Here is a 55,873-nt window from a genome sequence, read left to right as displayed (position 1 = left end):
GGCAGGATAGGAAATATCATCAAGTATGCGCATGTGACTTGACGCGGCCGAACCATAGGTTGGTTCAACGCGGCCAGCAATATCTAAGTCGGTCATCGTGACGGTCAACTTATGGTCTTCAGGCAATTTCGCACCTAGCGCCTTCCAATGTTCGGTTAAGCCATCCATGATTTGTTTTTCAAAACGGCTCTGAATATCGTTCACTGCCTCGATGTCGCGGTAGCTATCCACGTCCTTCCATTCAACTTTAACTTCTGCAGCCAGAGCATTTGCGGAAAACAGCGCCGCTGCGACTGCTACAGTTAACATAGTGATGTTTTTCATAATCCACCTCCTTTGGTAGCTTTGTCTATAAGATGGCTCCGAAGGTAAAAGTGTGACATAAAAAAACGGCCGCCCTTGCGGACAGCCGTTTCTTGTCTCGACAGTGTCGAACATGGGCTTACATCATGCCGCCCATACCACCCATGCCACCCATATCAGGGGCTGGTGCTTCTTCCTTTGGAAGTTCAGCAACCATCGCTTCGGTGGTGATCATCAGTGCAGCTACTGACGCAGCGAACTGCAATGCTGAACGGGTTACTTTGGTTGGATCCAAGATACCCATGTCGAGCATGTCGCCATAAGTGTCGTTGCCCGCGTTGTAACCGTAGTTGCCTTCGCCGTTCTTCACGTTGTTCGCAACAACTGAGCCTTCGGCGCCAGCGTTGGTTGCGATTTGACGCAGTGGCGATTCCATCGCGCGCAACGCAAGTTTGATACCGACATTTTGCTCTTCGTTATCACCACGTAGGTCGCCAAGTTTGCTCGCGGCGCGCACGAGGGCCACACCGCCACCAGGGACTACGCCTTCTTCAACGGCTGCGCGAGTTGCGTGCAGCGCGTCTTCGACGCGAGCTTTCTTCTCTTTCATTTCAACTTCAGTTGCTGCGCCGACTTTGATCACTGCCACACCGCCAGCTAATTTAGCCAAACGCTCTTGCAGTTTCTCTTTGTCGTAGTCAGAAGAAGTTTCTTCGATCTGCTGACGAATTTGCGTCACGCGGCCTTCGATTGCCGCTTGGTCACCGTTGCCGTCGACCACAGTAGTGTTGTCTTTGTTGATCACTACGCGCTTCGCAGTACCAAGGTCTTCCAACTGAGCTTTTTCCAGCTCCATACCGATTTCTTCAGAAATCACGGTACCACCAGTCAACACAGCGATGTCTTGCAACATAGCTTTGCGACGGTCACCGAAGCCAGGCGCTTTAACAGCGGCAACTTTAACGATGCCACGCATGTTGTTCACAACCAAGGTCGCTAAGGCTTCGCCTTCAACGTCTTCAGCGATGATCAATAGTGGCTTGCCAGACTTCGCTACGCCTTCAAGAGTTGGTAGCAACTCACGGATGTTTGAAATCTTCTTGTCAACCAACAAGATGTACGGGCTATCGAGCTCGACAGTGCCGTTTTCTTGATTGTTGATGAAGTATGGCGACAAGTAACCACGGTCAAACTGCATACCTTCAACAACGTCAAGCTCGTCTTGCAATGCTTGACCTTCTTCAACAGTGATCACGCCTTCTTTGCCTACTTTTTCCATGGCTTTAGCGATGATTTCACCGATGGTGCTGTCAGAGTTCGCAGAGATCGTACCGACCTGGGCGATGGCTTTGTTGTTGTCGCACGGCTGCGAAATTTTCTTCAATTCTTCAACTGCTGCAATCACAGCTTTATCGATACCGCGCTTCAGGTCCATCGGGTTCATACCCGCCGCAACAGCTTTCAAGCCTTCGTTGACGATCGATTGCGCCAGCACAGTAGCAGTGGTCGTGCCGTCACCCGCTTCATCATTCGCTTTTGACGCAACTTCTTTGACCATTTGTGCGCCCATGTTTTCGAACTTGTCTTCCAGTTCGATCTCTTTCGCTACTGAAACACCATCTTTGGTGATCACAGGTGCGCCGAATGATTTTTCCAAAACAACGTTGCGGCCTTTCGGGCCCAAGGTTACTTTTACTGCATCAGCCAGTACGTTCACGCCTTTGAGCATGCGCTGACGAGCATTGTTACCAAATTTGACTTCTTTAGCTGCCATGTTCGTATTCCTCTTTCGAATCTGTTTCTAGCTGAAATTAACCTTCAACGATCGCGAGAATGTCTGACTCGCTCATGATCAAGTATTCTTCACCGTCGATTTTCTCGGTTTTTACGCCGTAACCTTCGCTGAACAACACTTTGTCGCCAACTTTGACGTCAAGGGCTTTTACTTCACCGTTGTCCAAGATACGGCCGTTACCGACTGCAACGATTTCGCCACGGGTCGACTTTTCTGCTGCCGAGCCAGTAAGCACGATACCGCCTGCAGATTTGGTTTCTGCTTCAGAACGCTTAATGATCACACGATCATGTAAAGGACGAAGTTTCATCTTTGATAACTCCTAAACCTAGTTGTGGGTTGATAACTTACCCTTGTGATTACCCACAAGGGCTGTTAAAAAATGTTGTGCCACAGTTATGGGGTGCAAAATCCTGAACTCAAGGCTTTTCGAAAAAAAAATTTAAGGACTCACCATGAGCGCTAGCTATCATTTAGTGTTTTGCAGCTGTCCAGACAAGAATACCGCGAAGGCCATCGCCGAAAAGGTTCTGCGTGCGCGCCTTGCCGCCTGTGTTAACATTGGCGCTGCTTCTACGTCGATGTATTGGTGGGACGATCACTTACATAGTGACGAAGAAGTCATTTTGAATATCAAAACAACGTCGGAACAGTTACCGGCACTGTTTGAAATGGTGCAGGCCGCACACCCTTATGATGTGGCCGAACTTATTGCCGTACCCATTGAAGCCGGCAGTGAAGCTTATTTGCAGTGGTTAACAGAGGTAACATCTTAATGCAGTACCGCCAGTGGTTTGTAGCGGCTTTTTTGACGCTGTTTCTAGTCGTCTTTAACGGCGCAGCGCATGCGCAAGACTTTAACGCAGGCAACGACGACCCCTTTGCACAAAATCAGTTTTTACCCGTTGACCAGGCCTTCCAATTTGATTTTCGCCAACAAGGTAAAGAGCTTGAGCTCACCTTCGAGATTGCCGAAGGCTATTACCTGTATCAGCATCGCTTTCAATTTGACCCAGCCATTCCCTTAGCGGCCCAGCCGCAGTTGCCAGAAGGCGAAGCTCATTACGACGAATTTTTTGGCGAGTCCATCATCTATCGCGATCAAGTGACGCTAAAACTTACCTTGGCGAACATCGCGGCCAGCAACTTCACCTTAGGTTATCAAGGCTGTGCCGACGCTGGCTTATGTTATCCGCCAAGTACCAAAGAAATTCCGTTAGGCGCAGTTACTGATTCAGCCGCGACCGGTGTTGAACCCGTCCCAGCAGCGGTGGATTTCGAGCAAATCGCCGCCAACAGTCAGCAATTTACTGCCAACAGTTTATTTAGCGACTTAACTGAGCAGCCCCTGGTTTGGGTACTGCTGGTGTTCTTTGTCGCCGGTATCGGTCTCGCCTTTACCCCTTGTGTGCTGCCCATGTATCCGATTCTTTCAACGGTAATCATGGGCCCCAACAAGGCTCTTAAAACCACGCGCGCCTTCACGCTGTCGTTTGCTTATGTCCAAGGCATGGCCATCACCTACTCTGCGCTTGGTATTGTTGTAGCTCTTGCGGGTCTGCGTTATCAAGCGATGCTGCAACACCCTGTTGTGTTGATCGTACTGGCGGCGCTCTTTGTGTTGTTAGCACTGAGTATGCTCGGACTCTATAACCTGCAATTACCGAGCAAGTGGCAAAATTATTTGAATGAAGTAAGTCAACAACAGCGCGGCGGTGCCCACCGTAGTGTTTTCGTCATGGGCGTGTTGTCTGGTTTAATTGCTTCGCCGTGTACCACAGCACCCTTGTCAGGCGTGTTGTTGTTTATCGCGCAATCAGGCGATATTGCGGTCGGTGCGAGTGTGCTTTACGCCTTGAGCTTAGGCATGGGATTACCACTTATTTTATTTGGTACCACCGGTGGTAAATTGTTGCCTAAGGCCGGCGCTTGGATGAACGTGGTTAAACGAATCTTTGGCGTGGTGCTGCTGGCTGTTGCGGTCATCTTTATTGAACGCTTGTTGCCTGTTGCGGTTGCGGACTGGCTGTGGATAGCATTTATCTCACTCAGCGCTTTGTACCTGATTATCACTTCGTTACGAGATATTGAAAGTGGCGTAGCAGTTGTCATCAGCGCGGCATGGTTAGCCTTGGCGACTTGGCTGTTGTTTTTGTGGTGGCCGCAAGGCAACCACGGCGAGCTGCCCTTTAAACAGGTTTCATCGGTGACCGAAATAGAAGCACAACTCGCTTCGGCAGAACCCACGCAATTGGTGATGCTCGACCTTTATGCGGATTGGTGCGTCGCCTGTAAAGAATTTGAACGCTATACCTTTACCGATGCGCAAGTACAAACTGCGCTGGCCGATGCTATCGTTTTGCAAGCTGATGTGACGAAAAACACCCCGACCACTAACGCACTACTGCAAAACTACCAAGTTGTTGGACTACCAACCATTTTGTTTTTCTATGATGGTAAATTAGTGCCGAATGCTCGTGTGGCAGGGTTTCTCGACGCCGAGGCCTTTGTAAAGCACCTTGAAGAAGTTGAGGCAACACAAAATTTGCAGTGATCTTCGGTGATAAGACCAGTATTTTGCTGCGTTTCGGTCATTTTTATCTATAATGCCAAGTTACCAGTGTAATTTGCTGTGCAACTTTGAAAGCTTCGCACAAAAAGCAACTTACGGATAACTTCGCAACAGATAGCAGCAAAATGGCCGAAAATAATCAACATAACTACAGAATCATGTTGTTGAACGGCCCCAACTTAAATAGGTTGGGGCAACGCGAGCCAGAGATCTACGGCTCCGCCACCCTCGCGCACATCGAAAGCGAGTTACGCCACAAGGCCGAAGCCCTTGGTGTGACCCTCGACTGCCGACAATCGAACGCCGAACACGAACTCATTGATTGGGTCCACGAGGCAGCGTCCAGCAAAGTAGATTTTATCATTATTAATCCGGCGGCCTACACACACACGAGTATCGCCTTGCGCGATGCCTTTGCTGCCGTTGCAATTCCGTTTATCGAAGTACACTTGTCCAATATTCATGCGCGCGAAGCTTTTCGCCGCCATTCTTATTTAGCCGAATTAGCCGTTGGGGTGATTTGCGGTTGTGGCGCACAGGGTTATGAACTAGCTCTGCAAGCTGCAGTCTCAAATTTACAGCAACGCGATAACACCTAACTATTATCTACGGGGTCACAACAGATCATGGATATTCGTAAAATCAAAAAATTAATTGAACTGGTCGAAGAATCAGGTATCGCTGAACTTGAAATCACCGAAGGTGAAGAATCGGTTCGTATCCACCGTGGTGGCAGCCAAATGGCCGCACCAATGCACTATCAACCAGCGCCAATGCACGCCCCTGCAGCACCTGCTCCAGCGCCTGCCGCTCCAGCAGCTCCAGTGGAAGCCGCAGAACCTGAATTGACCGGTCATATTGTCCGTTCGCCAATGGTCGGTACTTTCTATGCCGCTCCAGCTCCTGGCGCGAACGATTTCGTTAGCGTTGGGCAGCAAGTCAAAGCTGGCGATACCCTGTGTATCGTTGAAGCCATGAAGATGATGAACCAAATCGAAGCGGACAAAGGCGGCGTGGTGAAACAAATCCTCGTTGAGAATGGCGAGCCTGTTGAGTTCGACCAGCCGTTATTCGTGATCGAGTAAACACCACAAATCAGGACATCATCATGTTAGATAAGGTTGTCATTGCAAACCGAGGCGAAATTGCATTGCGTGTTTTACGCGCCTGCAAAGAGCTCGGAATCAAGACGGTTGCGGTGCACTCGACGGTTGACCGTAATCTCAAACACGTGCTGTTGGCGGATGAATCGATTTGTATCGGTAAAGCACCGGCCAACGAAAGCTACTTGAACATTCCGCGTATTATCAGTGCTGCGGAAATCACTGATGCTGCTGCAATTCACCCTGGCTACGGTTTTCTCGCCGAGAACGCCGACTTTGCTGAGCAGGTAGAGAATTCCGGCTTTATTTTCGTCGGTCCGACCGCCGACGTGATCCGCTTAATGGGCGACAAGGTTTCGGCCATTGAAGCCATGAAAAAAGCTGGAGTCCCATGTGTACCGGGCTCTGGTGGCCCACTTGGCGACGATGAAGAAAAGAACTTAAAAATCGCTAAACGCATTGGCTACCCAGTGATCGTCAAAGCTGCCGGTGGTGGTGGCGGTCGTGGTATGCGCGTTGTACGCAAAGAAGAAGAACTCATTCGCGCCATAAGTACCACGCAAGCAGAAGCTGGTGCGGCATTTGGTAACTCAATGGTGTACATGGAGAAATTCCTCGAGAATCCACGCCACATTGAGATCCAAGTACTCGCCGATGGTCAAGGCAACGCTGTTTACCTTGGTGAACGGGACTGCTCGATGCAACGTCGTCACCAAAAAGTCGTGGAAGAAGCGCCTGCCCCTGGAATTACTGCAGAAATGCGCAAGTACATCGGCGAACGTTGTGCCAAAGCCTGCTTGGAAATTGGTTACCGCGGCGCGGGTACCTTCGAGTTTCTCTATGAGAACGGCGAGTTCTACTTTATCGAAATGAACACCCGTATTCAGGTAGAACACCCTGTTACCGAAATGGTTACCGGCATTGATTTGATCAAAGAGCAGTTACGCATCGCTGCCGGTCGTCCGCTGTCATTCTCACAAGAAGACGTCGTGATTCGAGGCCATGCGGTGGAATGCCGTATCAATGCCGAAGATCCAAATACCTTCGTACCTTCGCCGGGATTAATCACCCGCTTCCATCCGCCGGGTGGCTTGGGTGTACGTTGGGATTCACACGTCTACGCGGACTACAAAGTGCCGCCGAACTATGACTCGATGATTGGTAAACTCATCACCTACGGCGAAAACCGTGATGTGGCAATTGCGCGCATGCGCAATGCTTTGAGTGAGCTTATCATTGAAGGTATCAAAACCAACGTACCATTACAGAAAGACATTATGGCTGATGAAAACTTCCAGCATGGTGGCACGAACATCCACTATCTCGAGAAAAAACTTGGCATGGGTGGTCATTAACCCCCATGCCATGGATTCAGCTTACGGTATCTGCGCCTGAGCAACATGCACCGCTGGTTGGTGACATGTTGCAGGGCAACGGCGCTATGGCGGTGACCTACCGCGATGCGCAAGACAATCCGATTTTTGAGCCGCCCCTCGGTGAAGTACTCTATTGGCAAGAAACGCTGGTGACGGGTCTCTTTCCCGCAGAGACAGATCTTAAGCCGGTGCTCGCAAACCTGCGTAAGTCAAAGTACTTCAAAGATGGCCTAAACTATAAAACCGACCCGCTCGAAGACAAAGACTGGGAACGTGAGTGGATGGATAACTTTCATCCGATTCAGTTTGGTCAGCGTTTGTGGGTGTGCCCCAGCTGGCGGGATATTCCTGATCCCAATGCGGTCAATATCCTACTCGACCCAGGCATGGCCTTTGGTACTGGTACTCACCCAACCACGGCCCTTTGCTTGCAATGGTTAGACAGCCAAGACTTGAGCGGCAAAACCGTCGTCGATTTTGGCTGTGGTTCAGGTATTTTGGCGATTGCAGCATTGTTATTGGGGGCCGAGCGCGCGATCGGTATCGATATTGATCGTCAAGCATTAATCGCCAGTCGCGAAAATGCTGAGCGGAACAGCGTGGCGGAACGCTTGGAGGTTTATTTGCCGAGTGAGCAACCGACCATGGCGGCCGATATTGTTTTGGCCAACGTCTTGGCTGGACCGTTGCAAGAACTCGCTGCCGTCATCAAAGGTTATGTCGGTCCGCAGGGCGATTTAGTGATGTCTGGCATCCTTGAACGGCAAATTGAAGCCGTGCAAAGTGCTTATAACGCTGATTTCACATTTGACCCCGCTACCGTACAAGATGACTGGGTAATGCTCCACGCAACGCGTAAACAGTAGCTTGTCATTAAATTGTCAAGAGTAAAAAGTGCAAAAAAGGCTGCTTTTGTACAAAATACAGCCTTTTCTTTCTGCGCTAAATTCCCTAAAATTTCCGACCCTTGAGTTGAACAGTTTTTAACCGATGCGGATCGGACCTTATCTCCTCGACAATCCAGTGATCTTAGCACCCATGGCGGGTGTCACTGATCTCCCTTTTCGCCAGCTGTGCAATGAGCTTGGTGCAGGATTAACTGTCTCTGAGATGCTGTCGAGTAATCCACGCGTATGGCAAACCCAAAAGTCGCAAATGCGCATGGGCCATGCTAACGAGCCCGGTATAAAGGCTGTTCAAATCGCTGGGTGCGAACCTGAGTTGATGGCGCAAGCGGCACAGCATAATGTGGCGAATGGCGCGCAGATCATTGACATCAACATGGGCTGCCCAGCAAAAAAGGTGAATAAAAAGATGGCGGGCTCAGCATTGCTGCAATACCCCGACTTAGTGCAAGACATCTTGCATGCGGTCGTCAACGCAGTAGATGTTCCCGTCACCTTGAAGATACGTACAGGCTGGGATCCTGACAATCGTAATGGCGTTGCTATTGCTCAGCTTGCCGAACAAGCTGGTATTCAGTCCCTAGCGGTACACGGACGCACGCGTGCTTGTATGTATAAAGGAGAAGCGGAATACGACACCATTCGAGCCATAAAACAGGCGGTGACGATTCCAGTTGTTGCTAATGGCGACATCAGAACTCCAGCTAAAGCTCGTGAGGTTTTAGCTTATACCGGTGCCGATGCCATTATGATCGGTCGCGGCGCCCAAGGTAATCCATGGCTGTTTCGCGAAATTGCGCATTACTTGGCAACCGGCGAACAGTTGGCAAAGCCGAGCATAAGTGAAGTGACTGACGTGGTCATGCGGCATGTAAAACGTTTGCATGAACATTACGGTGACTTTACCGGTGTACGGATTGCCCGAAAACATGTGGGTTGGTACTTGCAAGAGCAACAGCCTGCGGCAGAATTTCGCCGCCAATTTGTGACTATCGAGGATGCCGCCGAGCAAATCGATGCACTGGCGACGTTTTTTAACTCAGTAAACTAAGAAGAGATAGAGCGCACCTATGTTTGATCAAAACGCAAATCGTGACCAAGTTTCACCATTCACGACGATTGGTAATAACGCCCAGCCAAAACCGCTGCGCGATTCAGTGAAGCAAGCATTAAACTCATTCCTGAAGCAACTTGACGGTCAAGATCCTGAAGAGTTGTACGAGTTGGTTCTCGCTGAAGTCGAAGCGCCGTTGCTGGAAGAGGTCATGACCTATACGCGCGGTAATCAAACCCGTGCAGCGACCATGCTGGGCATCAACCGCGGCACGTTGCGTAAGAAATTGAAAAAGTACGGCATGAATTAATTGCCCCCTGAAAAAGAGCGCCTTGTGTGCTCTTTTTTGTTTTAAGAACAGTAGTTTATTGAAATTTAACGGTGACCATGATGGATTTTCGACCTATTCAACGTGCGCTCTTAAGTGTATCGGACAAAACTGGCATTATTGAATTTGCACAAGCCTTGCAACAACGTGGCGTGCAACTCCTATCCACAGGTGGGACAGCGCGTCTGCTACGTGACAACAATATCCCTGTTACCGATGTTTCCGAACACACCGGTCAAGAAGAAATCATGAACGGTCGGGTTAAAACGTTGCACCCGAAAATCCACGGCGGCATTTTAGCGCGTCGCGGCACCGACGACGCAGTAATGGCGGAACAGAACATCGCGCCTATTGATATGGTCGTGGTGAACCTCTACCCATTTGCAAAAACTGTTGCAGATCCAAATTGTTCACACGCAGATGCGGTCGAAAACATCGATATTGGCGGCCCAACGATGGTTCGTGCTGCCGCGAAAAACCATCAAGATGTCACCATTGTGGTCAACGCGCGCGATTATGAGCGGGTGATTACCGAAATGGACGCTAACAATAACAGCCTTACCTTCGACACCCGTTTTGATCTTGCTATTCGCGCCTTCGAGCACACAGCGCAGTACGACGGCATGATTGCCAACTACTTCGGTGCGCGTTTGCCGCAACAAGAAAGTCAATTTCCGCGCACGTTCAATACCCAATTCGAGAAGAAGCAAGATTTGCGCTATGGCGAAAACAGCCATCAGCAGGCGGCTTTTTATGTTGAAGCAGAGCCACACGAGGCTTCAGTAGCAACCGCCCAACAATTGCAGGGTAAAGCATTATCGTTTAATAACATCGCTGATACCGATGCGGCACTTGAGTGTGTGAAATCCTTTGCCGAACCTGCGTGCGTTATCGTCAAGCATGCCAACCCTTGTGGCGTGGCTATCGGCGAGAGCATTATGAGCGCCTATGATCGCGCTTTTAAGACTGATCCAACGTCAGCCTTTGGCGGCATCATCGCCTTTAACCGCGAACTTGACGAAGCAACAGCGAAAGCCATTATCGACCGTCAATTCGTTGAGGTCATTATTGCTCCTAGTGTGAGCGCTGACGCGCAACAGGTCGTAGCGGCTAAAGCAAATGTTCGACTGATGTCATGCGGCCAGTGGCCAGAACAGCGAGCGGCAAGTTATGACTATAAACGCGTCAATGGTGGTTTGTTAGTACAAGACGCCGACCTTGGCGAGATCACCGAACAAGACTTAAAAGTGGTAAGCAAGGCGCAGCCGACCGCTGACCAACTCAAAGACTTACTGTTCTGCTGGAAAGTCGCGAAATTTGTGAAGTCCAACGCAATTGTCTATGCCAAAGAAGGGATGACCATTGGTGTTGGTGCTGGCCAAATGAGTCGTGTCTACAGCGCCAAAATCGCCGGCATCAAAGCAGCTGATGAAAACCTTGAAGTTGCCGGTAGCGTGATGGCCTCCGATGCGTTCTTCCCGTTCCGTGACGGTATTGATGCGGCAGCAGCAGCGGGTATTAAAGCGATTATTCAGCCTGGTGGTTCAATTCGTGATGACGAAATCATTGCCGCGGCAGACGAGCACGGCATTGCCATGGTCTTCACCGGTATGCGCCACTTCCGACATTAATAACATTGCCGTTCTGCGCTACGCCGTCTAGGATTAAACCTAACCTATCCGTCGATAGCAGCAACATAAGGAAGTAACCATGAAAAACTTCTTAGCAATGATAACCTTAGCGGCGAGCGTCAGCCTGCTTGCCGCTTGTTCTGAGAGCACTGACTCAGCGGACACGAGTGCGATGAGCCTAGAGCAAGCGGTCAATAACAACCCAGCACGTTCGGCTGACAACCTGAGTCGCGATCGGCATCGCCATCCCATCGAGACACTGACCTTCTTCGAAGTCGAACCCGATATGACCGTCGTCGAAATTTGGCCCGGCGGTGGCTGGTACACCGAAATCCTTGCGCCGTATCTCAAGGATCAGGGCAAACTTTATGCGGCGCACTTTCCGCAATCAGAAACCCGTGAGTATTACGTTAATTCGCGGCAGGCTTTTAACGAGAGAGTTGCTAAAGATCCTGCTTTTAGCGCTATCGTGGTAACCGAGTTTGCACCGCTCGAAAACAGCGAGATAGCCCCAGCAGGTTCGGCTGACCGCGTGTTGACCTTCCGTAATTTACATAATTGGTACATGAACGCCGGCGAAGACGGTGTCGAAGCTGCATTCGCAACGTTTTATAAGGCTTTGAAGCCGGGCGGCATTTTAGGTGTTGTCGATCACCGTTTACCTGAAAGCCGCCCTAATACGCATATGGACAGCTCCGGCTACATGAAACAAAGCTTAGCTGTACGCGCGGCCGAAGCTGCTGGCTTTGAGTTAGTGAAAGCCAGTGATATTAACGCAAACCCTGATGATAACGCCGACCACCCACGTGGCGTGTGGACCTTACCACCTACCTTGGGATTAGGTGAGCAAGACCGTGAACGCTATCAAGGGATCGGCGAAAGTGACCGCTTTACATTGAAATTTAAGAAACCTGAATCTTCCTCATAAGCAAAACAAGAGAGTCGATACGACATGAATGTACTTGTGATTGGCGGCGGTGGCCGTGAGCATGCGCTAGCATGGAAAGCGGCGCAATCGCCGCAGGTTGAAACTGTCTTTGTCGCACCCGGTAATGCCGGCACTGCAACTGAATTAAAACTCGAAAATGTGGCGATTGCTACTGATGATATCCAAGGCTTACTCCAGTTTGCGCAAGAACATGCCGTGGGTCTCACCATCGTTGGTCCTGAAGCGCCACTTGTTGCAGGTGTGGTCGACACCTTTACCGCAGCGGGCCTGAATATCTTTGGTCCGACTCAGGGCGCCGCACAGCTGGAAGGTTCAAAAGCTTTCAGCAAGGATTTTTTGGCGCGCCACAACATTCCAACCGCAGCTTATGGCACTTTCACTGACGTTGCGGCGGCCAAGGATTACGTGCGTACGCAAGGGACACCCATCGTCATCAAAGCCGACGGCCTCGCGGCAGGTAAAGGCGTGATTATTGCCGAAACTGAAGCACAAGCCTTCGCCGCAATTGACGACATGCTCGCGGGCAACCGTTTTGGTGACGCCGGCAGCCGCGTCGTCATCGAAGAGTTCTTGGTCGGCGAAGAGGCGAGCTTTATCGTTATGGTCGATGGTAAAACAGCATTGGCTTTTGCGAGCAGCCAGGACCACAAAGCACGTGACAACGGCGATAAAGGACCGAACACTGGTGGGATGGGGGCCTATTCTCCTGCACCGGTGGTGACGCCTGACGTACATAACTGGGTGATGGACCATGTGATTGAGCCGACCGTGCAAGGAATGGCCGCTGAAGGTCATCCATACACAGGTTTCCTCTACGCTGGCTTGATGATTGCCCCCGACGGTACCGCTAAGGTTCTCGAGTACAACTGCCGCTTCGGTGACCCAGAAACTCAACCAATCATGATGCGTTTGCAATCCGATCTAGTGGAGCTGTGCTTGGCCGCTTGTGAAGGTAAGCTCGCTGAGCAAGTTATTGATTTCGATCCGCGTGCTACTGTCGGTGTAGTGATGGCAGCAGGCGGCTACCCTGAGAGCTATGCGAAAGGTAAGGTGATCAGCGGCTTGCAGGACGCCGACACGAGTGATACCAAAGTTTTCCACGCCGGAACTAAACGCTTAGAAAATGGCGACATTGTCACCGCTGGTGGGCGCGTGTTGTGTGTTACGGCAATTGCTGACTCGGTAAGCTTAGCGCAGCAAAAAGCCTATGCAGGCGTCGGCAAAGTTAACTGGGATGACGTGTATTATCGAACCGATATTGCGCACCGCGCCATTCGTCGCGAAGGCGCTTAAGTGAGAAAACCGCGCTACCTTTTATCGAGGCCAGCGCGGTTTTTTTAGTTAGTCTTCAACAACAAGGTCATCGTCATCCGCGCCTGAGAGCTCAAAAGCATCATCAGTATAGCGGCTGCGACCATACATACTACCAACCTTAGGTCGGTTAATACGCACCTGATATTTTGACCAAGCCTTTTCAACGGGCGTCTCTGCAGCTTTTTCACCACGCGCGACAGCTAACAATGACTGCTCTTCGGCTGACATCGGTTCGACTTCACCGTTCATCAGCGCCGCAATCAAACTTCCATGCTGACTCAGCAATTCAGCTTCGCGAATAGAAAAATCGCCTGAACGGGCAAACCCGTAAGGATAGTTTTTGAAGTCGTTATACGGCTTCTTAGTGATGAAATCACGGTTGATCGTTGCCATTGTGTGCCTTCCTCCAGACCAACAACTACAGGGAAAATCGTTCGCCTCTTGCGACACTGACGATATAGAGGCGAACGGCACGCTTGTCAATAAAATTTTTTAGTTTTTACTAAAAACGTACGTCAAATGTCACGCGTACATGACGTCCTGGTTGTGACAATACCGGCAAGATAGCATCATTTTCAGGGTAACTACTTACTTGCGCCGCCTGCCAATAGATTCTATCGGTAAGGTTAAATAGCCCAGCACCAACGCGGATGTCCGCACTTGGGTACCATTGCACGAGCCAATCCAGCGTCGCATACCCGGGGGCAGCAAAGAGCGCCTCATCGTCAGCGTTGAAAAGTTGCTTTTGCCCACGTTGTGCGCGCAGCACCAAACGGCTATCCCAACGCAAACTTTCTGGCGTATAACGTATGGCCGCTAACATGGACGACGGGCTCACCGCTGCAACTGCAGCGCCAGTGGTTTTGTCTTCACTACGGATTGCTTGCAACCAAAGCTCGCTTGACCATCTTGGTGTCCAATCTTGTTCCCAACTTGCTTCGATGCCCTCAACGACGACTTTCTCGCGGTTAATCGATTGAAAGATGAGTAATCCCCGCTGTGGATCAAAGCCAAGTGAAGCACGACTATCGATGAAGTCACTGTAACGGTTGTGAAACGCCGTCACACTCGCACGGGACTTAGCCGAACGCCATCGCACTCCAGTTTCAAATGTGTAACCGCGTTCGGGTTGTAGATCTGGGTTTGCAATCGCAAGCACTCGGAACTGCGGATAATACAACCCGACATTGACGTCAGCGAACGGCGGCGCACGGTAACCTCGTGCATACTGCGCAAACCATTCAGCCTGATCATTCAGTGGCCAGAGTAAACCTAGTTTTGGCAACCACGCATCGTGCGTTAAGTCGGTAACATCACTATTTGGATAGCGCTCGGCAAATAATGGATCGTCTTGTGTACGCAGCGCGTAACGTTCATAACGCAGTCCAGGACTTAAGCTTGGGCCGTTTCGCCACAACTTGATTTCGTCATGGAGGTACAGGCCCAGTTCATTGATCTTGCTACGCGGAAAGTCACGCAACGGAAAGGTTTCACCGAGCAGGATCTTCGTGGACGTTTGCTGGGTTTGATTCCATTGCCAAGCATCACGTTCGTCCCAAACTTCTGCACGACCAACTTCAAAGCCATAACCCAAGCGGTGTCGCACATCCCCCCATCGCCAATCACTTTCAAGATCTGCGGCTAGACCATAGTTGTCATAGTCATAACGGAAACCACGATAAATACTTAATGGTTCCGCCAAGATTCCGCGTTCTTCAAAAGAGTCCTGCTGAGTTTGCGCCTCTTGCACAAACAAACGCCACTCACCGCGGTCGGCAAGCATGTTTGGCGCAGTGCGTAACCGCAAAATGGCCCGCCACTCGTAGCGTTCGTCATCACCGCTAAGTGCTGTGGTGCTCGCTTGACGGCCACTCCCTAAACTATGAAAAATAGCTGTGTCACGGGTTTCACGAAGGGCATCGAAACTGACTTGCCAAACGCCAACATCGGCATAGGTTTGCCATTTCAGCAAGGCGCCTGTTTGCCGTACGCGTTGCTGATCGAGCGTCGTCGCAGCGGCAGCATCGCGCTCCTCACGGTACTGAGCAGCTCCAGCCAATAATACGCTATGGTCACCATCACTCAACGCTGTCGCAACACGCCCATAGCCCCGCTGTGCGTCGCTCGCAGCGCCTAAGCGCAGCTGCGTGCCGCGCTTACCGCTGTAAAGTACATCATCGGCACTAAGGGTTTCGATGGCGACTACGCCACCCAGTGCATCACTGCCGTATAAGGTTGACGCTGGCCCCCGCAGAATCTCGACGCGGTTCGCCAAGCCCAAATCGAGCAGGCCCCGACCAGTGTCAGAAAAGCTGCCGACGGCAAAGCGATCAGCAATAGCTACTTGATCGACGACAATGGCGGTGCGGTTACCACCAATACCACGGATACGAAAACCGCTGTGACCAAAGCGAGAACTAGTGTCATCAAGCTCTACTCCCATTTCGTAGCGAACCAAATCGTTCGCATTTAAGACTAAGTCACGCGCCAGTTCTTCGGCGCTAATGACACTAACGGTGCCAGCCACTTCATTGAGCTCTCGGGGCTGACGGTGGGCAACTACAGTGATCACTTCATCTGGTATAACTTTATCTGCGACCACTTCGTCCTGGGTGGCATTCTGTTGTGCGGTGGCAGAACCTGCCACCGCTAACAGTGCTGCACCACAGGCAATCCTTAGCCTGAACTGCAGTGCTTCCATTAATACACCTCGTTGCGAGTGTTGTAGTTATTAAACTTGCCAGTTGGCGTAACGATTTTTTCGCCTTTAATGACATGTTTTAGCTTGCGTGACTTGTCATCCACAATCACGATGGCAGACTCTTCTTCCATACCACTCCAGACCGAGAACCAGACTTCGTCACCTGCCATATTGTATTCAGGCTGCACGATACGTTTTGGACCCGGACCTAAGTCCGCCCACTCGGCAATAGGTAACACTTCATAACCTTTGCTGAAGTCGCGAATATCGTACACCGCCACGGACTGTGAGATCTCTTCAGATGGATTCAACGGTGTATCGACCCATAAGTTAGTTGACTTAGGATGGGTCTTAATAAACAGCGAACCACCACCTTGACCTTCCAGAACGCGTACGACTTTGAAAGCTTGATCTGGGTGTTTTTCAGGGTCAGTACCAATCAAAGTGATGTCGGCATTACCCAAAGCACTTGTTGCCCACACAGGACCGTATTCTGGGTCAATAAAGTTGGCGCCACGACCCGGATGCGGAATACGCTTCACTGGAATCAATGCTTCAAGCTCACGCTCGAGAGCATCCACCACAGCAATAGTGTCGTTCTCATTGGCTGCCGTCATAAAGTAACGACCCGACCGATCCCAACCGCCATCATGTAGGAATGGCGCAGCATCAATGGTGGTGACCTGAAGGTTATCGATGTCAGAATAGTTCACCAGTTTGATTTGACCGGTTTCCTTCACGTTAACGATAAACTCCGGATGCTTATGCGAGCCGACAATCGCTGCCACCCGTGGCTCTGGGTGATACTCTTGCGTATCCACAGTCATTCCGCGGGTAGAAACAATCTTGTGCGGCTCTAATGTTTGGCCGTCCATGAGCACATAATGCGGTGGCCAGTAAGCGCCAGCAATGGCAATTTTGTCTTCGTAACCTTTGTAGCGTGAGTTCTCCACCGAACGTGCCTCGAGACCGATTTTAATCTCAGCGACAACTTGTGGCGGGAACATATACAGGTCGATCAAGTCGATCTTGCCGTCACGGCCAATGGTGGTGAAGTACCGGCCTGAGCTAGAAGCGCGCGAAATATGCACTGCGTAGCCAGTTTCGACGTAGTTCAAGACCTTCTTGCTGGCACCGTCGATGATGGCCACCTGTCCCGCATCGCGCAGTGTTACCGCGAACATATTATCGACGTCATAATCGTGCTGCGGTTCGCTCGGACGATCTTCTGGTGCGACATGCACGACCCAGCTATCTTTCATTTCCGGCATACCCCACTCTGGTGGTGTAGGCGGTTCGTGCTGGATAAAGCGCGCCATCATGTCGATTTCTTCGTCGCTAAGTTCGCCAGAAGTACCCCAGTTTGGCATACCGCCTGGCGAGCCGTAGTTAATCAAAGCTTTCAGGTAATCTGTACCTTTTTCCTGAGTAATATCAGGCGTCAATGGTAGGCCGGTTGCGCCTTTACGCAATACACCATGACAACCCGCACAGCGTTGGAAATAAATTTCCTGTGCCAGCGCGAACTCATCTTCGGTCATGCTCGGCGCACCAGGGGTGACCACTTGTTTTGCACCGGAAACAGCAGAAGGTGCTCCCTTATACTTAACCTCAGCAACAGTTGCGTCGGCATGAGGCTTACCACCAGCACGATCCTTGAGGCCGAGCTCGACACGGACGTCTTCGACATCGTCGTCACTGACTTCTGCACCGCTGTTGCCCCAACTTGACAGTACATAGTTGGTGATTGCTGCGATGGTGTCATCGTCAAGGTGCTGCATTGGCGGCATCATGGCATTGTAGGTCTGGCCATTGACTTCAAGAGGCCCTGACTTCCCCTGCAAAATTGTCTCAACAACGTAAGTTGGCTTACCGTCGACATTGGCGTTTTCTGCCAGCGGAGGGAAAGCGCCTGGCAAACCTTTACCATTCGGCTGGTGACAAGCTTGACAGTTTTTCGCGTATGCTTCCTTCCCGTCGTCATCAGCAAGAGCTGGCGTCATCGTAAAAAACAATGCAGCCACACCACTGAGTAGCGCTAGCGGAGTGAGTCTAAATTGAGTTGCTTTAGGCTTTTGGTAGTGCATGGGAGTCCTCCTTGATGGACCTATCATTCAGATGCTTCTGAAATTGATTGTAAGCCTAGTACAAGGATGACTTTTGATCGATATCAATGAATGGAGGGAGTACCTGAGCCTTAGAGAGGTACCCCCTTATGGGTAGTAGTAGAATTTTAGATGTGTACTTTCAAGCCCCAATCGTTTTGCGCTTCACGCGCCAGTTGTTCACGAAATTGTGGCGCCGCAATATGAATCAGCGCAGTGGCACGCTCAGTGAGACTTTTTGCGCGCAAATTGGCTACGCCATATTCAGTCACCACAAAATGTACATGGGCACGCGTGGTCACGACTCCAGCGCCTGGCGCCAATAACGACGTGATACGCGAGACCTTACCACCACAAGCTGTCGCTGGCAGCGCAATCACTGAACGACCACCTTCCGATAAGCTAGCCCCACGAACGAAGTCCATTTGCCCACCAACTCCAGAGTAAACCTTGGTACCAATCGAGTCGGCACAAACCTGCCCAGTAACATCGACTTGCAAGGCGCTGTTGATCGCCATGACTTGTTTATTTTGGCGGATCACAGAGGTGTCATTCGTGTATTCCACATCTAAGAACGCACACTGTGGATTGTCATCGACAAAGTCATAAAGCTGCTGGCTGCCCATTGCAAAGGTGGTCACAATACGCCCTCGGTGTTTGCGCTTGCGAGAATTATTAATCACGCCACTTTGCACAAGCGGAAGTACACCATCCGAGAACATCTCGGTATGTATACCAAGATCTTTATGATTACCTAAACATGCCAAAGTCGCATCGGGAATGGCACCAATACCCATTTGCAAACAATCACCGTCGTTGATGAGTTCAGCCACGCGTTCACCGATGCGCGTGGTAATTTTACTTTGCGCGGGTCGCTCGTGAATCGGCATCGCTGCTGCTTCTTCAAAATAGCGATCAATCTGACTGACATGAATGAACGAGTCTCCATGGGTGCGCGGCATCTTTGGATTGACCCAAGCGATAACCTTTTTCGCTACTTGCAAGGCTGCCCGTGTAGCTTCGACACTTATACCAAGACTACAATTACCGTGTGCATCGGGGGCCGAAACCTGAATCAGCACGGCATCTAGCGGCTGCTCGCCCGAGCGAAAGAGTTTCGGTATTTCAGACAGAAAAATCGGCACATAGTCGGCTAACCCTTCATTAACTGCCGCACGGGTGGATTTGCCAACAAAGAACGCACGTTGACGTAGATGCCCCTGCAAGGCTGGATCCGACAATACCTCACTATGTTCGGTGTGGAGTTGTAGTAGTGTCATATTGCGCCGCTGCAGCGCCACCTCGGCCAGTCCCTGCAAAAGTTTATAGGGCGTTGCAGCCATTGATTGGCACCAAATGACGTCGTTATCCGATAAAATTTCTAGCGCTTGTTCCGCGTTTGCAACACGCATTTCAACTCCTTTTACGATAAAGTAAGCAGTATTCAACTGTTAAAGCTTAGGCATACCATGAAAGTATTCGCAATGTTGGGTGCGATCAATATGGCTCTTGGGGTAATTCTTGGGGCATTTGGGGCACATGCACTTAAGGCAAGGTTATCACCCGAAATGCTCAGCGTATTCCAAACCGGTGTGCAATATCACATTTATCATGCGCTAGGTTTGTTCATGGTCGCAGCACTACTTATTCCCTACCCGAAAGCCAGCGGCTTACGTACCGGAGGCTGGATCTTGCTCGCCGGCATTGCATTGTTTTCTGGCAGTCTGTACTTGATGGCGCTCACTGGCATACGCTGGTTCGGCCCGATTACTCCGGTTGGCGGTGCCTGCTTTATCATCGGTTGGATTTGGATTTTCTGGGCAGTTCTGAAAGAGTTGTAAACGACCAAGGAGCCGATGCAAGTGAATCTAGGTCTACTGTTTGCGGTCGCTCTTGCCGCCAATGAACATGCGTTTGCGCAATGCTCGGTCACTTTGCCGCCCGACGTTTCCAGCTGTATCCACACCACCGCTGCCAACTGGAATGAAGCAAAACGCTTGGTCTTCGAACTGAATCGTGAAGTGGCAAGTAATCCTCCTTGGCGGTTACCTACTGCAGCGCAGCTTGGCACCGCTGAACTTCCTTGCGATGCTAACCGAACCACAACTGAATTATGGTGGATGACCTCAGCATTTCTCAAACATGGTGACGAAATTCTGGTTGGCGCCTATCATTGTGATACTGGGATCACAGAATTCGTGCCCGTAAACCAACCACTGAAGTTATTGCTGTTACGCTAAATGAAAAAGGAATTTAGAATGACTACTGCATTTTCCAAAATACTTGCTGTATGCGTTTTTAGTTTGACTCTTTTAGGCTGCTCTACCAGCGCGCCCATCAAGGATGTTAACGCTGCCACCATCAACCACCAACTAAGTCACGAACAAATTCGCATGGCGATTATTGAAGCTGGCGCCCAACGCGGGTGGGTGATGAGCGACTACAACAACGATGAATTACACGCTGAGCTTTACGTACGTCAGCATTTTGCCAAAGTTCGTATTCCTTACTCCACTGACGGTTTTTCGATCCACTACATGGCCTCTGATAACCTCGAATTAAGTCGCGATGGCCAGCGTATTCACCGCAACTACAACCGCTGGGTCAATAATCTACGCCACGACATCCAAATGAATATTCAAGTCAAAGCACTGCAGCCCTAAATGAACATCGCTTTAGCTAAAATTTATGCCCTAAGTTTCTGCTTAGGGCTTTTCTTTGTCGTATCTGCGCATGCGCAGCAGCACGACACATGGCAACAAGCTGTCGCAAATCAACACTACACTATTGATTACCGCGAGCGTGCGGACAAGGTATTGGAGCTGCGTGCCGAGCTTGTGGTTACAGCAAAACTCGGCAGCTTTCTCCATTTACTCGAAGATGTTGAGAATATCTCGTCGTGGTTAGCACGTGCTGAAAAAGCAACTGTGCTCGCACAACCTGATGCGCACACACATGTTGTCCATACTGTGTTTTCTGGTTTTTTCTTGGTTGCACGGCGCGACATGGTCACTCGCAGTGTGTGGCACCAAGACCCTGCTACTAAAGCTGTGACCATAACTGTCGAAAATGCCAATAATGACTACGACATACCTACTGATGGTGTCCGTATCACCAATCTCGCCGCAGAATGGCAACTCTTTCCATTAGCTGACGGGCAGCTTAGAATCACCTACCAAGGTTACGCGGATCCAGCTGGGGCATTACTCGGTGTGGTCGCTCGTAGCGCCGCACTTGAAGCATTGAAGAAAACACTTGCTCGCTTGCCCGCCGCATTAGAGAATCATCAACGACCGTATGAGGGTATTGTCGAACCCTAGATGCAAGTGTTAAGTTTTTGAAAAGATCAGCGGCTTTGTGTATTATCCCGCTTCTTTTTTTATACATTCAAACTCAATCAATCGCCGCCCATGCAAGCATTCACCAAGGCCAGTGCCTTAGCGCTACAAGACGATGTCGTTGTCGACACGATACTGCGAGAGCTTCCCGCGGGAACGCGTCGGCGTTTAAGCCCGTACGCAAAACTCTTAGTACGGGTGGTCTATCAATTGATTGCCGACTCTCCACAAGTAGCAAACACGCCTATTGTGCTGGCAACACAACACGGTGACTTACATCGGACAATTCGTCTTTTACATGATCTCGCAGACGAACAGCAGCTATCGCCCACCCAATTTAGTTTGTCAGTCAACAATGCGGCACTTGGGCAACTGAGTATTTTGCTCGACAATACCGCGGCAATGACTACGGTAGCCGCTGGCGACGACTCATTTGCCATGGGCTGGTTGGAAGCTTTATTGCAGCTTCAACAGAGTCCAGAAGTACTGTTCATCTATGCCGATGAACCGCCGCCAGAACCTTATACCAAGCATGCAGAGTTACCTGAACAAGCTTTTGCGATGGCGGTGTTATTGAGCAGTCAGCAAGGCCACCCACTACAATTTGAAGCGAAACCTAGCGCTGAAAAGACCGGCCTGTTAGAACCCGTGCAACAACTGCATCAACTCATCAGCCAACATGGCCAAGGCGAAGTTCAACTGCAAGGAAAGCAAGCTTGGAGCTGGTATGTGGGCTAGATCTGTGCACTTTTTACAGCACACTTGGCGGCGTCTTGCGACCGGTCTCTGTTTTGTCGTTTTTGGCTTAGGTGGGCTGGTGATGTCTCTCACCACACTGCCGTTATTGAAGTTACGCGCCTACGGTGATCCCCAACGTCAGCAGCAAATGGCGAAAGCCATGGTGCAAACGACATTCCGTTTTTTCATTGGCTTCATGCGCTTTACTGGCGTCTTTAACTTCGCTTTTCCCGCACGTCAGCAACTGCAAAACTGCCGCGGCCAAGTGATCATTGCCAACCACCCCTGCTTGATTGATATCGTGGCACTCATTTCATTTGTGCCCAATGCCGACTGTGTGGTTAAGGCGCACCTTTGGCGTAATCCTTTTATGCGAGGTGTGATAAAATCGTCCGGTTACATCAGCAATGGCGATCCCGAAGGTTTAGTTGATGATTGTGAGCGTTCACTTGCACAAGGCAATAACCTTATTATTTTTCCTGAGGGGACACGTACAGAACCGGGTCAACCCTTTCGGTTTCAACGGGGGCCGGCAAATCTTGCGTTGCGTACCAAAAATGACATGACGGCGTTACGTATTTGCTGTGACCCCGTCACATTGATAAAAAATGAGCCTTGGTACTGTGCGCCAAAAACCAAGCCAACGCTAACCATAGAGTTTTTACGTAGCGTGCCGACAACCGGCTACCAGACTGAGCAACCCAGTATTGCCGCGCGCAAGCTCACACGGGATCTCGAAGATTATTACAATAAGGTACTCGAAAGTAATGGAAACTTTAAAACTTGAGCTTAAAACACTCATTATCGAAGCACTCGATTTGGAAGATATTACCGTTGCCGACATCAAAGACAGCGCACCGCTTTTCAGCGATGACGATGACGGCCTCGACCTCGATTCAATTGATGCGCTTGAGCTGGGCTTAGCCATCAAAAAGAAGTTTGATGTCAAATTAGACGCAAACTCTGAAGACACCAAGAAACATTTTTACAGCGTAGATACGTTGGCCGACTTCGTTGCCAGTCACAAGGGATAAGAATGACCATGGAAACCAAAGAAGACGTTTATCAACAACTTGTACAAATCCTCACGGAGGACTTTGAGATCGATGCTGAAGAGATCAAGTTAGACGCCAATCTATACCAAGATCTCGATCTCGACAGCATCGATGCAGTAGACCTCGTAGTGAAGTTACGTGAGATTACCGGAAAGAAGATCAGTCCAGATGCATTTAAAGCGGTACGTACCGTCGAAGATGTCGTCAATGAGGTCGTCAAACTCATGCACGAACCAGCGTAACCATGCGAATTCTGCGTGCTCTCTCTTACCTATGTCTTGCTACCTACCCGCTTTGGGTTGCAGGATTAGTGCACGCAGGTTACAGCCAACATTTATGGTGGTTACTGTGTTTATTTGTCATACCACAAGTGTGGCTTGCTGACTGGCAACAGCCGCGTAGTTACGTCGTGCTCTTCGCAACCCTTTGTGTCGTCATCGGAGCTTGGCTACTCGGCCCACAGGCAGGGGCATTGTTTTATCCGGTATGGATGAACCTTGGCTTTTTGATACTTTTTGCCAGCTCACTTTGGCGTAAGCCGGCAATTATTACGCGCTTAGCATGTGCCATGGAAGGAGAGCTATCGCCCGCTGCAGTAAGCTACACAGAAAAAGTAACGATCGTTTGGACACTTTTCTTTTTGCTGAATGGCAGCATTGCATGGTGGACCGCAACACAAGCTAACCTAAGTGTTTGGACTTGGTACAACGGCGTCATTGCATATGTATTGATGGCTCTCATCTTCACGATCGAATTAGGTATTCGCTATGTGGTTAAAAAGCGACACCACTAATTGGTTCCTCAACCTACCAAAGACTGCACCTTGGCATGGATTTCACGTCGATGTTCAAGCTGCACGGCAGTGGCTTAAGGCGCGTTCAGAGCAACGTTGGTTGCTATTTGATGGCGATAGCTATCGTTTTACCGTGTGGTTCTTTGCTTTACTTGCCGAAAACCGCCAACCGGTCATGCCGCAAAATAACCACAGCGAAACGTTGCGCTTAGTGTCTACGGTCATCGACGCCGAATTGCCGCCCCAGCTCCCTCAAGCTGTTCAGTCAGCGGAGCTGAAGCCACTCAGTGGCCGACTCATAACCACTTTGACATTATTCACTTCAGGCTCAAGTGGTGAACCCCAAGCAATTCGTAAATCTGCGCGACAACTCTTTAATGAAGTGCAAACCCTTGAATCGACCTTTGGTGAAACATTGCGCGATGCAGAGGTGATAACGACGATCTCACATCAACACATCTATGGGCTGCTCTTTACCGTTATTTGGCCGGTTTGCGCCGGCCGGTGTTTGGTCGCGCAACGCGTGGAATACCTTGAGCAGTGGCAACAATACCATCAACAAGCAAATGCTTATTGTATCGTTAGTAGTCCAGCACATCTCGAGCGCTTCGACGACCTTACGCACATGCAGCACCACCCAACGCGCTTGCGTGCCGTGTTTTCCTCGGGAGGACCTCTTGCTGATCAGGTACCACAGCGTTTTATCGGCGCTGGCCTCGCCGCCCCGTTCGAAATCTATGGCAGTACCGAAACCGGTGGTATCGGTTGGCGGCAGCGCAGCGCTACAACAACAGCATTCCGCCGCTTTACGAATGTCGAAATCGGCGTGAATAATGAGCATTGCCTGCAACTGCGGTCGCCGCACCTACCCGATCACACGCTCTTCACGACGTCAGATAAGGTGGAGTTGATTAGCCCTGATGAATTCAACGTATTAGGTCGTGCTGACCGTATTGTGAAAATTGCCGAAAAACGCGTTTCGCTGGCAGAACTTGAACGCTTCTGTGAAGCGCACCCCTGGATTGACAAAGCAAAGTCCTGTCAACTTTACCAACCGCGAACTACCCTTGGCTTAGTCCTCGTGTTGACAGCGGCAGGACAACAGCAACTTGCTCAAGAGGGACGTTTAGACATGCGCCGCAAGATCCGTGAGCATTTGCAACAACGCTTCGATAAAGTCGTGTTACCGCGTAAGTTCCGCTATGTTGACACATTACCTTGTAACGCGAGTGGCAAAACCACGTTAGCTATGTTGCAACAACTGTTCGAAGCAAGTTAATAAGAGAGCGATTGATGAACGTTACCTACCCAGATTTTACCGAGCTCACCGAGTTTCAAGATACCAACGGGCGTCCTCACTTAGTCGCGCACTTTACGCTTGCACCCGATTGTCTCTACCTGCAAGGCCACTTCCCAGAAGCGCCGCTATTACCTGGCGTGACGCAACTCGACTGGGCGATCCAACTCGCTGCAGACCATTGGCAAACACCTCGCACAGTTCAGCAAATCGAAGTGTTAAAGTTTAACGATATGATTTTACCAAAGGCGGACGTGACCTTGAGCTTGGAGTGGAAACGCGCCGACTGCGTCGTTTTCCGTTATCACCATAACGACCAAGCCTACTCGTCTGGCCGTCTCATTTTTACCGAAGCGAATTGACCTTATGCACGCTTGTTTCATTATTCCAATTTATAACCATCACGAAACGATCGCAGCCACGGTAGCGGCGTTGAGTCCGTTCCAACTGCCCATTTTTATTGTGGATGACGGCTCCGATGCCGCCACCAAACAAGAACTCAGCAAGCTCGTTGAACGCACCCCTTTACTGCACTTGCACACCTTACCGCAAAACTCAGGTAAAGGCGCCGCGGTCATGGCAGGGTTTGAACAAGCATATGCAGCGGGAATGACCCATGGCTTACAAATTGATGCTGATGGTCAACACGATACGGGCGATATCCCAGAGTTCTGGCGACAAGCCGAACAACATCCCGAAGCCCTTATCAGCGGCGCGCCTCAGTACGACGCATCGATTCCAACCGCACGTAAGTTTGGCCGTAAGATCACCCATTTTTGGGTGCATATCGAAACCTTGTCCTTGCAGGTCAAAGATACCATGTGTGGTTTTCGTGTTTATCCGCTCGCGGCAACCCTCGAAGCGATTGCCGAACACCGGCCAGGTAACCGCATGGATTTTGATATTGAAATTATGGTGCGCATGTACTGGCGCGGCGTACCAGTGCGGTTTATTCCGACCCGAGTGATTTACCCCGAGGGTGGCCGCTCGCACTTCCAGGGTTTTGCCGATAATTGGCTTATTTCAAAAATGCACACCCGCTTGTTTTTTGGCATGTTGCTGAGGGCTCCACGCCTTATGGCACGACGATTGCGTCGGAGCGCAGCATGAAGCACTGGGCGACCACCAAAGAACGCGGCAATTACTTGGGTATTTTGATTGTGTTGCGTGCATACAAGTACGGCGGGCATATACTCATGCGCCTCGTGCTGGCGCCAGTCATTTTCTATTTTTTCCTTACCGGGACCACCGCTCGGAAAGCGTCGATGGCTTATTTGCGCAAACTTCACGGGTATAGCGGTAAAGCTTCACCATTTCAAAAGCTGCCAACGTGGCGTAACAGTTTAAAACATTTCTGGCAGTTTGGTCTTGCCTCATTAGCTAAGACAGACGCTTGGATTGGACGAATTAACAAGCGGCATGTCAAAAACTGCGGTAACACCCATTTTCGTGACCTCGAGCAACGACCTGAGGGCGGGATTCTTATCGGCAGCCATTTAGGTAACTTGGAAGTGGCACGCGCAATTGCCAGTAGTAGTTATTGTAAGCGCATGAATGTATTGGTTTTTACCGAGCATGCACAAGCCTTTAATCGCGCCTTACGCGAACTCAATCCAAACGTCGCTGTGGATGTTATTCAGGTCACCAACATCGACATGGGACTCGCCATCATGTTGCGTGAGCGCGTCGATCAAGGTGAGTTTGTGGTGATTGTTGGCGATCGCACTTCGGTCACCGACCCCAGCCAAAGTATTACCCACGACTTTCTTGGCGAGCCCGCACAGTTCGCAATCGGTCCTTGGGTTTTAGCCAGTATTTTGGAATGCCCGGTTTATTTTTTATTCTGCGTGCGCAATGCGAACGGTCAGGGCTATGACTTGCACTTAGATTTTGTTACCGAGCAACTCCACTTACCGCGCCGCAGTCGACATCAGCATATCGAAGCAATTTTAGCGCAATACATCGCGCAACTAGAGAATTTGTGTCAACGTTACCCGTACCAATGGTTTAATTTTTTCGACTTTTGGCAACAACAGACAGAAGGAACAGTAGGTAATGCCGATTGAGAACGTTCAGTTTGGTGGTAAACGCACAACCATCAACGACATCATTCGCCTAAGCCAAGGCAAAGCCCAAGCGCAGCTAAGTGAGGACCCTAGTTTGCGTGAGCGTATTGCTGCGGGTACCCGTTTTTTGGATACGTTATTACGCGAAGATGGCGTTATCTATGGCGTTACGACGGGCTACGGGGATAGCTGCACGGTCACCGTACCGACCGAACTCGCCCACGAACTACCGATCCATTTGACGCGCTTCCACGGCTGTGGACTTGGCCGGCATTTTGCTGATGATAGCGTCCGCGCGATTTTAGCCACACGCCTGTGCTCGTTGGCGCAAGGTTATTCTGGCGTAAGTTGGGAACTGCTGGAACGTTTGGTGCTAATGATCAACGCAAACGTACTGCCGTTGATCCCCGAAGAAGGCAGCGTTGGCGCCAGTGGTGACTTGACCCCGTTGTCTTACGTAGCGGGTGCGCTCATTGGCGAGCGCGATGTTCGGTTTGGGGCGCAAACGCTCTCCAGTAAAGAAGCATTCGCGAAACTCAATCTTGCCCCGCTCACCTTACGTCCCAAAGAAGGTCTTGCGATCATGAATGGCACTGCGGTGATGACCGCACTCGCTTGCCAAGCGTGGCATCGCGCTGAGTACTTAAGTCAGTTATCCACTCGAGTTACAGCGCTTGCCAGTATTGCCCTGGATGGTAACAGTAACCACTTTGATGAACTGCTGTTTGCGGTCAAACCGCACCGTGGACAACAAGAAGTTGCGCGCTGGATTCAGCAAGACATCAATCATGTCGAGCACCCTCGTAACTCGGATCGGTTACAAGACCGTTACTCCATTCGTTGTGCGCCACATATTATTGGGGTTTTGCGCGATGCCTTGCCGTGGTTTGCGGAAACCATTGAGAACGAACTGAACAGTGCCAATGACAACCCAATCATCGACGGTATCGGCGAACACGTATTGCATGGCGGCCATTTCTACGGTGGCCACATTGCGATGGTCATGGACAGCATGAAAACTGCAGTGGCTAACCTCGCCGACTTACACGACCGCCAGATGGCTTTGCTCATGGATACCAAAATGAACAATGGGCTGCCGGCCAACTTGTCAGCGGCCACGGGCCAACGCGCGACCATTAACCATGGCTTCAAAGCTTTGCAAATTGGTTGTTCGGCATGGACCGCAGAAGCGTTGAAGTTAACCATGCCAGCGAGTGTATTTTCGCGTTCTACCGAATGCCACAATCAAGATAAGGTCAGCATGGGCACTATTGCGGCGCGAGACTGTCTACGTGTACTTGAACTGACCGAACAAGTTTTAGTAGCAACGTTACTGGCGGCTTATCAAGGTGTGCAACTACGGCGCCGCGAGAATCCTGACTTACGTAAGCCAGCCGCTGCGATTGAGGCAATGCTGGCGGATATCGCCCAAGAGTTTGCACTGATTGACGAAGATCGCCCGTTAGAATCGGAATTACGTTATTGGCTGGAACAAATTCGTCAGCAACGTTGGGATCTATACAAGGACTAAGCATGTTTGAAGCGCGCTTAAAAATTAATGTGCCATTTTTTGACGTCGATGCTATGCATGTGGTGTGGCACGGTCATTACGTTAAGTACATGGAGATGGCTCGCAGCGAGCTCTTGCGTCAATTCGACTATGATTACCCCACTATGAAGGCCAATGGTCACCTATGGCCGATTGTTGATTTGCGCCTTAAATATGTCGCTTCAGCACGCTATGGCCAGGACATTGAGGTCATCGCCAAACTCACCGAGTGGGAGCATCGCCTACGTATTGACTATGTGATTCGTTGTTGTGATACGCAAAAAGTCCTCACCAAGGCAACAAGTATTCAGGTCGCGGTCGATATTGCTAGTGAAGAAATGCTCTTCGAGTCACCCGATATATTGTTCGATAAATTAGGAGTACAGCGCTCATGACCCCGAGTGTCCTACTTCGCACTCTCATCATCGGCGCGCTGCTGTGGAGCTCATGTGCGCACGCCAACGAGCAACCATTAGCGCCGGAAGTACTTGCATTTTTGCAGCAGCAACAGCAGCCATTGCCTTTTGCCGTCGACTTCGAACAACAACGCACGATCCAGGGGTTACCGCGTGCTTTGCTGAGTTCTGGCACCTTAACAGTCGCCGCCGATAAAGTGGTGTGGCATACCAAGGAGCCGTTAGACCAACGACTGGTGATCACAGCGACAGGTATCCAGCCTGATGGCGAAACGGCAATGCGCGGTAGTGCTGTGATTGCACAACTCCTTCTCGCCGTTTTACAGGGCGACGCCGAAGCGATCGATAAGAATTTTTCAGTGCAACTTGCCGCTGACTGTTTGACCTTAACGCCCAAATTAGAGCAACTGCAGCAATTTGTACAAGACATTGAAAGCTGCGGTAACAGCTCCATTGAGCGCATTCAACTCATCGAACAACAAGGCAATCGTAGCTCTATCACCTTCCACTATGAGGCCCATAACGGTGTGGATACGCACTAAATTTGCCGCATGGTTAAGCATCGCTATCGTCGTCCTGCTCGCCGCTGGCTTGTTCTGGCTGCGCTTGCCTGCGGTGTCCTGGCAAAGCAGTTTGCTCGATACGCTGCCACAAGAAGCTGATCCTGCGCAGCAAGTTTACATGGCCCATCAACAACCGAACGAACAACGCTTCATGTTGTTGTTTACAGTCGCCAACGACGACTTCGCAGCATTTGCCGCTGCGTTACGCAAAGAACTTGCACAGTTAACGGGTAGTGAAGCTGAGATTCAGCCCCTGCAACAGCTGGATGCCCAGGCAATTGTCTCGATCTACGCCGAATACGCTGGGCAATGGGCCTCGCCGAGTGACCTGACGACGCTGCGCGAAAATCCGCAACAGCTTATCCAATACGCACAACAGCGACTACAGCAGCCGTTGCCGCTATGGGTCGACATCCAACAAGACCCATTATTGCTCAGTCAACGCTTGGTCGAGGCATTACCCGAGCCGTTACCTAATTTTGCTGCAGAGGGACCTCTTTATGTTCGTCACTCGACTACGCACACAAACATTGTGGTGGCATTGCAGAGTAAAGCCGACACGCTGAGTCAAGAGCACTCGCGCACGGTTGTGGCGCACACCGAACAGCTGCTCAGCGCGTTAACGGCAACCGCAATCCCACATAAAGTCATTCGCAGTGGTTTGGTGTTTCACACCGACGCAGCAGCTACCCAAGCAAAACACGAGATGACTTGGTTTGGCGGCTTGTCCTTAGCGTTTGTGCTTATTTTGCTATGGTGCGTGTTTCGCTCTTTGCTGCACTTGCTCTACAGCTTGGTGGTCGTAGGCGTGTCGACCCTCGTCGGCGTCACCGCGGTCATGTGGTGTTTTAGCTCGCCCCACGTTCTAACGTTGGTTTTTGCCACCACTTTGATTGGCCTATGCATTGATTATGTGTTCCACGCGAGCATTGGCGCCAGCCATGGCAAAAGCAACTGGCAGCAAGTGGTGCCAGCCTTGCTGCTCGGCGCAACTACAACGATTGTCGGCTTTCTTTTACTAACGCTATTATCACTGCCGTTACTACAGCAGCTTGGCGTGTTTATGGCGGCTGCGTTGGTTAGTGTTACTGGACTAGTGTTACTTATTCCAGAGCTTGGTTTAACCAAACCGACAACTTTGCGCTGGCAACAGTTGCACCACAAGGTCGCACGCAGCTACCAACAAGTTGCACCCCGTACCGGCAGCATCATTCTTGTTGTCCTTGCCATCACCTGCTCGATTGCAGCATGGCAGACGTATCGCAGCGACGACGCCGTCCAATTATTGGCAACATCAAGTGAATCATTGCTCGCACAAGAACAAGACATGCGTGAACAAACGCAGGCCTTTTATGATTCAGAAGTCATCTTGATAAAAGCCACAAATATGGATGAGCTGTATCAACGCTATGCGCGGGTTCATCAACGTCTTGTCGACTGGCAACAGCAAGGCTGGCTCACCAGCTGGCAGAGTTGGTTCGATTATGTCCCCACGCCGCAACAACAGCAGCAAGTGAGCGACGCTTTAGCGCAGCTATGGCAACAACCCGCAGGCCAGAACTACCTCGCTTGGCTGGGAATTCAACCGCCGCAAGCGAAACTCTCGAGCGATCAACAACCACCCAAGGCTCACCCTCTGTACGAGAACTTCTTTTATAGCTCCGCAGAAGCTGAACAGCCCGTTGTCGGGGTGATCAGATTACGCGGAAGTACCACCAATAATGACTTTACCCAAGCCATAGCGGCACTTCATGGCGTTGAGGTCTTTAGTCCTTTAACCCAAGCGAGCGAGGCTTTAGGCCATTATCGCAGCCAACTTATGCAGTGGATGATGGCGCTGGTCTTATTGCTGTTCATCGTCTTAAGTTGGCGCTTACCCTATATTCGTCGGCAACAACGCTATCTCGCTAGCCTGCAAGTAAGTGCGATTATCATTACCGCACTAAGCAGTGCCTTAGCAATTGCAGCGCTTTGGCAGCCATTAAATGCATTTCACTTCGTCGGCGCGATGTTAGTCATCGTTCTTGGTATCGATTACGGCATTTTTTGCGCCAGTCGGATACACCGTGCGCATGCGCTGCAGGCGATCAGTATTTCAGCGTTGACGACCATGTTCGCTTTTGGTGCACTTAGTTTTAGCCAAACAGCAGCCATTGCTTCGTTCGGTGTTACCGTACTTATTGGTGTTGCCATCACAGCGGTACTTGTACCGCTGCTGACACCAGCAAACTCGACTCATTCAGTGTAAAGGAAGATACGCGTGTCTTTAGCTCACTCTCATTACGACGTCATCATCATCGGCGCAGGCCCATCCGGTGCCGCTGCCGCGGCCATGCTCGCACAAGCAAATAAAAAAGTGCTGGTCCTCGAACGGCAGCAGTTCCCGCGCTTTTCAATTGGCGAGAGCCTGTTGCCGCAATGCATGATGTATTTGGAACAGGCGGGGCTTCGTGACACCGTTGAGCAACACGCACAAGAACTTGGTTTTCAATTCAAAGACGGCGCCGCTTTTTACCGTGGCGGGGAGCATACCGTATTTGATTTTCGCGAAAAGTCATCAACTGGTCCCGGCACTACTTTTCAAGTCAAACGCGAAAAATTCGATCAATTGCTCATCCAACAAGCAGCGGCTTACGGTGCAGAGGTTCAACATGGCATGCAAGTCGAACAAGTAGCACTGCAAGATGACGGCAAGCATTGCGTTAAACTACGCAACCTAGCGGATGACGCACAACTCGAGCTCACTTGTGCCTTTTTGCTCGATGCCAGTGGGTTTGGACGGGTACTACCACGCCTACTTGACTTAGAGTATCCATCCGACTTTCCAGTCCGCCAAGCAGCCTTCTGCCATGTCAAAACGGAACTTGAGCATCCAACTTTTGACCGTAATAAAATTCTCATTACGGTGCACCCAACCAATCCGGAGATCTGGTATTGGCTAATCCCATTTGCCGACGGCACGGCAAGTTTAGGGGTGGTTGGCAGTGAGCGCTTTTTTGCTGACGATGACAATGCGAAAGCCGCTTTGTGGCGTAAAGTACAGGATGAACCCTATTTGCTCGAAGTGCTCGGTGACTGTGACGTGGTTCGCGATGAGCAAATCATCACTGGTTACTCGGCCAATGTAAAACAGTTGCATGGCAAGGGTTACGCCTTGCTCGGCAACGCCGGAGAGTTTCTTGATCCGGTCTTCTCATCAGGCGTTACCATCGCCCTGAAATCAGCGATTATGGCGGTGCCGCTGGTATTACGTGAACTTAACGGCGAAACGGTCGACTGGCAACAAGAGTTCAGCTCGCCCTTGCGCAAAGGCATCGATACCTTTCGCACCTACGTAAAAGGTTGGTACGATTGTTCGTTTCAAGACGTGATTTTTTATCCGCACCAACAAGCGACAATCAAGCAAATGATTTGCTCAATTTTGGCAGGATACGCGTGGGATTTGCAGAATCCATTTGTCCGCGAAAGCGAGCGGCGCTTAAAGGTGGTGACCGAGTTATGCCAAGAATCTTAACGCTTTTATTCGCGCTCTTCATGCTTGTGGGCTGCCAAGCCACCCCGCCGCAATCACCACTTTGGACGCCGATCAGCGAGCAGGCTGGACTTGAGCTCGTAAATCATTGGCCTGGCCCAGCGCAACAAGAATTGATGCTGGTCGAATGGTCACATCCTGCGCAAGGGCAACACACGTTGCAAGTGAGCAGCGCCCGCAGCGCCAAAGGCCTCACCATGGTGGGTCTAAGTCCACTAGGACAGGAATTGTGGCGTGCCGCTCTTGATGCCTCGGGGCGGTTTACTGCTAGTGGCATCGCGCCATTTGATGACCCGCGTTTAATCAAACAAATGCTCGCCACCCTGCAACTGGTGAATTGGCCTGTCGATCGCTTGCAACCCAATCTGCATGGTGCGTCGCTGCAGGTAACTGACAATGGCCGTTTGCTGAGTTCACCGACCGGAGCGATCCTATGGCGCCTGAGTTTTCACGATAACGGTATGCTGGTTGAGCATCTCGCCTTTGGTTATCGCATCAAACTGCGCCAACTCAGCCTAGAAATGTTAGAGTTCCCCGCTCTTGAAGGAGAGCAAAAGTGATGTACTTAAACCATCTGGGTGTTATTTGCGCGCTGGGGAATAACCCGCACGAGGTATGGCAAAATGCCGTGCGCGGCAGTCAACTCGGGATGCAAACGAGCAACTTCCCGTTGGTCGACGGCACACCCATTATTGTTGGCCAAGTTGCGGACGAGCAATTGCCATCTTTAGCAGCAATGCCGCCCAACTATCAGACCCGCAACAATCAATTAGCGGCAGCTGCGCTCACGGACCTGCGCAGCGCAATCGAGAATTGTAAAGCACAGTTTGGCGCAGAACGTGTTGCGGTCATCGTCGGCACCAGCACCTCCGGCATAGCTGAGGGCGAGCAAGCGTTGAAACACTACACAGAACAGCAAAAGTTACCCGACAGTTTTCATTACAGCATGCAAGAAATGGCCGCGCCAGCTGATTTTATCGCGCAGTACTGTGGCGTCAGTGGACCTCGCTACAGTATATCCATTGCCTGCTCCTCGAGTGCACGGGCTTTGATGAGCGCGCGGGAAATTCTCACCAGTGGTCTCGCAGACGCCGTGATTGTCGGCGGGGTCGATTCACTCTGTCGCTTAACCTTAAACGGTTTTCGAGCGTTGGAATCAACCTCGGCGGGTTTATGTCAGCCGTTTAGCAAGCAGCGTGATGGCATCAACATTGGTGAAGCCGCCGCCTTTTTCATTGCTACACGTGAGCCTCTTGCTGACGCAGCTGATCAGATTTGCCTTCGTGGCGCTGGCCATGCTTCGGATGCTTATCACATGACGGCACCAGAACCGCATGGCCGCGGCGCACAGCTCGCTATTAGCGCGGCACTCCGTCAAGCAAACCTTGCACCGCAGGCTATCGATTACATCAATTTGCATGGCACCGGAACACCGCTAAATGATGCAATGGAGGCAAGCGCCCTAGCGTCATTAGAATTAAACCATGCCTTCGCCAGCTCTACGAAACCTTTGACTGGTCACACCCTTGGCGCGGCTGGTGCACTCGAAGCGGCATTATGCTGGCTCACTTTAAACGCTACCGAGGGTCAGCTTCCTATGCATTGTTATGATGGCGTTTATGACGATGCAATTGAAAAGCTACCGTTGGTCACTAGCGACAGTAAGCTCGAACACCGCGCCCAACACTGTTTGAGCAATTCATTTGCGTTTGGCGGCAATAACGTGGCACTTATTTTTAGCCGTAGCGACGTGGGAGGCACAACGAATGACAGCACTGACTGACCTCATTAAACATCGACCGCCCATGCGTCTGATTGACCGCTTCATTAACGGCGATAGCGTCGAGACTACGGCGCATTGCGAAGTCACCATCACAACTGACAATCTGTTCTACCGTGACGAGCTGGGCGGACTTCCTGCGCATGTGGGGGTTGAACTCATGGCACAGAGTATTGCTGCGGCGGCGGGCTATCGTAACCGTGGTGCTGGCGAAGACATCAAGATCGGCTTTTTGTTAGGATCACGAAAGTATCAATGCGCAATTGACCGTTTTCCATTAGGCGAAACCTATAGTATTCACGTTGCCGAGATTCACGCCGAAAGCTCTGGACTGAGCGTTTTTCAGTGTGAAATCAAACACCACGAAACGGTTGTTGCCAACGCCAAGATTAATGTATTTCAGCCGCCCGATGAGGCTGCATTTATTGAGGATACCTATGAGTAAACGTGTACTCGTCACCGGTTCTGGGAAAGGAATCGGCAAAGCCATCGCGCTCAAACTAGCGCAACAAGGGTTTGATCTTGCGATTCATTGTCGCAGTGATAAAAGCTCCGCCGAACAAGTTTGCCGCGCAGTAGAAGCGCTTGGTCAGCACGCTAGTTTATTGCAATTCGATGTCGCTGACCGTGCCGCAAGCCGCACTGCCATTGAGGCCGATATCGCTGAGCATGGCGCCTACTATGGCGCCGTTTGCAACGCTGGTATTACCCGTGACGGCGCCTTTCCAGCCCTAACTGACGACGACTGGGACAGTGTCATTCATACTAATTTAGACGGTTTCTACAATGTACTTTTACCCTTGACCATGCCGATGATTCGCTTGCGTCAAGGGGGTCGCATTGTGACCATTGCATCGGTTTCAGGCATCGCTGGCAATCGCGGCCAAGTAAACTATAGTGCCTCAAAAGCAGGATTAATTGGTGCAACCAAAGCACTTGCACTCGAGCTTGCCAAGCGCAAGATTACGGTAAATTGTGTCGCGCCAGGACTCATTGACACTGACATGACCGATACCTTAGAGCATCAGGATCATATTTTGTCGATGATTCCGATGCAGCGCGCTGGTAAGCCCGAAGAAGTTGCCGGTTTGGTCGGGTATTTATTCGAAGATTCCGCTGCGTACATTACGCGTCAAGTTTTTTCAGTTAATGGTGGATTAGTTTAATGAAACGGGTTGTAGTTACAGGGATGGGAAGCATCACCGCTTTTGGTGATTCATGGCAGCAATTTCGTGAGCGTTTATTGGCTGGCACCAACGCCGTGGTTCACATGCCTGAATGGAATGCCTTTGACGGTTTGAACACCCGACTAGCAGCCCCTATCCAACCGCCGTTCAAAAAACCCAAGCATTACTCGCGCAAAGACGTTCGCTCCATGAGTACGGTAAGCATTATGGCAACCCGCGCCAGTGAGCTAGCGCTCGAAGATGCTGGCCTACTGGATGACCCCAGTATTCAGGATGGTCGTTGCGGCGTGGCTTATGGCTCGTCAACCGGCTCAACCGATGAAATGATTGTGTTTGGCAATATGCTTGCGAACAAAGATATGTCAGGTGTTAACGCCACAACTTATATCAAAAGCATGGGGCACACCACAGCGGTGAATGTTGGCGTATTTTTTGGACTCAAAGGGCGAATGTATACCACCAGCTCGGCCTGTACGTCTGCGTCGCAAGCCATTGGCTATGCCTACGAAGCCATCAAGTATGGGCAACAACAAATGATGGTCGCCGGTGGCGCCGAAGCGCTTTGCCCGTCTGAAGCCGTGGTCTTCGATACCCTCTATGCCACCAGTACCTGCAATGATACGCCCGAGCGCACTCCACGGCCGTTCGACCGTGATCGTGATGGTCTGGTCATTGGCGAAGGTGCCGGAACCTTTATTCTTGAAGAGCTTGAACATGCCCAAGCGCGTGGCGCAAAGATCTATGCTGAGCTGGTAGGTTTTGGTACCAACACCGATGGTGCTCATGTCACTCAACCCACCGCCGCAACGATGGAAGTTGCCATACGCCAGGCCCTAGATGATGCGCAGTTAGCGCCAGCAGCAATCGGCTATGTCAACGCTCACGGCACCGCCACCGATCGCGGCGATATCGCCGAGTCACAAGCAACCTCTGCGGTCTTTGGTGCACGTATGCCGATTAGCTCATTGAAAAGCTACCTCGGCCATACCCTAGGAGCTTGTGGCGCCATTGAAGCATGGGCCAGCATTGAAATGATGCGCGAAGGTTGGTTCGCACCAACGATTAACCTCGTTAACATCGATGCTGAGTGCGGCCAACTCGACTATATTGTTGGTGCTCCAAAAAAAGTAGAAACTGACTACATTATGAGCAATAATTTTGCTTTCGGTGGTATTAACACATCGCTTATTTTTAAGCGTTGGAATCACTAATTCTGGAACAAAAAATAACTAAAAGGGACATATCATGAAGTGCAAACTTGCCTTAGCGTTTATGCTTACATTACTTTTCGCAACACCGGCGCAAGCGCGTGAAGACATCCTTACCTTGCCGTTAGATGAGCTGTTGGCCTCTGAAGACGCTAAACAGTCGTTGTTGGACGTGCCGATGTTCTTTGCTGGACAAGCACATCCAACAATCAAAGCAAGTAAAGAAGTAACCACCAGCCGCAAAACCAATGCCTTTAATAAAAGCGACGAAGAAGCCTGTCGCTGGGTGATGCTATCAGCGTTGAAAGTATTGCAAGATGCGGCGCAAAATGGCGGTTATGATGCAGTTGTCAACATCAAATCCAACTACGATCATAACGAGTTCGCCAGTAGTACCGAGTATCAATGTGGTGCTGGTACTTTTATCGCCGGCGCGGCGCTTAAGGCTGATCTAGTTCGTTTCGAAGACTAACTGCTGAGTTAGCAAGTGCCTATCAGTGGTGGTGACTTGCCACCACTGAAAACCCTTGGTTGCCGTGGTTTGTCGCTGCGCTGCGTAGCAACAAAACATGTGCTCCAACTCGGTATGGAAAATCGCCCTGTTGGCGTAATCCATAAATGGTTCGCGAAGCGTGGCGAGCAATTTGCCTTGGCGTGCTTTAGTGACCGACTCTGCCAGCGTCCAACGTTGGTAAAAAGTAGTTAAGTCGCGCACTTCCACCCCGTTCATAAAGCCATCACTAAACTCGTCGATAAGCTCTGCGTGACGCTTACGTCGCTTCATGGTTTCCACATCGATCCCCAACGCATCGGCATCGCCAAATGCGACCATCACCGCGTCCGCTTTATGGCTAATCGAGCAAGCGACCTCCGACGCAGCGATGGTTAACAACGGTGCGCCGCTACTGTGTCGTTCGATCGTTACTGCGCTAGCATCCACGCCAGTTACGCTGCACACCAGCCAACGCAGCAAGCTACGGCCTAGCTGGTACTGCAACTGCCTAGCCTGGCTCGCATAACCCTGCGCCCGCTCGCGCTCACTAGCGGAGAGCCAAGGCTGTAAGGGTGCCGCAAGCTGTTCTATGGCAAAGCCATGGGCAATGTAGATCAAAGGTGGTCCTCGTTGGATTAGTACTTGTCGCAGTTGCGCTGCAGTGCAAGAATGAAGCTCTATTGGGTTCTTTGCCTTGATAACACAAAGGTTGCCGATGCGTTTACGCCACATCGAAGTATTTCATGCTATTTATACCACGGGCTCGGTCTCTCAAGCAGCCCAAATCTTGCATATTTCGCAGCCTGCAGTGTCGAAAAGCCTCGCCCATGCCGAACAGCAACTGGGCTTTGCGCTGTTCACCAGAGCTAACAATAAGCTCATTCCCACCAGCGAGGCTCAGGCGCTGTTCCCGGAAGTCGAACAGCTTTATCGACAGCTGCATAGCGTAAAAACACTTGCTGATAATATACAACGGCACGACGAAGGCTTGCTCGATATCGCCATTACGCCGGCCCTTGGCTTTGATGTGATCCCGCAAGCGATCGCACGCTTCAGTCAGCGGTACCCCAAGGTGGCCTTTCGGATTCAGACCATTCACAATGACGAAGCCATGCAAGCGCTCGTTGAGCGACAGTGTGAGCTAGCGCTGCTGTTTGCCTCACCGAATTTTCCTGGGGTTGAATCACAAGACCTTGCCGATACGGCAATTGTACTGGTTTACCCCCGCCAACTTTTAACTGCAAGCCCGCAGCGCATTAAGCTTGCTGAATTGGCTGACTATCCGCTGATCGGGATCGGCGACAGCGGTCCCGTTGGGCAATTAATTTGGCAACAATTGCAGGGCCTCGGTATTCAACCGCAAAGCCAACTGCAAGTAGACACCTACTACGTTGCGGCGCGCTTGGTTGCCAAAGGTCTAGGCGTTTGTCCGCTGGATAACTTAACGGCGCTTGGCAATCCAGATCCTGCGCTTGGCGTGGCCCAACTCCAACCTGAGTTGCGTGTACCTATCCGTGCTCTGCACTTAAAGAGTCGGCCGTTAAGCCAATTGTCCCAGCAGTTTCTTCAAGAAGTGCGAACTTGCATCGACAACACCAGGCCTAACACAAAGGTATAACCAAAAGTTATACCTTATCGCCAAGCTTTCATTCGTCATCGCTCCCTAAATCATTAAGCTAGTTGGCAACTACCTTGATTGGAGCGCAGCATGCTAGAACTCAAAACCCCTTATTTGCTTTTCATCGGCCACGCTACTGATCCATTAAGCATCAAGATGGCAAAAAGTGCTGCCGATTGGAGTCCTGAAAAGTGCGTTGGCGAAGTGCGTTCCCACGGCTGCACAGTTACCACAGGCATGCCCGCGATGACCATTGCTGAAGGTATTGCCGCTGGCGCGCGTAGCTTAGTTTTGGGTTTTGCCAATAGTGGCGGACACTTAGACGAACAGTGGTTACCCATGATCCATGAGGCCATTGCCGCAGGTTTGGACATCATCAGTGGCTTGCATGACCGTTTGAACGCTTATGAAGAATTGGTCAACGCAGCGGCGCAGAGTAACGTGCGCTTGCTTGATATTCGTCACCCAACCAAACGCTTAAAAACTGGTAAAGGCTATCGCCGCGAGGGTAAGCGAGTACTTACTGTGGGTACTGACTGTTCAGTCGGTAAAATGTACACCAGTTTAAGTCTCACGCGTGAAATGCAACGGCGAGGTATCCTTGCAACGTTTCGGGCGACCGGACAAAGTGGCATTCTCGTCGCTGGTGAAGGTATCGCCGTTGACTGTGTTGTTGCCGACTTCATCGCTGGTGCCGTCGAAGAGCTTGCGCCAGCTAATGCCGCGAATCATTGGGACATTATTGAAGGGCAAGGCTCGCTTTTTCATCCAGCGTTTGCCGGTGTAAGTTTAGGCTTGTTGCATGGCGCCCAGGCGGACGCATTGGTGGTTTGCCACGCCTTAGGCCGCAGCAGTATGCGTGCTATTGATAACCGTCCGTTACCATCGCTTACCGAAACCATCGCCTTAAACGAACAAATGGCTCGCGTCACGAACCCTAACGCGAAAGTTATAGGCATTGCGGTGAATACGTCATCGGTAACGGCAGCAGAAGCGCAAGATTATTGTCGACAGGTTGAGCAAGAACTAGGTTTGCCGTGCGTCGACCCGATTCGTCATGGCGTCGCACCACTTGTCGATCAACTTGAAGAAAATTAGAAATTTGGAGCGGGAAACGAGATTCGAACTCGCGACCCCAACCTTGGCAAGGTTGTGCTCTACCAGCTGAGCTATTCCCGCATCAAGAAAGGTGGTTGAAGTGAAGTTTGGAGCGGGAAACGAGATTCGAACTCGCGACCCCAACCTTGGCAAGGTTGTGCTCTACCAGCTGAGCTATTCCCGCATCACTTCAGGTTAGCCGCAATCGATGTTCAATTGCGATAACGGAGGCGAATTTTACTGAATTCGGCAGGCTTTGCAACCGCTTTTTCAGCTTATTACGACTGAATGTCGAAAAAGTGCGCACGATAGTGCTCCAATTCCTCAATCGACTCTCGAATATCAGCTAATGCCGTATGGCTTCCTTGTTTTTTTACGCCCGCAGCAACTTCGGGAGCCCAATATTTTGCCAGTTGCTTCACCGTACTCACATCGAGATTACGGTAGTGAAAAAATGCTTCTAACTTCGGCATGTAACGGGCTAAGAAACGGCGATCTTGGCAAATGCTGTTGCCGCACATCGGTGAACTGCCAGGTGTGCACCACTGCTGTAAAAAATCGAGTGTAATTTGCTCGGCCGCAGCGCTATCGAAAGCACTATCCTGAACCCGCTGTACCAAACCTGAAGCAGTATGCGTGCGAGTGTTCCAGTCATCCATTTTGGCCAGTGTTGCCGCTGATTGATGTACCGCTACCACCGGCCCCTCAGCCAAAACTCGCAAGTGTTGATCGGTGACAATGGTGGCGATCTCAATAATGACGTCTTCTTCGGGAACCAGCCCGGTCATTTCAAGGTCTATCCAAATCAAACGGTCTGCGCTAGCGGCCATGAGCTTTCCTTTGTGGTAAATGCTAAGTGTCGTCAATACCTACCTATTGTGCGAAAGAAAGTGAATTTGCACAACAGTTCAGGCGTTCTCGCCGAGAATATTGTATGATCAAGACAAAGTACACGTCCCAGTCAAGACAGGAGCCTTGTGGGTAAACACCGGAAATTAAATAAAGGTCAACTACGCCGCATGCGTGCCAACCAGCAAAAACGTTTGCAACAGGTTGAGCTAACGCAAGAGGTGGACGACGCAAGTCTTGGTGCGGCTGAGTCTGGCGTGATTGTTAGTCGCTTTGGTCAGCATGCTATTGTCGCCGCTGAGACGAGTCATACGCATTTTCGTTGCCACATTCGTCGCAGCATCGAGAGCCTCGTTTGTGGTGATGAAGTGGTTTGGCGCCGTTTTACCAGCCAGACCGAAGGTGGTGAGCAAGGCGTGATTGAAGCGGTGCAAGAGCGTAAGTCGCTATTGAGTCGGCCCGATTACTATGACGGTGTTAAGCCTGTTGCGGCTAACATTGACCAAATTTTTATCATTTCCAGCGTCCTCCCGGCATTTTCGACGCAGATTATCGATCGCTATTTAGTTGCTTGCGAAGACATTGATATCACGCCTGTTATTGTCCTTAACAAAGCAGACTTGCTAAGTGAACAGCCCGACGCGATACAGGCAGAAATCGAGCAGGCGCTCGCCATGTACGAGGCGATTGGCTATCAGGTGGTGCGGACCAGTGCCAAAACTCAAGGGGGACTGGAGACGATCCAGAAGTTGCTGCAAGATCATGTTTCCATTGTTGTTGGTCAATCCGGTGTGGGTAAATCCTCACTAGTGAACGCGTTGCTGCCTGAGATTGATGCTGATGTCGGGGCGATATCAACCAACTCTGGTCTGGGTCAACATACCACCACTGTGGCAACGCGTTACGCGTTACCACAGGGCGGATTTCTTATCGACTCGCCAGGCATCCGTGAATTTGCCTTATGGCACCTTGACGAAAATCGCGTTGCTTGGTGCTTCATCGACTTCAGGCCATTCCTAGGGCGCTGTAAATTTCGCGACTGCAAGCATCAACCGCAAGACCCAGGATGTGCCCTGCAAGAAGCAGCGGAAACAGGTGAATTACATCCACTTCGGTTGTACAATTTCCACAAGATTATCGAATCGATGGCGAGTACCAAGCCATCGCGAGCAATGCCACGAGGTAGTAAAAAGTGAGTTGGGACGAAGTAAAGATTAAAGCGCAATACATGACGCCAAAACACGCGTTATCGCGCTTAGTAGGTAAGTTTGCTAGCGCGCGTGCAGGCTGGTTCACTCAGCTTTTTATTCGCTGGTTTATTCGCACCTACAAGATCGATATGAGCGAAGCGGTACATGAAAGCCCGAGCGCCTATAAAACTTTCAATGACTTTTTTACCCGTCATTTGAAGCCTGAGTTACGTCCACTGAAAGCGGCCGAGCATCAGTTTGCGCAGCCGGTTGATGGTGCCGTTAGTCAACTCGGTGACATCGAAGATGGCCGTATTTTCCAAGCAAAAGGCCACGATTACAGTCTTACCGAACTTTTAGGCGGTGACCCACGTGATGCCCACCCGTATAAGAACGGTAAGTTTGCGACCATTTACCTAGCGCCGAAAGACTACCATCGGATTCATATGCCGTGTGATGGTGTGTTACGTAAAATGGTGTACGTTCCGGGTGACCTGTTTTCAGTTAATCCTCTTACTGCTGCCAATGTTCCTAACTTATTTGCGCGGAACGAGCGCGTCGTCGCTATTTTTGACGGCGAGTTTGGTAAGTTCGCCATGGTTCTCGTGGGCGCAACCATCGTTGCAAGTATTGGCACCGTTTGGGCAGGCACGGTGACGCCACCAACTGGCAAACACATCCACAGCTGGGAGTATCCTGCGAGCGGTGATCAGGCTATTCGCATCGCCAAAGGTGAAGAAATGGGCCACTTCAAATTAGGCTCAACAGTGGTGCTCACCTTTCCAGAGGACGCTATTGATTTTGCCGACTCATTAGAAGCTGGAAGCGTCACACGGATGGGCGACATTCTCGGCGAGCGTGACGACTAATTATGTTGGTTCTTGCCCATCGAGGAGCGAGCTTTGAGGCCCCAGAGAATACACTGACGGCCTTCGGGCGTGCCCTTGATGCCGGTGTCGATGGCATCGAGCTTGACGTTTATCCGTTACAGGATGAGTGGATTGTCTTTCACGACCGCTACCTTGCACGACTAACTGCCCACCCTGGCCGCCTACAAGACTTAACTCTAGAGCAAGTTCGCAAATTAAAAGTTTTTGGGCAACAGCCGGTGCCAACGCTTACCGAAGCACTTGAATTTGTTGCTGGCCGCTGCATGGTCAACATTGAGCTCAAAGGTGCTGATATCACCCGCGGGTTAACCCGACATCTACGCCATGCGGTTAAACACAGTAACTTTGATTCCGAGCAGATCGTCGTATCGAGCTTTAATCATCACTGGTTACGCCAGCTCAAAGAAGATCATCCAGAACAGCGCATTGGGGCGTTGACCACCTCGTGTCCGCTCGACTATGCAGCGTTCGCTAGCCAACTTAACGCTTGGTCAGTTCATATTGATGTAGATTTTGTGAATCCTGAATTTGTGCAAGACGCCCACCATCGTGGACTGCGTGTTTTTGTGTTTACGGTTGATGAGCCGGAAGACATGAAAGATCTACACACGATGGGGGTCGATGGTATTTTTACCAATCACCCCGTTGCTGCGCGTAACGTTATCGCGGGCCTGCCTATGCAGGCCCACGAGACTTGGCACCTTGACTAATGAACTGTTAGTTCACGTCACCTTTGTGATGTGGGTATTGCTTTTCTAAGGCATCAAGTTCATGCGTAAGTGCCAGTGGCGATGTGGTTTTGCGCGCCAACACTGAGTACAGCGCCGGAATCACAAAGATAGTTAAGAACGCCGACAAAGCGACCCCACAGAAAATCACCGTACCGATCACCATGCGGCTTTCCGCGCCGGGACCACTGCCAAGAATCAACGGTACCGCACTCATTAACGTGGTAAATGCCGTCATCACAATAGGGCGCAAACGCTGTTGCGAAGCGCGGACTACTGCGTCGTCAAAACTATAACCAGCATCGCGCAATTGGTTGGCAAACTCGACGATTAAGATACCGTTCTTTGCCGCCAAACCAATCAGCATAACAATCCCGATTTGACTGTAGATGTTGAGCGTCAAATCAGTAAAGTACAGCCCCACTGCGGCCCCCAGAATGGCTACTGGAACCATTAGCATGATGACCAATGGGTGAATAAAGCTCTCGAACTGCGCTGCCAAAACCAAATAGGCCACCACCAGCGCGAGAACAAACACAAAAATCACTGAACTGCCGCTTTCTTGATAGAGTTGTGACTCACCTTTGTAATCAATCGAAACATCATCAGGCAACTTCTCCTGTACGATGTTTTCCAGGTAAGCCAATGCATCGCCGAGCGAGTATCCTTCGGCAAGATTGGCCTCGATGGTAATACTACGCATACGATTGTAGCGGTTGAGAACCCCCGCCGTCGCTTGTTCCTCTACCGTTACTAGGTTCGACAGCGGGATTAATTGCCCCGTCGCATCCGACCGTACATAGATCTGATCAATCGCCGACGGTGAGCGATAGTCACTGCGCTCACCTTCAAGAATAACGTCATACTCTTCGCCTCGATCGAGATACGTCGTTACCCGACGTTCACCAAGCATGGTCTCAAGTGTACGTCCGATATCGCCCACCGAAACACCGAGGTCAGCCGCTCGTGTTTGGTCAATCTTGATTAATAATTGCGGCAACGTTTGTTTAAAATCACTATCGAGCTCGAGTAAGTTCGGATTCTTCGCTGCCTCATCAATGACGATATCGCGATACGCAGCAAGTTCTTCATAAGTATTACCTTGTAAAACAAACTGTACTGGGCGGCCATTACCGCCGGAGATCCCACTACGCATAAAGGCAAAGCCACGAACACCCGCCACTTGATTGAGTTTTTCACTTACCTCGTCCATCAACTCAAAGGTGCTCCACTCACGATCCGCAAAGGGAACAGCCCCAACGATAGCAATACCAGCCGAGTTGCCCCAGCCAGGCGAACGAACAAGGAGACGGTCAATTTTCCCTTCGTCGAGATAAGGCAGGAGTAGTGCTTCAATTTCCCGCATGTGCTCGGCATTAGACTCGAAACTCGCGCCTTCCGCGCTGCGTACCATGACAAAGAATGTCCCGCGATCTTCTGGTGGTACAAATTCCTGCGGTACCAATTTCAGCAAGTTGTAGGAAACAATACTAGCGAACACCACCAGCACTATCGCCAGCCATGGATACGCTAAGGTACGTTGCAACACGCGCGCATAGCCAGCTTCGACCCAATTGAAGAAGCCATCAACCGCCTTGCCAAAACGGCTAGTGCGTTCACGACGACGTAGAATCTTCGAGCTAAGCATCGGCGACAAAGTTAATGCGGCAATACTAGAGCAGAGGACTGCTGCCGCGATGGCTAAGGCGAACTCCGTGAATAACTGACCAATATTGCCATCTAAGAAAGCTAAGGGTACGAATACCGAAATCAACACCAACGTTGTCGCCACCACCGCGAAGCCGACTTCTCGGGCCCCTCGATACGCAGCTAACAATGGCGGCTCACCAGATTCCACACGGCGATAAATATTTTCCAAGACAACGATAGAATCGTCGACCACCAAACCAATCGCGAGCACAAGTGCAAGGAGGGTCAACAAATTCACCGAAAAACCCATGGCAAAAAGTGCAATATAGGACGCGATGATTGCCACTGGTACCGTCAACGCCGGAATCAGGGTTGCTCGAACATTCCCGAGGAATAAATAAATCACAACGACCACCAAGGCCATCGCAATACCCAAGGTGTTATACACCTCGTCAATCGAACCTTTAATGAAAATCGACGAATCATAGCTTGGCACCATGATCATCGACTCTGGCAAGGTTCGTGCAATCGTCTCGATTTCACGGCGTACGTTTTCAACAACCTCAAGCGTATTCGCTTTCGATTGTTTGATCACGCCAATACCGATCATATTAATACCATTGCCGCGGAACTCGGTTTTGTCGTCCTCAGAGCCCATTTCAATACGTGCAACTTCGCCTAAACGCACCAGTTGACCGTTATCGCCACGAGCAATCGTTAACAGGTTAAATTGCTCTGGGGTGAGGTACGTTCGCGCGACCCGCACGGTGAATTCACGATCGAGTGACTCGACTTCGCCGGCTGGCAACTCAACGTTCTCGGAACGGAGTCGACTTTCAATATCGCTTACGGTAATTCCCCGTGCGGCCATGGCTTCACGGTCAAGCCATACTCGCATCGCATAGCGCCGCTCGCCGCCCAAGTTGACGCGGGCGACACCATCAACGACCGAGAGCCGTTCAACGATATAGCGGTCAGCATAATCCGTAAGCTCCAAAATACTTAAGTTTTCACTACGGAGGTTGTACCAAACCACCGTGGATTCATCCGAATTTGCTTTCGAAACTTCTGGCGGATCAACTTGTTCAGGTAAATTATCTGCAACTCTGGATACGCGATCTCGAACATCATTGGCAGCAGCATCAACATCACGGCTTAGGGTAAATTCGATGGTGATACGCGAGCGGCCATTACGGCTACTCGAACTAATATTTTTGATGCCTTCGATACCGCTAATACGGTCTTCAATAAGTTGCGTAATTTGAGTTTCGACAATCTCTGCCGAGGCGCCTGGGTAGCTGGTATCGATCGATACGACTGGCGGGTCGATATCCGGGTACTCACGCAATGGCAGCATGGTAAAACACACGATACCAAAGACAATCAAGAGAATATTAACGACCGTTGCAAAGACCGGGCGTTTGACCGACACATCAGAGAGCAACATTGTTAGTCCTCCTTGATGGTAACGGCGATGCCATCACGCATGCGGACCAAACCATCAGCAACCACACGCTCACCCGGCTCAATTCCCGAAGTCACCTCGACGACGCCTGGTTTACGACGACCGATGGTGATTTGACGCTCATTTGCAATATTGTTTTCATCGACAACATAAACAAAGTGGCGAGTATCTAGAGGCACCACCGCACGTTCTGGCAGTTGCAATACGTCGTCGACACTGCGCAACAACTGCACCCGCAGCAACATCCCTGGACGCAATAGGCCTTCTTCATTAGGGACTTCGGCGCGAACCATAATAGAGCGTGTTAGCGGGTCAACACGTGAATCAATACTACGAATGATGCCGGTAAAGTCACGTTCTGGATAAGCACCACTGCGCGCCGTAACTTGTTGCCCCACCGCTAAGCTGGCAAAAAACAATTCCGGCACACTAAAGTCGAGTTTAATTGGCGTGATATCGTCTAGAGTCGTTATTTGCTCTCCGGGACTTACCAGCGAGCCGACACTGATCTGGCGAATACCTAGACGGCCGTCAAAGGGGGCCGTGATATACTTCTGTGCTAGTTGTGTTTCAGCAACTTCCAGCTCCGCAACAATTTCTTTAACCACCACATCTTGCGTTTCCACTTGTTGCGCTGAGGCGGCATTTTGCTTACGCAGGTCTTGTAACCGTTGATACTGTCGATTGGCTTCGGCAAGACGAAACTTGAGCTCTTGAACGCGAGCAAGTTCTTCACGAGCGTCGAGCTCAACCAATAAATCACCAGCTTCAACCGTTTGCCCATCGCTAAAGTGGACTGCCGTGACTTTTTCTTGGGTCTGCGCCGTAATCACCACCGACTCATTTGCCTGTGCTGTGCCTAGCGCTTCAATAATGTCGCGAAAAGGCTGAACCTTGGCTTCGGTAACTTTTACCGGAACGGCCTGTTGTTGCCTTTGTTCCTCGATAACAGGCTCATGAAAGAAGCTAAAATAGCCTGCCGCAACGACTAATAACAGAACCACCAATGTGATTGGATTAAAGAATTTTGCCACCGCCAGTTACTCCTTGAGGTGCGAGTGCTTTACGCAAAGAGCGCTCTTTGCTGTTCGATGTTTGCTGTTGGTTTAAAACAAATAGCGAACAGCAAATAGCAAACAACGCGCTTGTTAAAGTATGGCGTTATTGTAACGTGAGGATCATCGGCGGTAGCCCCGCTTACCGCCGAATCTTAGAGGTCTATCGCAAATCAACGATGATAAGCAGGGCTAAGCTTATGTACCGCTTCAATAAATGCCCCGGCGTGCTCAGGGTCAACTTCAGGATGGATTCCATGACCAAGGTTAAAAACATGCCCAGTGCCATGGCCGTAGCTAGCTAGAATAGTTGCCACTTCTTCTTCAATACGCGCTGGTGAGGCGTATAACATGCTTGGGTCCATATTGCCTTGCAAAGCCACTTTGTCTTGCACCAAGGCTCGGGCGGTTCCCATATCCGTGGTCCAGTCGACACCCAGTGCGTCAGCTCCTGTCGCTGCCATTTCCGGTAACCAGGCGCCGCCATTTTTAGTAAACAGTGTTACCGGCACCCGACGACCATCAGCTTCACGGGTCAAACCCTGCACGATTTGCTGCATGTAACGCAGCGAAAACTCACGGTAGTCCCGTGGGCTAAGAACGCCACCCCAGGTGTCGAAAATCATCACTGCCTGCGCGCCAGCGGCTATCTGAGCATTAAGGTAACTAGTTACCGACTGAGCAAGCTTGTCTAGTAGCATGTGCATCGCTTGCGGCTCAGCAAACATTAGCTTTTTCACCTGGCTGAAGTTCTTGGTACTACCACCCTCAACCATGTAAGTTGCTAACGTCCACGGACTGCCAGAAAAGCCAATTAACGGCACCTTGCCGTTTAGCTCACGACGAATCGTACGCACCGCATTCATCACATAGCCAAGTTCTTGTTCCGGGTCAGGAACACCCAACTTACTGATGGCAGCAAGATCGCGCACAGGGCGTTCAAACTTCGGCCCCTCGCCAGCTTCAAAATACAAACCCAAACCCATTGCATCAGGGATCGTCAAAATATCTGAAAACAGAATTGCAGCATCAAGCGGAAAGCGCCGCAGGGGTTGCAACGTCACTTCACAAGCAAGCTCAGCATTCTTACACAGCGCCATAAAGTCACCGGCTTGTTTACGCACTTCGCGATACTCCGGCAAATAACGTCCCGCTTGACGCATCATCCAAATAGGAGTGCGTTCAGTGGGTTCACGCAACAGCGCGCGTAAATACAGATCGTTTTGCAAAGTGCTCATGACGTTTGATTACCTATCTAGCTGGGCGACTTAAAAATGAAAGGCCGTATTCTACCAGCCTCAAGCAGAGGATTCTCGATCTATTTGCGCTTTTACGGCCTGGATCAAATTATGGGCAATGGTGCCGGGGAGTGGGATGTCAGGCAGTGCGTCAAAGCTGTACCAATCACCGTCTTCTAACTCAAATGGGTCAAAATGTAAGTCCCCAGCCGCCCATTCAGCAGTAAAGCCCATCATCAACGAATTCGGAAACGGCCATGGCTGACTGCAAACGTACTGCAGATTCTTCACTTCGATGCCGGCTTCTTCCATGACTTCACGGGCCAACGTTTGCTCAAGACTTTCACCAGCCTCAACAAAGCCTGCGAGCACCGAATACAAACCGGGACGGTGCCGCTCACCGCGTGCGAGCAAAATCTTATCGCCTTTGCGAATAGCCACGATAATGCACGGTGAAATGCGCGGGTAACAGCGATGCTGACAGGCGTGACACTGCATAGCTAATTCCCAGTCTACCGCCTGCATTCGCGTACCACACCGACCACAGTAGCGATGCGTAGTTAAAAATTCGGTCACTTGTTTGGCCCGCGACGCCATCATAAATAGCGCTTCATCCTGAGCTGCCACGAGTGGCCGCAGCGATTTAAATTCGCCCAGCGCACTAAACGCATCATCATTTAAGTCCGCTACCACCAGATAACAACTGCGTTCCCTTAACTCGCCCAACCAAACCACTTGATAATCATCAAGCTCGGGCATAGGTAAATCTTGCAGACGGCCATGGGGCGGTAGGTCATCATTATCGAGCGTTAGTTCACCTGCGGAGCAAATGAACCACCAAGCGGGTTCGTCTGCTGAGGGGCGTTGATAAGGTTTTGTCATAACAGCCATTTATCGGTAAAGTAAAAACTATTGACGTAAGCTTAACATCATCGGTAGATTGACGGTAAGCATAACACTAGGAGTAAGCCATGCTGAAGCGCCAACAAGAAGCCAAACAACGCTGGGGGGGAGCCCACAAAGCGGTGGATACATGGCTACATGAACGCCAAGCCTTGTTAATCGAGTATTTTAAACTCGCTGGGTTACCGCCTTATGAACGTGACAATCAAGCGCTTCCAGCCTTACCGGATATTCGCAGTTTCTGCGGTTTACTCATGGATTATGTGTCGGCTGGCCACTTTGAAGTGTACGAACAAATCATTTCAAACTGTCAAGATGCTCCTCAAGTTACCCAAGAACTTGCCGACGAAGTTTTCCCGCTCATCAGCGATACCACTGAAATCGCCTTAGACTTTAACGATCACTATGGCGATTTGGATGATGACAATCATCTTAATGGGTTTGACCGTGAACTCTCTTCGCTTGGCGAGGCATTAGAATTGCGTATGGAATTTGAAGACCGACTACTTCATGCGCTGGAGCAGTACCGCTTACTCTAAACAAAAACGCCGCTCCCAAGAGCGGCGTTTTTAGTTAAGCATTGCGAGCGACTTACTCGCCGCCTTCAGCTTCAACTTCAACGTCAGCTTTTGGTTGCTCAGGTTTATCTTTAACGTCGATCAGCTCAACTTCAAAGATTAGGGTGGATTTCGGCGGGATAGTACCACCACCTACTTCGCGATCACCATACGCAAGTTCTGGTGGAATAACGAAGCGGAACTTATCACCCACGCTCATCAACTGAACGCCTTCAGTCCAACCAGGAATAACGCGATTCAGTGGGAATACTGCTGGCTCGCCACGCTCAATTGAGCTGTCGAAAACAGTACCGTCGACTAAGGTGCCCTCGTAATGAACTTCGACGATATCCTCAGCAACTGGCTGCTTGCCACCTTCTTCACCTTCTGCAAGGATTTCATACTGTAACCCAGACTCAGTCACCATTACGCCCTCTTTCTGGGCATTCTCGGCGCGATAAGCGTCACCTTCGGCCTTGGATTCAGCTCCTAAGGTAGCGGTCTTGGTTTCGGTATACTGCTGCTGCATCGCAGTCAACAATTGCTCGGTTTCTTCTTCGGTCAGCTTTGACGTGTCCTTAAGTGAGTCAACAAACCCAGCGATCACCAAGTTACGGTCAAGCACCATGTCCATTTTGTCTTGTTCATCAAGGTTGTTACCGACAAAGGTGCCCACTGAAGCGCCCAATGCATAAGCCATCTTCGCTTGCTCTTCGGTCGGAGCTTTCTCGCTGACCGGATAAGCTTCTTGCTTTTCTTGCGTACACCCTGTGATGGCAAGGGCAACAAGACTAACCGCAAAGGTTTTCTTTAAATAACTCATTCCTTTCTACTCCAAGATTGAATTCTTGCTGTTAACAAGGTCTAATGCGTTGCATTCCTATACTACACATAAACAGGGGCCTTTGCCTATGCCTGAGCAACACTCTGACACAATCCTCACACAACTGGCTGATCTCGAGAGTCGCATGGCGTTTCAAGACGACACCATTGAAACACTTAACCAACTTGTCATTCAGCAATCGGACCAGCTCCATCGTCTCGAACATAAAATGAAGTTGTTAGGGCAACGCTTGCAACAACTGCAAGAGCGCAGTGACGACCAACAGGCCAACGATCCAGCCGACGAAGTCCCGCCGCACTACTAAGCTGTAACGGTTAGCGTACATTCTCGGCGCTTACTTGACCCCAGTCTTCTGACCCCGTATAACAATCATTCTACTTTTACGGAGTCACTATGTCGGTTAAACATCCAATCATTGCGGTAACCGGTTCGTCGGGGGCGGGAACGACCACGACCAGCCAGGCCTTGCGCCACATATTCCGCTCACAGCACATTAGTGCAGCCTGTGTCGAAGGTGATAGTTTTCATCGCTATTCGCGCCCAGAAATGGATGTTGCCATTCGTAAAGCACAAGAACAGGGCCGTCATATCAGTTATTTTGGTCCTGAGGCTAATGACTTTGATCGTTTAGAAGCATTGTTCCGTGAATACGGTGAGTGCGGTAACGGTGAAGTACGTCGTTATCTCCATAGTTTTGACGACGCCGTCCCTTATCATCAAATGCCAGGGACTTTTACCCCTTGGGAAGCCCTGCAAGCTGACACCGACCTGCTGTTTTACGAGGGGCTGCACGGCGGGGTTAAAACCGCAGAGCACGATGTTGCCAAGTATGTGGACCTGCTGATTGGCATGGTACCGATCGTCAACTTAGAGTGGATTCAGAAGCTGTTGCGCGATACCGCTGAACGGGGACACAGCCGAGAAGCGGTCACGCAAAGCATCGTCCGCAGTATGGAAGACTACATTCACCATATTGTGCCGCAGTTTTCCCGCACGCATATCAACTTTCAGCGGGTGCCAACCGTTGATACCTCAAACCCCTTCAGTGCGAAAGATATTCCGTCGTTGGATGAGAGTTTTGTGGTGATTCGTTTTCGTGGCATGCGCAACGTCAACTTTCCCTACTACCTGCAAATGATCGACGGCGCATTTATGTCACGCATGAACACGTTAGTGGTTCCCGGTGGCAAAATGGTATTTGCAATGGAGCTTATTTTAGCACCGTTGATCGAAGAAATGATGTTCGCCAAGCAGCACGGCGGGAAACCTGGCTGGCTGAAAAGCTAAGCTTCGAGCAGCCAGCTCCCCTGCCACTCCGCACCTTGGTCGTGCGCCAGTAGTGGCGTAATAAAGTCCATGATCGTCGCCATTTGCTGCACCACTCCATATGGCGGGTTCACAAATAACATGCCACAACCATTCATTTTGCTTGGGTCTTGCGCAGTACGAACGAGCATATCGGTACAATAGACTTTGCTGACCGTCGTTAAGTCCGCAATCTGCTGTTGAAATTCACTCACCGCTACTGGGTCTTTGATCGGATACCACACAACGTAGCTGCCATTAGCCCAACGTTTTGTACCTTCACGCAACGCTTGCACCACTTGAGCAAATTCGTCACGTTGCTCGAACGGCGGATCGATTAGTACCATACCCCGCTTGATCGGTGGTGGCGTCAACGCCTTTAGTGCAGCATAACCATTACGCTCGGCTTCCACATGAATGGTTCCGTTGTGGGGGAAATCATTGGCGACGTTTTCACTAAGTTCTTTTGCATCAGCAGGGTGAAGCTCGCATAACGTCAGCATGTCTTGCTGACGTAATTGCAGGGCTGCTAAGTAGGGCGAACCAGGATACCACCGCAAATCGGCGCCTTGATTCAGTTGCCGAACGGCATCTAAATAACCCACAATTTCGGCCGGTGGATTGGCTGCCGCCAGCACTTTGGCGATACCTTGTTGCCATTCGCCAGTTTTCGTTGCTTGCTCTCCCAGAAGGTCATACATACCAAGACCAGCATGGGTGTCGAGCAACCAAAAGGGCTTGTCTTTTTGCTGCAAATAAGACAAACACGCCCATTGTAGGGCGTGTTTCATCACGTCAGCAAAGTTACCAGCATGATAGCTGTGGCGGTAATTCATTGCGGTAACTTAATCAGCTTGCTCAATGCTGAAACTATGGGTCATAGTGACCGATGCTTCGAGCATTTTCGCCACCGAGCAGTATTTTTCTGCCGACAGTTGCACCGCGCGCTCAACGTGCTTCTCGGCAACGTCACGCCCAGTCACCACAAAGTGCAAATGGATCTTAGTAAAGACTGCAGGTACCGCGTCAGCCCGCTCGCCATTAACTTCACAACGCACCGCAGTTACGTCTTGGCGGGCTTTCTCGAGAATACTCACCACGTCAACGGACGAGCAGCCGCCGGCAGCAGCAAGCACCAACTCCATCGGTGATGCTGCTGCGGTTTTGTTCCCGTCCATCTGCACGCTTTGGCCCGAACCTGTCGTTGCGGTAAAGACCAGGTCGTTTTGCCACTGCACGTTTGCTTGCATTGCTGCAGCCATACGTTAGCCCTCGCTCTTGTCGAAGTGCAGACCAGGCGCAGTCTTCTCTGGCATCGTTACCCGCTCAGCCTCAACCGACGCAACTGGGTACGCACAGTAATCGGCGGCATAGTAAGCGCTAGCGCGGTGGTTACCACTTGCGCCAATACCGCCAAATGGTGCCGCACTGCTGGCACCGGTAATAGGTTTATTCCAATTAACGATACCTGCGCGAATGCGTTTGAAAAAGTAGCGGTAGGTGCTTTCTTCATCACACAAGATACCTGCAGATAAACCAAAGCTGGTGTTGTTGGCTTCTTTAATTGCTGCGTCAAAATCGGTGTAGCGATAAACCTTCAGCAACGGTCCGAAGTGCTCAATATCCGGCATTTTTTCAACATTGGTGACATCTAAGATACCTGGCGTTACAAAACCAAGGTTATGGTCTTTTTGTTGCATACGTAACAACACACTAGCACCGGCGTCGGCAAGATCATTTTGCGCTTTCACCATGTCGTTCGCGGCTTTTGCGGAAATCATGGCGCCCATAAACGGCTGCGGGTCAGCGGCATAATCACCAACCTCAATCTGCTTGGTAACCTCAAGCAAACGCTCAAGAATCGCGTCGCCGTTTGCGCTACGTTCAATAAATAAGCGTCGTGCGCAGGTGCAGCGTTGCCCCGAAGTAATGAACGCCGATTGCACGATGTCATGCACTGCACCTTCAATGTCTTCAACATCCTTGACGATCAACGGGTTGTTACCGCCCATTTCAAGCGCCAGAATTTTATCTGGGCGTCCGGCAAATTGTTTATGCAGCAAGTGCCCGGTTGTCGATGAACCGGTAAAGAACAAGCCATCGATTTGCGGATGCGCAGACAAGGCTTTACCGGTATCCACCAGGCCTTGTACGAGATTAATAACCCCGGCCGGAATACCTGCTTTTTCCCAAAGCTTAACGGTAAATTCGGCCACTTTTGGCGTCATTTCACTCGGTTTGAAGACAACGGTGTTTCCGGCTAACAGCGATGGTACGATGTGCCCGTTAGGTAAGTGTCCTGGGAAGTTATAGGGTCCATAAACGGCCACCA

At 50.7% G+C, this 55,873-nt stretch carries 60 protein-coding genes and 2 tRNA genes (2 of these 62 running past the window's edge); 43 read left to right on the top strand and 19 right to left on the bottom strand.

Features of this window, described 5'->3' with window-relative positions; all coding sequences use genetic code 11:
- The 3 genes from CWI70_RS10950 to CWI70_RS10940 form a co-directional block, all read right to left on the bottom strand.
- Positions 1-324 carry the 5' portion of a DUF3016 domain-containing protein gene (locus CWI70_RS10950; RefSeq protein ID WP_157980898.1) on the bottom strand. The gene continues 195 nt to the left of window position 1, outside the view, so the window shows 324 of its 519 coding nt (coding positions 1-324); its start codon is at positions 322-324; the stop codon falls past the left edge of the window.
- Positions 325-442: 118 nt separating this feature from the next.
- Positions 443-2,077, bottom strand: a complete 1,635-nt coding sequence (gene groL / locus CWI70_RS10945) for a chaperonin GroEL (protein ID WP_126773665.1) — start codon at positions 2,075-2,077, stop codon at positions 443-445.
- Between the two features lie 37 nt (positions 2,078-2,114).
- Complete coding sequence (locus CWI70_RS10940) at positions 2,115-2,408, bottom strand: co-chaperone GroES (protein ID WP_126773664.1); 294 nt, start codon at positions 2,406-2,408, stop codon at positions 2,115-2,117.
- A 145-nt stretch (positions 2,409-2,553) separates the two neighbouring features.
- On the opposite strand from CWI70_RS10940, the gene cutA reads away from it, so the two are divergent.
- The 11 genes from cutA to purD all read left to right on the top strand — a co-directional run bounded on the left by cutA (position 2,554) and on the right by purD (position 13,309).
- On the top strand, positions 2,554-2,874 hold the full coding sequence (gene cutA, locus CWI70_RS10935) for a divalent-cation tolerance protein CutA (RefSeq protein WP_126773662.1): 321 nt from the start codon (positions 2,554-2,556) through the stop codon (positions 2,872-2,874).
- Positions 2,874-4,652, top strand: coding sequence for a protein-disulfide reductase DsbD (locus tag CWI70_RS10930; protein ID WP_126773660.1), 1,779 nt, complete (start codon positions 2,874-2,876; stop codon positions 4,650-4,652). Before cutA ends, CWI70_RS10930 begins: the two co-directional genes overlap by 1 nt.
- Positions 4,653-4,795: 143 nt before the next feature.
- On the top strand, positions 4,796-5,269 hold the full coding sequence (gene aroQ / locus CWI70_RS10925; protein WP_126773658.1) for a type II 3-dehydroquinate dehydratase: 474 nt from the start codon (positions 4,796-4,798) through the stop codon (positions 5,267-5,269).
- A 27-nt stretch (positions 5,270-5,296) separates the two neighbouring features.
- Positions 5,297-5,755 (top strand): acetyl-CoA carboxylase biotin carboxyl carrier protein, encoded by a 459-nt coding sequence (accB, locus tag CWI70_RS10920; RefSeq protein WP_126773656.1) that lies wholly within the window; start codon positions 5,297-5,299, stop codon positions 5,753-5,755.
- A 23-nt stretch (positions 5,756-5,778) separates the two neighbouring features.
- Positions 5,779-7,128: an acetyl-CoA carboxylase biotin carboxylase subunit gene (gene accC, locus CWI70_RS10915; RefSeq protein WP_126773654.1), complete on the top strand. Its 1,350-nt coding sequence runs from the start codon at positions 5,779-5,781 to the stop codon at positions 7,126-7,128.
- 5 nt (positions 7,129-7,133) lie between these two features.
- On the top strand, positions 7,134-8,015 hold the full coding sequence (gene prmA / locus CWI70_RS10910) for a 50S ribosomal protein L11 methyltransferase (protein ID WP_126773652.1): 882 nt from the start codon (positions 7,134-7,136) through the stop codon (positions 8,013-8,015).
- 124 nt (positions 8,016-8,139) lie between these two features.
- Positions 8,140-9,105 carry a tRNA dihydrouridine synthase DusB gene (dusB, locus tag CWI70_RS10905; protein WP_126773650.1) on the top strand — a complete coding sequence of 322 codons (966 nt, stop codon included), beginning with the start codon at positions 8,140-8,142 and terminating at the stop codon, positions 9,103-9,105.
- A 19-nt stretch (positions 9,106-9,124) separates the two neighbouring features.
- A complete protein-coding gene (gene fis / locus CWI70_RS10900; RefSeq protein ID WP_126773648.1) occupies positions 9,125-9,418 on the top strand; it encodes a DNA-binding transcriptional regulator Fis in 294 nt (97 codons plus the stop codon).
- A gap of 77 nt (positions 9,419-9,495) precedes the next feature.
- Positions 9,496-11,067, top strand: coding sequence for a bifunctional phosphoribosylaminoimidazolecarboxamide formyltransferase/IMP cyclohydrolase (purH, locus tag CWI70_RS10895; protein WP_126773646.1), 1,572 nt, complete (start codon positions 9,496-9,498; stop codon positions 11,065-11,067).
- 79 nt (positions 11,068-11,146) lie between these two features.
- Positions 11,147-11,995, top strand: a complete 849-nt coding sequence (locus CWI70_RS10890; RefSeq protein WP_126773644.1) for a class I SAM-dependent methyltransferase — start codon at positions 11,147-11,149, stop codon at positions 11,993-11,995.
- Positions 11,996-12,019: 24 nt separating this feature from the next.
- Positions 12,020-13,309 (top strand): phosphoribosylamine--glycine ligase, encoded by a 1,290-nt coding sequence (gene purD / locus CWI70_RS10885; RefSeq protein WP_126773642.1) that lies wholly within the window; start codon positions 12,020-12,022, stop codon positions 13,307-13,309.
- A gap of 48 nt (positions 13,310-13,357) precedes the next feature.
- On the opposite strand, the gene CWI70_RS10880 is transcribed toward purD, so the two are convergent.
- From CWI70_RS10880 to CWI70_RS10865, 4 genes are all read right to left on the bottom strand, one after another.
- Positions 13,358-13,723 carry a MaoP family protein gene (locus CWI70_RS10880; RefSeq protein ID WP_126773640.1) on the bottom strand — a complete coding sequence of 122 codons (366 nt, stop codon included), beginning with the start codon at positions 13,721-13,723 and terminating at the stop codon, positions 13,358-13,360.
- A gap of 109 nt (positions 13,724-13,832) precedes the next feature.
- Positions 13,833-16,031, bottom strand: a complete 2,199-nt coding sequence (locus tag CWI70_RS10875) for a TonB-dependent receptor domain-containing protein (protein ID WP_126773638.1) — start codon at positions 16,029-16,031, stop codon at positions 13,833-13,835.
- A complete protein-coding gene (locus CWI70_RS10870; RefSeq protein ID WP_126773636.1) occupies positions 16,031-18,118 on the bottom strand; it encodes a cytochrome D1 domain-containing protein in 2,088 nt (695 codons plus the stop codon). Before CWI70_RS10870 ends, CWI70_RS10875 begins: the two co-directional genes overlap by 1 nt.
- Positions 18,119-18,264: 146 nt before the next feature.
- Positions 18,265-19,548 (bottom strand): acetyl-CoA hydrolase/transferase family protein, encoded by a 1,284-nt coding sequence (locus tag CWI70_RS10865; RefSeq protein WP_126773634.1) that lies wholly within the window; start codon positions 19,546-19,548, stop codon positions 18,265-18,267.
- Positions 19,549-19,605: 57 nt separating this feature from the next.
- Here CWI70_RS10865 and CWI70_RS10860 point away from each other — a divergent pair, with 57 nt between their 5' ends.
- From CWI70_RS10860 to CWI70_RS10745, 24 genes are all read left to right on the top strand, one after another.
- A complete protein-coding gene (locus CWI70_RS10860; RefSeq protein ID WP_126773632.1) occupies positions 19,606-19,977 on the top strand; it encodes a DUF423 domain-containing protein in 372 nt (123 codons plus the stop codon).
- Positions 19,978-19,992: 15 nt separating this feature from the next.
- Positions 19,993-20,376, top strand: a complete 384-nt coding sequence (locus tag CWI70_RS10855; protein ID WP_126773630.1) for a hypothetical protein — start codon at positions 19,993-19,995, stop codon at positions 20,374-20,376.
- Positions 20,377-20,394: 18 nt separating this feature from the next.
- Positions 20,395-20,799: a hypothetical protein gene (locus tag CWI70_RS10850; RefSeq protein ID WP_126773628.1), complete on the top strand. Its 405-nt coding sequence runs from the start codon at positions 20,395-20,397 to the stop codon at positions 20,797-20,799.
- Positions 20,800-21,456 carry an START domain-containing protein gene (locus tag CWI70_RS10845; protein WP_126773626.1) on the top strand — a complete coding sequence of 219 codons (657 nt, stop codon included), beginning with the start codon at positions 20,800-20,802 and terminating at the stop codon, positions 21,454-21,456.
- Positions 21,457-21,546: 90 nt separating this feature from the next.
- The gene (locus CWI70_RS10840; RefSeq protein WP_126773624.1) at positions 21,547-22,212 is read left to right on the top strand and encodes a beta-ketoacyl synthase chain length factor; all 666 of its coding nucleotides are present in this window, start codon (positions 21,547-21,549) and stop codon (positions 22,210-22,212) included.
- Positions 22,202-22,999: a lysophospholipid acyltransferase family protein gene (locus tag CWI70_RS10835; RefSeq protein WP_126773622.1), complete on the top strand. Its 798-nt coding sequence runs from the start codon at positions 22,202-22,204 to the stop codon at positions 22,997-22,999. Before CWI70_RS10840 ends, CWI70_RS10835 begins: the two co-directional genes overlap by 11 nt.
- Positions 22,980-23,246, top strand: coding sequence for a phosphopantetheine-binding protein (locus CWI70_RS10830; RefSeq protein WP_126773620.1), 267 nt, complete (start codon positions 22,980-22,982; stop codon positions 23,244-23,246). Before CWI70_RS10835 ends, CWI70_RS10830 begins: the two co-directional genes overlap by 20 nt.
- 8 nt (positions 23,247-23,254) lie before the next feature.
- The gene (locus CWI70_RS10825) at positions 23,255-23,509 is read left to right on the top strand and encodes an acyl carrier protein (protein WP_126773723.1); all 255 of its coding nucleotides are present in this window, start codon (positions 23,255-23,257) and stop codon (positions 23,507-23,509) included.
- 2 nt (positions 23,510-23,511) lie between these two features.
- Complete coding sequence (locus CWI70_RS10820; RefSeq protein WP_126773618.1) at positions 23,512-24,060, top strand: COG4648 family protein; 549 nt, start codon at positions 23,512-23,514, stop codon at positions 24,058-24,060.
- A complete protein-coding gene (locus tag CWI70_RS10815) occupies positions 24,035-25,339 on the top strand; it encodes an AMP-binding protein (protein WP_126773616.1) in 1,305 nt (434 codons plus the stop codon). Before CWI70_RS10820 ends, CWI70_RS10815 begins: the two co-directional genes overlap by 26 nt.
- A gap of 14 nt (positions 25,340-25,353) precedes the next feature.
- Positions 25,354-25,719: an ApeI family dehydratase gene (locus CWI70_RS10810; protein ID WP_126773608.1), complete on the top strand. Its 366-nt coding sequence runs from the start codon at positions 25,354-25,356 to the stop codon at positions 25,717-25,719.
- A 4-nt stretch (positions 25,720-25,723) separates the two neighbouring features.
- Complete coding sequence (locus CWI70_RS10805; protein WP_126773606.1) at positions 25,724-26,467, top strand: glycosyltransferase family 2 protein; 744 nt, start codon at positions 25,724-25,726, stop codon at positions 26,465-26,467.
- A complete protein-coding gene (locus tag CWI70_RS10800; RefSeq protein WP_126773604.1) occupies positions 26,464-27,423 on the top strand; it encodes an LpxL/LpxP family acyltransferase in 960 nt (319 codons plus the stop codon). The genes CWI70_RS10805 and CWI70_RS10800 overlap by 4 nt, the downstream gene beginning before the upstream one ends.
- The gene (locus CWI70_RS10795; protein ID WP_126773602.1) at positions 27,413-28,954 is read left to right on the top strand and encodes an HAL/PAL/TAL family ammonia-lyase; all 1,542 of its coding nucleotides are present in this window, start codon (positions 27,413-27,415) and stop codon (positions 28,952-28,954) included. The genes CWI70_RS10800 and CWI70_RS10795 overlap by 11 nt, the downstream gene beginning before the upstream one ends.
- A gap of 2 nt (positions 28,955-28,956) precedes the next feature.
- Entirely contained in the window at positions 28,957-29,367 is a 411-nt protein-coding gene (locus CWI70_RS10790) for an acyl-CoA thioesterase (RefSeq protein ID WP_126773600.1), read from the top strand.
- Positions 29,364-29,930, top strand: coding sequence for an outer membrane lipoprotein carrier protein LolA (locus tag CWI70_RS10785; protein WP_126773598.1), 567 nt, complete (start codon positions 29,364-29,366; stop codon positions 29,928-29,930). The genes CWI70_RS10790 and CWI70_RS10785 overlap by 4 nt, the downstream gene beginning before the upstream one ends.
- Positions 29,914-32,199, top strand: coding sequence for an MMPL family transporter (locus CWI70_RS10780; RefSeq protein ID WP_126773596.1), 2,286 nt, complete (start codon positions 29,914-29,916; stop codon positions 32,197-32,199). The genes CWI70_RS10785 and CWI70_RS10780 overlap by 17 nt, the downstream gene beginning before the upstream one ends.
- Before the next feature lie 12 nt (positions 32,200-32,211).
- Positions 32,212-33,465, top strand: a complete 1,254-nt coding sequence (locus CWI70_RS10775) for an NAD(P)/FAD-dependent oxidoreductase (protein ID WP_126773594.1) — start codon at positions 32,212-32,214, stop codon at positions 33,463-33,465.
- The gene (locus tag CWI70_RS10770) at positions 33,450-34,043 is read left to right on the top strand and encodes a DUF3261 domain-containing protein (RefSeq protein ID WP_126773592.1); all 594 of its coding nucleotides are present in this window, start codon (positions 33,450-33,452) and stop codon (positions 34,041-34,043) included. Before CWI70_RS10775 ends, CWI70_RS10770 begins: the two co-directional genes overlap by 16 nt.
- Positions 34,043-35,266: a beta-ketoacyl-ACP synthase gene (locus tag CWI70_RS10765; RefSeq protein ID WP_126773590.1), complete on the top strand. Its 1,224-nt coding sequence runs from the start codon at positions 34,043-34,045 to the stop codon at positions 35,264-35,266. Before CWI70_RS10770 ends, CWI70_RS10765 begins: the two co-directional genes overlap by 1 nt.
- The gene (locus CWI70_RS10760) at positions 35,250-35,708 is read left to right on the top strand and encodes a hotdog family protein (RefSeq protein WP_126773588.1); all 459 of its coding nucleotides are present in this window, start codon (positions 35,250-35,252) and stop codon (positions 35,706-35,708) included. The genes CWI70_RS10765 and CWI70_RS10760 overlap by 17 nt, the downstream gene beginning before the upstream one ends.
- Positions 35,701-36,429 carry a 3-ketoacyl-ACP reductase FabG2 gene (locus CWI70_RS10755; RefSeq protein ID WP_126773586.1) on the top strand — a complete coding sequence of 243 codons (729 nt, stop codon included), beginning with the start codon at positions 35,701-35,703 and terminating at the stop codon, positions 36,427-36,429. Before CWI70_RS10760 ends, CWI70_RS10755 begins: the two co-directional genes overlap by 8 nt.
- Positions 36,429-37,661: a beta-ketoacyl-ACP synthase gene (locus CWI70_RS10750; RefSeq protein ID WP_126773584.1), complete on the top strand. Its 1,233-nt coding sequence runs from the start codon at positions 36,429-36,431 to the stop codon at positions 37,659-37,661. The genes CWI70_RS10755 and CWI70_RS10750 overlap by 1 nt, the downstream gene beginning before the upstream one ends.
- A gap of 34 nt (positions 37,662-37,695) precedes the next feature.
- Entirely contained in the window at positions 37,696-38,130 is a 435-nt protein-coding gene (locus CWI70_RS10745; RefSeq protein WP_126773582.1) for an excinuclease ABC subunit A, read from the top strand.
- Here CWI70_RS10745 and CWI70_RS10740 read toward each other — a convergent pair.
- Positions 38,110-38,769 (bottom strand): 4'-phosphopantetheinyl transferase family protein, encoded by a 660-nt coding sequence (locus tag CWI70_RS10740; protein ID WP_157980897.1) that lies wholly within the window; start codon positions 38,767-38,769, stop codon positions 38,110-38,112. The two genes, CWI70_RS10745 and CWI70_RS10740, sit on opposite strands and share 21 nt — an antisense overlap.
- 97 nt (positions 38,770-38,866) lie before the next feature.
- On the opposite strand from CWI70_RS10740, the gene CWI70_RS10735 reads away from it, so the two are divergent.
- Together CWI70_RS10735 and dgcN are read left to right on the top strand one after the other, a co-directional pair.
- Entirely contained in the window at positions 38,867-39,769 is a 903-nt protein-coding gene (locus tag CWI70_RS10735; protein WP_126773578.1) for a LysR family transcriptional regulator, read from the top strand.
- A 90-nt stretch (positions 39,770-39,859) separates the two neighbouring features.
- Positions 39,860-40,867, top strand: a complete 1,008-nt coding sequence (dgcN, locus tag CWI70_RS10730) for an N-acetyltransferase DgcN (protein ID WP_126773576.1) — start codon at positions 39,860-39,862, stop codon at positions 40,865-40,867.
- A gap of 5 nt (positions 40,868-40,872) precedes the next feature.
- Here dgcN and CWI70_RS10725 read toward each other — a convergent pair.
- The 3 genes from CWI70_RS10725 to orn all read right to left on the bottom strand — a co-directional run bounded on the left by CWI70_RS10725 (position 40,873) and on the right by orn (position 41,697).
- Positions 40,873-40,948: transfer RNA gene (locus tag CWI70_RS10725), tRNA-Gly, on the bottom strand.
- Between the two features lie 27 nt (positions 40,949-40,975).
- A tRNA-Gly gene (locus CWI70_RS10720) sits at positions 40,976-41,051 on the bottom strand.
- A 94-nt stretch (positions 41,052-41,145) separates the two neighbouring features.
- Positions 41,146-41,697 (bottom strand): oligoribonuclease, encoded by a 552-nt coding sequence (gene orn, locus CWI70_RS10715; RefSeq protein ID WP_126773574.1) that lies wholly within the window; start codon positions 41,695-41,697, stop codon positions 41,146-41,148.
- A 147-nt stretch (positions 41,698-41,844) separates the two neighbouring features.
- On the opposite strand from orn, the gene rsgA reads away from it, so the two are divergent.
- From rsgA to CWI70_RS10700, 3 genes are read left to right on the top strand one after another with little or no spacing between them, the layout of a single operon-like run.
- A complete protein-coding gene (gene rsgA / locus CWI70_RS10710; RefSeq protein ID WP_126773572.1) occupies positions 41,845-42,912 on the top strand; it encodes a small ribosomal subunit biogenesis GTPase RsgA in 1,068 nt (355 codons plus the stop codon).
- A gap of 32 nt (positions 42,913-42,944) precedes the next feature.
- Positions 42,945-43,775, top strand: a complete 831-nt coding sequence (gene asd / locus CWI70_RS10705; protein ID WP_126773721.1) for an archaetidylserine decarboxylase — start codon at positions 42,945-42,947, stop codon at positions 43,773-43,775.
- Between the two features lie 2 nt (positions 43,776-43,777).
- Positions 43,778-44,506, top strand: a complete 729-nt coding sequence (locus tag CWI70_RS10700) for a glycerophosphodiester phosphodiesterase (protein ID WP_126773570.1) — start codon at positions 43,778-43,780, stop codon at positions 44,504-44,506.
- A gap of 7 nt (positions 44,507-44,513) precedes the next feature.
- Here the strand turns inward: CWI70_RS10700 and CWI70_RS10695 are convergent, their stop codons facing one another.
- From CWI70_RS10695 to nudC, 4 genes are all read right to left on the bottom strand, one after another.
- Positions 44,514-47,621, bottom strand: a complete 3,108-nt coding sequence (locus tag CWI70_RS10695; protein WP_126773568.1) for an efflux RND transporter permease subunit — start codon at positions 47,619-47,621, stop codon at positions 44,514-44,516.
- Between the two features lie 2 nt (positions 47,622-47,623).
- Entirely contained in the window at positions 47,624-48,673 is a 1,050-nt protein-coding gene (locus CWI70_RS10690; protein ID WP_241967886.1) for an efflux RND transporter periplasmic adaptor subunit, read from the bottom strand.
- A 194-nt stretch (positions 48,674-48,867) separates the two neighbouring features.
- Positions 48,868-49,932 carry a uroporphyrinogen decarboxylase gene (hemE, locus tag CWI70_RS10685; protein WP_126773564.1) on the bottom strand — a complete coding sequence of 355 codons (1,065 nt, stop codon included), beginning with the start codon at positions 49,930-49,932 and terminating at the stop codon, positions 48,868-48,870.
- 60 nt (positions 49,933-49,992) lie between these two features.
- Positions 49,993-50,814 carry an NAD(+) diphosphatase gene (gene nudC, locus CWI70_RS10680; RefSeq protein WP_126773562.1) on the bottom strand — a complete coding sequence of 274 codons (822 nt, stop codon included), beginning with the start codon at positions 50,812-50,814 and terminating at the stop codon, positions 49,993-49,995.
- Positions 50,815-50,903: 89 nt separating this feature from the next.
- Here nudC and rsd point away from each other — a divergent pair, with 89 nt between their 5' ends.
- Positions 50,904-51,374: a sigma D regulator gene (gene rsd / locus CWI70_RS10675; RefSeq protein ID WP_126773560.1), complete on the top strand. Its 471-nt coding sequence runs from the start codon at positions 50,904-50,906 to the stop codon at positions 51,372-51,374.
- A gap of 52 nt (positions 51,375-51,426) precedes the next feature.
- Here rsd and fkpA read toward each other — a convergent pair whose 3' ends face one another.
- Positions 51,427-52,215, bottom strand: a complete 789-nt coding sequence (gene fkpA / locus CWI70_RS10670) for an FKBP-type peptidyl-prolyl cis-trans isomerase (RefSeq protein WP_126773558.1) — start codon at positions 52,213-52,215, stop codon at positions 51,427-51,429.
- A gap of 88 nt (positions 52,216-52,303) precedes the next feature.
- On the opposite strand from fkpA, the gene CWI70_RS10665 reads away from it, so the two are divergent.
- On the top strand, positions 52,304-52,540 hold the full coding sequence (locus tag CWI70_RS10665) for a SlyX family protein (RefSeq protein WP_126773556.1): 237 nt from the start codon (positions 52,304-52,306) through the stop codon (positions 52,538-52,540).
- Positions 52,541-52,629: 89 nt separating this feature from the next.
- Entirely contained in the window at positions 52,630-53,523 is an 894-nt protein-coding gene (locus CWI70_RS10660; RefSeq protein ID WP_126773554.1) for a phosphoribulokinase, read from the top strand.
- Here CWI70_RS10660 and CWI70_RS10655 read toward each other — a convergent pair.
- The 3 genes in view from CWI70_RS10655 to astD are tightly spaced (at most 15 nt apart) and all read right to left on the bottom strand, a layout consistent with a single transcriptional unit that may run on beyond the window.
- Positions 53,520-54,377 carry a 23S rRNA (adenine(2030)-N(6))-methyltransferase RlmJ gene (locus CWI70_RS10655; protein ID WP_126773552.1) on the bottom strand — a complete coding sequence of 286 codons (858 nt, stop codon included), beginning with the start codon at positions 54,375-54,377 and terminating at the stop codon, positions 53,520-53,522. The genes CWI70_RS10660 and CWI70_RS10655 overlap by 4 nt on opposite strands.
- A 9-nt stretch (positions 54,378-54,386) precedes the next feature.
- Positions 54,387-54,791: an OsmC family protein gene (locus CWI70_RS10650; protein WP_126773719.1), complete on the bottom strand. Its 405-nt coding sequence runs from the start codon at positions 54,789-54,791 to the stop codon at positions 54,387-54,389.
- 15 nt (positions 54,792-54,806) lie between these two features.
- Positions 54,807-55,873 carry the 3' portion of a succinylglutamate-semialdehyde dehydrogenase gene (gene astD / locus CWI70_RS10645; protein ID WP_126773550.1) on the bottom strand. It continues 418 nt past the right edge of the window, so the window shows 1,067 of its 1,485 coding nt (coding positions 419-1,485); the start codon falls outside the window, past its right edge — the gene reads right to left on this strand; it ends in the stop codon at positions 54,807-54,809.

The organism is Pseudidiomarina homiensis (genome assembly GCF_003987225.1).
Taxonomy (GTDB): Bacteria; Pseudomonadota; Gammaproteobacteria; order Enterobacterales; family Alteromonadaceae; genus Pseudidiomarina; species Pseudidiomarina homiensis.
This window is presented reverse-complemented; position numbering and strand designations above follow the sequence as displayed.

Bases quoted from the DNA above. Each gene is read 5' to 3' on its own strand.
- groL (WP_126773665.1), bottom strand. From the start codon at position 2,077: ATGGCAGCTAAAGAAGTCAAATTTGGTAACAATGCTCGTCAGCGCATG.
- CWI70_RS10940 (WP_126773664.1), bottom strand. From the start codon at position 2,408: ATGAAACTTCGTCCTTTACATGATCGTGTGATCATTAAGCGTTCTGAA.
- cutA (WP_126773662.1), top strand. From the start codon at position 2,554: ATGAGCGCTAGCTATCATTTAGTGTTTTGCAGCTGTCCAGACAAGAAT.
- CWI70_RS10930 (WP_126773660.1), top strand. From the start codon at position 2,874: ATGCAGTACCGCCAGTGGTTTGTAGCGGCTTTTTTGACGCTGTTTCTA.
- aroQ (WP_126773658.1), top strand. From the start codon at position 4,796: ATGGCCGAAAATAATCAACATAACTACAGAATCATGTTGTTGAACGGC.
- accB (WP_126773656.1), top strand. From the start codon at position 5,297: ATGGATATTCGTAAAATCAAAAAATTAATTGAACTGGTCGAAGAATCA.
- accC (WP_126773654.1), top strand. From the start codon at position 5,779: ATGTTAGATAAGGTTGTCATTGCAAACCGAGGCGAAATTGCATTGCGT.
- prmA (WP_126773652.1), top strand. From the start codon at position 7,134: ATGCCATGGATTCAGCTTACGGTATCTGCGCCTGAGCAACATGCACCG.
- dusB (WP_126773650.1), top strand. From the start codon at position 8,140: ATGCGGATCGGACCTTATCTCCTCGACAATCCAGTGATCTTAGCACCC.
- fis (WP_126773648.1), top strand. From the start codon at position 9,125: ATGTTTGATCAAAACGCAAATCGTGACCAAGTTTCACCATTCACGACG.
- purH (WP_126773646.1), top strand. From the start codon at position 9,496: ATGATGGATTTTCGACCTATTCAACGTGCGCTCTTAAGTGTATCGGAC.
- CWI70_RS10890 (WP_126773644.1), top strand. From the start codon at position 11,147: ATGAAAAACTTCTTAGCAATGATAACCTTAGCGGCGAGCGTCAGCCTG.
- purD (WP_126773642.1), top strand. From the start codon at position 12,020: ATGAATGTACTTGTGATTGGCGGCGGTGGCCGTGAGCATGCGCTAGCA.
- CWI70_RS10880 (WP_126773640.1), bottom strand. From the start codon at position 13,723: ATGGCAACGATCAACCGTGATTTCATCACTAAGAAGCCGTATAACGAC.
- CWI70_RS10875 (WP_126773638.1), bottom strand. From the start codon at position 16,031: ATGGAAGCACTGCAGTTCAGGCTAAGGATTGCCTGTGGTGCAGCACTG.
- CWI70_RS10870 (WP_126773636.1), bottom strand. From the start codon at position 18,118: ATGCACTACCAAAAGCCTAAAGCAACTCAATTTAGACTCACTCCGCTA.
- CWI70_RS10865 (WP_126773634.1), bottom strand. From the start codon at position 19,548: ATGCGTGTTGCAAACGCGGAACAAGCGCTAGAAATTTTATCGGATAAC.
- CWI70_RS10860 (WP_126773632.1), top strand. From the start codon at position 19,606: ATGAAAGTATTCGCAATGTTGGGTGCGATCAATATGGCTCTTGGGGTA.
- CWI70_RS10855 (WP_126773630.1), top strand. From the start codon at position 19,993: ATGCAAGTGAATCTAGGTCTACTGTTTGCGGTCGCTCTTGCCGCCAAT.
- CWI70_RS10850 (WP_126773628.1), top strand. From the start codon at position 20,395: ATGACTACTGCATTTTCCAAAATACTTGCTGTATGCGTTTTTAGTTTG.
- CWI70_RS10845 (WP_126773626.1), top strand. From the start codon at position 20,800: ATGAACATCGCTTTAGCTAAAATTTATGCCCTAAGTTTCTGCTTAGGG.
- CWI70_RS10840 (WP_126773624.1), top strand. From the start codon at position 21,547: ATGCAAGCATTCACCAAGGCCAGTGCCTTAGCGCTACAAGACGATGTC.
- CWI70_RS10835 (WP_126773622.1), top strand. From the start codon at position 22,202: ATGTGGGCTAGATCTGTGCACTTTTTACAGCACACTTGGCGGCGTCTT.
- CWI70_RS10830 (WP_126773620.1), top strand. From the start codon at position 22,980: ATGGAAACTTTAAAACTTGAGCTTAAAACACTCATTATCGAAGCACTC.
- CWI70_RS10825 (WP_126773723.1), top strand. From the start codon at position 23,255: ATGGAAACCAAAGAAGACGTTTATCAACAACTTGTACAAATCCTCACG.
- CWI70_RS10820 (WP_126773618.1), top strand. From the start codon at position 23,512: ATGCGAATTCTGCGTGCTCTCTCTTACCTATGTCTTGCTACCTACCCG.
- CWI70_RS10815 (WP_126773616.1), top strand. From the start codon at position 24,035: ATGTGGTTAAAAAGCGACACCACTAATTGGTTCCTCAACCTACCAAAG.
- CWI70_RS10810 (WP_126773608.1), top strand. From the start codon at position 25,354: ATGAACGTTACCTACCCAGATTTTACCGAGCTCACCGAGTTTCAAGAT.
- CWI70_RS10805 (WP_126773606.1), top strand. From the start codon at position 25,724: ATGCACGCTTGTTTCATTATTCCAATTTATAACCATCACGAAACGATC.
- CWI70_RS10800 (WP_126773604.1), top strand. From the start codon at position 26,464: ATGAAGCACTGGGCGACCACCAAAGAACGCGGCAATTACTTGGGTATT.
- CWI70_RS10795 (WP_126773602.1), top strand. From the start codon at position 27,413: ATGCCGATTGAGAACGTTCAGTTTGGTGGTAAACGCACAACCATCAAC.
- CWI70_RS10790 (WP_126773600.1), top strand. From the start codon at position 28,957: ATGTTTGAAGCGCGCTTAAAAATTAATGTGCCATTTTTTGACGTCGAT.
- CWI70_RS10785 (WP_126773598.1), top strand. From the start codon at position 29,364: ATGACCCCGAGTGTCCTACTTCGCACTCTCATCATCGGCGCGCTGCTG.
- CWI70_RS10770 (WP_126773592.1), top strand. From the start codon at position 33,450: ATGCCAAGAATCTTAACGCTTTTATTCGCGCTCTTCATGCTTGTGGGC.
- CWI70_RS10765 (WP_126773590.1), top strand. From the start codon at position 34,043: ATGTACTTAAACCATCTGGGTGTTATTTGCGCGCTGGGGAATAACCCG.
- CWI70_RS10760 (WP_126773588.1), top strand. From the start codon at position 35,250: ATGACAGCACTGACTGACCTCATTAAACATCGACCGCCCATGCGTCTG.
- CWI70_RS10755 (WP_126773586.1), top strand. From the start codon at position 35,701: ATGAGTAAACGTGTACTCGTCACCGGTTCTGGGAAAGGAATCGGCAAA.
- CWI70_RS10750 (WP_126773584.1), top strand. From the start codon at position 36,429: ATGAAACGGGTTGTAGTTACAGGGATGGGAAGCATCACCGCTTTTGGT.
- CWI70_RS10745 (WP_126773582.1), top strand. From the start codon at position 37,696: ATGAAGTGCAAACTTGCCTTAGCGTTTATGCTTACATTACTTTTCGCA.
- CWI70_RS10735 (WP_126773578.1), top strand. From the start codon at position 38,867: ATGCGTTTACGCCACATCGAAGTATTTCATGCTATTTATACCACGGGC.
- dgcN (WP_126773576.1), top strand. From the start codon at position 39,860: ATGCTAGAACTCAAAACCCCTTATTTGCTTTTCATCGGCCACGCTACT.
- orn (WP_126773574.1), bottom strand. From the start codon at position 41,697: ATGGCCGCTAGCGCAGACCGTTTGATTTGGATAGACCTTGAAATGACC.
- asd (WP_126773721.1), top strand. From the start codon at position 42,945: ATGACGCCAAAACACGCGTTATCGCGCTTAGTAGGTAAGTTTGCTAGC.
- CWI70_RS10700 (WP_126773570.1), top strand. From the start codon at position 43,778: ATGTTGGTTCTTGCCCATCGAGGAGCGAGCTTTGAGGCCCCAGAGAAT.
- CWI70_RS10695 (WP_126773568.1), bottom strand. From the start codon at position 47,621: ATGTTGCTCTCTGATGTGTCGGTCAAACGCCCGGTCTTTGCAACGGTC.
- hemE (WP_126773564.1), bottom strand. From the start codon at position 49,932: ATGAGCACTTTGCAAAACGATCTGTATTTACGCGCGCTGTTGCGTGAA.
- nudC (WP_126773562.1), bottom strand. From the start codon at position 50,814: ATGACAAAACCTTATCAACGCCCCTCAGCAGACGAACCCGCTTGGTGG.
- rsd (WP_126773560.1), top strand. From the start codon at position 50,904: ATGCTGAAGCGCCAACAAGAAGCCAAACAACGCTGGGGGGGAGCCCAC.
- fkpA (WP_126773558.1), bottom strand. From the start codon at position 52,215: ATGAGTTATTTAAAGAAAACCTTTGCGGTTAGTCTTGTTGCCCTTGCC.
- CWI70_RS10665 (WP_126773556.1), top strand. From the start codon at position 52,304: ATGCCTGAGCAACACTCTGACACAATCCTCACACAACTGGCTGATCTC.
- CWI70_RS10660 (WP_126773554.1), top strand. From the start codon at position 52,630: ATGTCGGTTAAACATCCAATCATTGCGGTAACCGGTTCGTCGGGGGCG.
- CWI70_RS10655 (WP_126773552.1), bottom strand. From the start codon at position 54,377: ATGAATTACCGCCACAGCTATCATGCTGGTAACTTTGCTGACGTGATG.
- CWI70_RS10650 (WP_126773719.1), bottom strand. From the start codon at position 54,791: ATGCAAGCAAACGTGCAGTGGCAAAACGACCTGGTCTTTACCGCAACG.